The following is a 57,671-nucleotide window of genomic DNA, read 5'->3' as shown; positions in this document are numbered from 1 at the left end:
GCAAGATCCATCTCGAGCAGATCGTCGTCAGGAATTCGGCCAAGGCAGTCCTGGCGATCGAGGGTCTGCGCATTGCGCCGGGCGCCCGGCCGATCTCGCTGACGCTCGGCGACGGCGAGGTCGTTGCCATCACCGGCCTCGTCGGCGTCGGCAAGACGGCGCTTGCCGAGACGCTGTTTGGCGTGCGCCGGCCGCTCGCCGGTACAATGACGCTGAACGGCAGGCCTTATGCACCTGAAACAGCCGGCGAAGCGATCGCTGCCGGCGTGTTTCTGGTCGCCAAGGACCGCGGCGAGAACGGCATCGTCCAAGGCTTCAACATCCAGGAAAATATCAGCCTGCCGTTTCACAAGCGCATGTCGCGCTTCGGCATCCTGAGGCGCCGCCTCGAACGCACCACGGCACGCCGGCAGATCGAGGAGTTGAGCATCGTCTGCCGTTCCGAGAAGGACGAGATGTCGGAGCTGTCCGGCGGCAACCAGCAGAAGGTGATGGTCGCCCGCTGGATGGCGCAGGATGCAAGGCTGTTCATCCTGGATGAGCCGTTTCAGGGCGTCGATATCTCGGCCCGGCGCGACATTGCCGCCAAGCTCAGGGCGAGCGCAAACGGACGCGCCACGCTGCTGTTCGTCACCGAACTCGACGAGGCCCTGGAGACCGCCGATCGTATCCTGGTCATGTCGGAACAGACCATCGTCGGCGAACACCGCAATGCCGATGTCGATCTCGACCGCCTGCTGGCCGAGGTCGCCGGCGGGCCGCTGCACAGTGCGGCCTGAGCGCGGCGACAGGAATTGGAATGGAGAGAGCATGGGTTCGGGTTTGGTAAAGACGGCAGCAGCGCGCGGGAGCGCCGGATGACATTGCGCGACCACGCCATCCGCTACGGGTTCATCGTGCTCTTGTTCGGGCTCGTCGCCTATTTCTCGATCGCCGCCGACGGTTTCGTTTCGCCGCAAAGTGCCGTCTTCATCTTCCAGTCGGTCGCCATCACCGGCGTGCTGGCGCTCGGCGTCACCGCCACGCTCGTCGTCGGCGGCTTCGATCTGTCGATCGGCTCGGTCGCTACATCAGCCATGATGGCGGCCGCCTATGTGATGGTGGTGCTGGAGCAGAACGCCCTTGTCGCGGTCGTCGTCTGCCTGCTCATCGGCGCCATTGTCGGCCTGATCAATGGCTGGCTGATCGTCTACATGCGTGTGCCCGATCTGCTGGCGACGCTCGGCATGATGTTCCTGCTCGTCGGCCTGCAGCGCATTCCGACAGAAGGCCGCTCGATCGCCACCGGCATGACCATGCCCGACGGTTCGGTCGCCAACGGCAAATTCTCCGACGCCTTCCTGGCGCTCGGCCGCCACCGTTTCGATTTCTTCATCACGAACCTCATTCCGGTGTCGGTGGTGGTGCTGCTCGTGCTCGCCGTGCTGATCTGGTTCTTCCTCGAATACACACGTTTCGGCCGCATGATGTATGCCGTGGGCAGCAACGAGCGCGCCGCCGAACTCGCCGGTGCGCCTGTCAAGGCATACAAGATCTGGGCCTACGTTATTTCAGGAGTTTTTGCCTCGATCGGCGGCATTTTGCTCGCTGCCCGGCTTGGACGCGGTGACATCGCCTCGGGTAATAATCTGTTGCTCGATGCGGTCGCCGCGGCACTGATCGGCTACGCGGTGCTAGGTGCCGCCAAGCCGAACGCCTTCGGCACCGCCATCGGCGCGCTGTTCGTCGGCATCTTGCTGCAAGGCCTGACGATGATGAACGCGCCTTACTACACGCAGGATTTCGTCAAGGGCGTGGTTCTGGTCGTCGCCCTTGTCTTCACCTTTGCGCTTTCGGGCAGAGGCCGGAGGTAGCTTTCGACCGGAACAGGATTTTGGGTTCAACAAGAGTGGAGGAAAACAAAGTGAGCATTACAAGAAGACTTCTGGGGAAGGTGGCGCTCGGATTGGCCGGCGCAACCATGTTGATGCAGGTCCCGGCTTTTGCCGCGGACAAGCCGGCGCCTTTCGACAAGCCCGGCGTCAAGATCGCGCTGGTGCGTTATCTCTCGACCGGCGACTTCTTCCAGGCCTATCTCTCCGGCGTCGAGGCACAGTCGAAGGCGCTCGGCATAGACCTGCGTGTCCTCGACAGCCGCCAGGATGCCGCCCTTCAGTCCGACATGGTCGACCAGGCCATCGCTCTTGGCGTGCAGGGCATCATCATCCAGCACGGCCTGACGGAATCGATGAAGGACGCCGCCCAGCGCGCGGTCGACGCCGGCATCAAGGTTGTGGCCTTCGACGTCAATGTCGAAAACCCCAAGATCCCGCAGATCGAACAGTCCGACCGCGACCTTGCGCGCCTCGCGCTCGAGCAGGCTGTCAAGGACAATGGCGAAAGCTGGAATGCCGGCTATGTCTATGTCGCCGGCATCGCGCCGCTCGACCGCCGCAACGAGACCTGGGTCGACGTGAAGAAGAAGTATGCCGGCATCAAGGAAGTCGCGATGTTCGGCACGCTCGACAATCCGATCGCCAACTCCGTCGCCAACCAGGCGCGTTCGGTGCTGACGGCGCATCCCGACATCAAGGTGATGTTCGCTCCCTATGACGAATTCGCCAAGGGCGTGAAGATCGCTGTCGACGAAGCGGGCTTGAACAAGGGCATCAAGATCTATTCGGCCGACATCTCGACGTCGGATATCGCTGCGATGCGCGAGCCCGACAGCGCCTGGGCCGCGACCGCCGCGACCAATCCGGCTGTCGTCGGCCAGGTCTCGGTGCGTGCGCTGGCGCAGTTGCTGGCCGGTGAAGACCCCGGCCACAACGTCGTCGTGCCGCCGACGCTGATCACCCAAAAGGACCTCATCGACAAGGACATCAAGAACATGGAGGACCTGTCGGCCAAGCTGCCGCAGTTCGCCCATGCCGATGTCGCGATGCCGGCCTGGATGCCGAACCCGAACGCGAAGTAGGTTTCGCTATCGAAGGCCGCCTGCAGCCGCTTGCTGCAGGCGGCCTTTTGCTGAAGATTTGCAGAGCTGGCTCGCAACCCGGCCCAAGGTTCGGTGCATATATGGAAGTCCAGGCGGCAATCGAGGAAAACCTGTCCGGCGCCGTCGCCGGAACCTTGTTTCGACGCCCGCAGGCCACCACCGGTGTCGTGGTGTTGGGTGGGTCGAGTGGCCGCGTCGATGTCGGGCGCGCACGGCTCTTTGCAAACCAGGGCTCGTCGGCTTTGGCCCTGCGATGGTTTGGCGGTGAGGGCCAGCCTCCCGGAATATGCGAAATTCCCCTCGAAACCTTCTTTACGGCAACCGACTATCTCATTGGAACGGGATGCCGCCGCATCGTCTATGTCGGCACATCCAAGGGTGCCGAGGCCGCATTGCTCGCGGCGGTCCATGATCAGCGGGTCAACGCTGTGGTCGCGATCAGCCCGTCATCGGTGGTTTGGGGGAACATCGGTGCGGGCCGGGATGGCGTTAGCTGGCCTGAACGATCCTCATGGTCGCTCGGCGGTATTCCCCTGCCATTCGTGCCGACAGATCCGGATTGGGCACCCACGCCCGTGGATGGTCTGGTGTCTTATAGGGGGTTATTCGAACGCAGCTTGAAAGCCTTCAAGCGGGAGGCGAATGCCGCTGCCGTTCCCGTGGAGAAAATATCGGCCGAGATTGTGCTTGTCGCGGGTGGCGACGATGCGCTGTGGCCCTCCCTATGGTTCGCGGAAGCGATTGTCCGGCGGCGCGGCAAAGCCGGCAAGGTCACCCACCTCGTTTCATCGCCGGATGCGGGGCACCGTATTCTCTTGCCGGGGGAGACCACGCCGCGCTCGGTATCGCATGAGCATGGCGGCAGTGACGAGGCTGATTCGAGGCTGGGAACCAGGGCCTGGAAACATATTCTAGAGTTGCTGTAGCAGGGGTTTCGCGGCGGCCGAAGGATGCTGGTCGTTCCAGAAGTCGAGCACAGTCGAGATTATTGCCTCTGGCGCGTCTTCCTGAACGAGATGTTTGGCATTTGGAACCGTGATGAACGGCGCACCGGGGATGCGGCGCGCGAGTTCTCGCCCGTCGTCGAGCGGAATCCACTCGTCGTCTTCACCCCACAGGATCGTCACAGGGCAACGTATCTCGCCATATCGCCACTCGACCTCTCGACTGTACTTGTCGTCCATCTGCGCGATCTGACGCCAAAAAGCCTTCTGGCCCTCATCTCCAAGCCATGGCTGCAGATAGAGCTGCATTTCGTCCGCGCGCAATGCGTTCGCGACAGCGCCGCCGATATAGGCGCGAAGCATGGCTTCATGGATATAGGCCGGCAGACCGGCAAACGCTTTCTCGTGTTCTTTTGCCGCTTGAACCAAGGGCGATCCCTGAGGGCTGATCGCGACCGGATCGATCAGCACCAGAGAGCGATAATCGAGCCCGTTGAGCAGGTGGCCGCGCAACGCGACGGAGCCGCCGAAGTCATGCGCCACGATGTCGGGCCATTCCAGCTCCCAGTGAGCGTAGAGCGCCGCAAACAGCTCGTTTTGAATGCCGCGCGACACGTCCGCGTCGGGCTTGGCGGATTGCCCGTAGCCGAGCATGTCGAAATAGTAGATTAGGCGCCGCTGCCCGAGCCAAGCTGCAATGCGCCGCCATTCCACCGACGAGAACGGGGTACCATGAAGCAAGACCGCCGGCGGGCCGTCGCCGATCGTTCCCCATGCGATCGGGTGACCCGAAAAAATAAAGCGTTCGGGCAGGGACCAGTTTTCGGCTGGCATGAGGGAACTCCTCGAGAAGGCAACAATTTGGCTGCTTGACCTTGCTCGATCTCAATGGCCGGTCGGGTCGAAAGTTCCCAACCGCCCTTTCTCCAGCCCGTTTCCGGGCAATAGGCTCAAGTTTCGGAGTTGCACCGCACCTTTTCGTCTAACGGATCTCTACGTCAGCGCATCGCCGCTGCGATATTACCGCCATCGACCGTTGTCACATCGGCGGTGGTGCGGTCGGCCAGCGCGTGATGCAGGAAGGCCTGCGCCACGTCCTGCGCCGTCACTTCCTGGCCGAGCAGATTGCCGGACATGTAGTCCTTTTCCGACACGCCGCGCGCGCCCGAGCGGCTGGCGATCATGGCGTCGGTCAGAAGCCCTGAGCGGATGCGGTCGGCGTTGACGGCGTTGGAGCGGATGCCATGCGCGCCATAGTCGAGCGCGTATTGCCTGGACAGGAACAGTGTCGCCGCCTTCGGCACGCCATAGGCGCCGAACTTCGGGCCGGGATTCACCGCCTGTTTGGAGGTGTTGAACAAAAGCACGCCGCCTGTGCCCTGCTCGAGCATGATGCGCACGGCATTCTGCGCCACCGATTGGTGGGCGAAGAAATTAAGCTCGAAACTCTTGCGCAGGAGCGCGTCGTCGAGCTCGCCGATGCGGCCTTCCCAGGCGGCGCCGGCATTGGAAACCACGATGTCGACACCGCCGAACACGGCGACTGCTCTGTCGAAGGCGGCACGCACCTGCGCCGGGTCGGTAATGTCGGCGGCGACGCCGATCGAATTGTTGCCGGCCTTCTTCGCCGCGTCGGCAGCCTTTTCGGCGTCGAGATCGACAACGACGGCATGGGCGCCATTGTCGGCGAACAATTTGGCTGTCGCTGCACCGATCGCGCCGGCGCCGCCGGTGATCAGCACCACCTGGCCAGTCAGTGGCTTCGGCTTGTTGGAGGCGAGCTTGGCCTGTTCCAGCGACCAGTATTCCAGCGGGAACAGATCGGCCTTGGAGAGCGGGTGGAAACGGCCGACCGCCTCGGCGCCGCGCACCGCCTCGATCCACATCTCGCCGACATCCGAGGCGATCTTCGCGTCCTTCAGCGTGCGGCCATGGCCGAACATGCCGAGGCCCGGCACCAGCGTCAGCCGCGGCATCTGGTCGAGCATGGTGCGCTTGACGTCGTCGAGCGCATCATTGGTTTCGAAATAGGCGCGATAATCCTTGGCGAACGCGTCGACATGGCTCTTGATCACCGCCTTGTAGTCACCGGCCTTGTCAGCATCGGGCGCCGGCAGCGCCATTGGGCCGGTCTTGATGCGGATCGACAGATCCGGTGTCGACACGCCGCGTCCGGCATAGTCGGCAATCTCGGATGAATTGATGAAATCGACGATTGCCGGCGAAGTGCGGAAATCGCTGACCATGCGGTCGAAGCGGCCTTCGCCGCGCGCCACCGCCACCGCACCACGCAGCATCGGCGCGATGGACGCCGGTGTCGCGAGGCTTGCCGGCAAGGCCGCCTTTGCCGCCTTCGGCTTGCCGCTTGCGGCAATGAAGTCCTCGGCGACGTTCACATAGTGGATCATCCGATCGTAGGCCTGTTTGGCGTCGTCGCCGAAGGTGAAAATGCCGTGCTTGTCGAGGATCAGGCCTTCGACATCAGGGTCGGCGTCGAAGATGTCGGCGGCCGCCTTGGCGAGGTCGAAACCGGGCATGATATAAGGCACGTAACCCATCTTGCTGCCGAAGACCGTCTTCACCAGCGGCTTGGAATCCTCCTGGTCGACGATGGCGAGGATGGCGGTCGAGTGCGTGTGGTCGACGAATTTGTGCGGCAGGAAGGCATGCAGCAGCGTCTCGACCGACGGGTTGGGCGAGGACGGATCGATGAGGTTGACGCGTTGCAGGGCAACCATGTCCTCGTCGGCCAGCCTGCTCAGCGCGCGGGCCTTGAGCAGCGGCTTGAGCTTGACCGCCGGCAGGCCCTGCGGCTCGATGACGCCCATGTCCCAGCCGCTGCCCTTGACGCACAGCACGTCCCACTGGTCGCCGACAAGGTCGGTTGCCGTCGTCTTGCAGGAGGTGTTGCCGCCGCCATGCAGGACCAGCCGTGGTTCGCCGCCGAGCAGCCGGGTCGTGTAGACGCGCAGCGCCAGGTCGCGGCCGACACCCTTTTTCGCGTAGTCTGCGACGAGTTTTTCGGCTGCTTCGTCATTCCACAAATTCTTCATGTTCGCTTCGTCCGGTTGTTTGTCTTTGATGGTGAAACAGGAATGCCGCGACGCTTTGATGACAATGCGCCGGCGACGGAGAGGGGATTACCTAGGAGGCCTTTTCTGTCGTGGCAGCCGCATGGTCCAGGAGCCGCTGCGCCATGTGCGCGCCGACCACCAGATGCGTGCAAAGGCCGCCCGCGATCGCCGCGAGCAGCGGTTCGAACTTGCTGTCCTCCTGCACCACCACCAACCGCCTGGCGATGGCGCGCAGCGAGGCAAGCTCGGCGGAGATCACCCGCCTGTTATAACTGCAGTCGAGCACCTTGCCCTCGGCGTCTATGATCTGCCCGGCAATCACGCCGGCAGCGCCTTGGCTGCGCAGATCCGCCATTTCACCTGGCGTCAGCGCGCCGCATTTGACCAGATGGCTGTCGGCGTCGACCGCGCCGACCGAGTATAACGCCAGGTCGCATTCGCTGACACCCGACAATTGTTCCCGGATCACCGGCTCGGCACGCAGCGCCCGCGCGAGTTCTTCCGTCGACAGCACCAGCGGCGCGTAGAAATTGAGCCCCTTGGCGTTGAGCCGCCGCGCGATCTCCATGGTGCATTGGTCGGGGCGATAGGAATAGGGCGCGCCGAGATTGCCGCAGAGCTGCACCACCGTGACATCCTGCAGGTCGGCATAGGACATGACGTCGGCGATCATATAGACGGTGCGGCCCCAGGCGACGCCGATGCGGTCGCCCTTCTTGACCAGTTCGAGAAAGACGCTCGCCGCCAGCACGGCGATTTCCGTCGACGGGTCGGCAATATGATCATTCTCCGGTGCGATCCAGACGGCGTCGAGGCTCAACGCATCCTCGAGCTTGCGCGCCAGAACGTCGTCGGTGAAAAGCTGGGTCGAGGTCGAGATGTTGACGATGCCGGTCTCGCGCGCCTTGCGCAGATACATGGCGACCGAGGCACGGGAAATGTTAAGCTGGCTCGCCACCTGGTCCTGCCGCAGGCCATGGGCATAGTAGAGCCAGGCGGCCTTGTGGATGAGCTGTTCTGCCGGTCGGATCGCCATGCCGTCTCCTTGGCTGACATTATTCACGGCTCTCGACAAAAGTCAAATTGGGCAGAGGTATGCGATGCTCCCGCTCACGCCGAATCTGGTTCATCATTCTGCCAAATGCGCTCTCTCGTGGCATCGTTTGTGGTGACGCGGCCCGAGCCTGTGATTAGAACGTCTGAAAGAAAATCGCGGGGAGCAATGGGATGGGCAATCCTTACGAACAGGATCTCGACAAGAACGCAGCCAACCATCAGCCGCTGACACCGCTCACCTATCTGGAGCGCGCGGCCAAGACCTATCCCGACCAGATCGCCATCATCCATGGCCGCCAGCGCATCGACTATCGCACCTTCTGGCAGCGGTCGCTGAAGCTTGCCTCGGCGCTCGACAGGCGCGGCATCGGCAAGGGCGACACCGTCACCGTCATGCTGTCAAATACGCCGCCGATGCTGGAGGCGCATTTCGGTGTGCCGATGACCAAGGCGGTGCTGCATTCGCTCAACACCCGCCTCGATGCCGCGGTCGTCGCCTTCCAGCTCGATCATGCCGAGACCAAGGTGCTGATCGTCGACCGCGAATTCTCCGGCGTCGTCAGGCAGGCCCTGGAACTGACCGAGGTCAAGCCGCTGGTCATCGACTATGACGATCCCGAATACGCCGACGACGCGCCGTATCCGAAGGGCGAGCGGGTTGGCACGCTGGACTATGAGGCGTTTGTCGCAGGCGGCGCCGAGGATTTCGCCTGGTCGATGCCCGACGACGAGTGGGACGCCATCTCGCTCAACTACACTTCCGGGACGACAGGCAATCCGAAGGGCGTCGTCTACCACCATCGCGGTGCCGCGCTGATGGCCTACACCAACACCATTCATGCCGGCATGGCCAAGCACGCCGTCTATCTCTGGACGCTGCCGATGTTCCACTGCAATGGCTGGTGCTTTCCCTGGACGCTCGCCGTCCAGGCCGGCACCCATGTCTGCCTGCGCTGGGTGCGGCCGAAGCCGATCTACGATGCGATCGCCGATCAGGGCGTCACCCATCTGTGCGGCGCGCCGGTCGTCATGTCGGTGCTGATCAATGCCAGGGACGAGGACAAGCGGGAATTCCCGCAGACGGTCACTTTCAACACGGCCGCTGCACCCCCGCCGGAAGCGGTGCTGTCGGGGATGGCCGATGCCGGCTTCGCCGTCACCCATCTCTACGGCCTGACCGAGACCTATGGCCCGGCGGTCGTCAACGAATGGCATGGCGCCTGGGACAGCCTCGAAAAGGGCGAGCGCAGTGCCAGGAAGGCGCGGCAGGGCGTGCGCTATGCGGCGCTCGAAGGCCTGATGGTCATGGACCCCGAGACGATGCGGACGACACCGGCCGATGGGGAGACCATCGGCGAGGTCATGTTCCGCGGCAACATCGTCATGAAAGGCTATTTGAAGAACCGCAAGGCGAGCGACGAGGCCTTCGCCGGCGGCTGGTTCCACTCCGGCGATCTCGGCGTCATGCACCCCGACGGCTACATCCAGCTCAAGGACCGCTCCAAGGACATCATCATCTCCGGTGGCGAGAACATTTCCTCTATCGAGGTCGAGGACGCGCTCTACAAGCACCCGTCGGTTGGCTCTTGCGGCGTCGTCGCCAGGCCCGACGACAAATGGGGCGAAGTGCCTGTTGCCTATGTCGAGCTGAAGCCCGGCAAGGTCGCGACCGAAGCCGAGATCATCGATCACTGCCGCGCGCTGCTTGCCCGGTTCAAGGTGCCGAAGGCGGTCATCTTCGCCGAAATCCCGAAGACCTCGACCGGCAAGATCCAGAAATTCCGGTTGCGCGAGATGGCGAGGGGGACTTAAGCCTCGTCGCTGCTCCTCCATTACGACTTTTGCGATTAGGCAAAGCCTCCGCGGCTTTCGTCGGTCCCTGTCACCATTTGTCACCATTCGTACGCGTACACAGAATCCGCATTGACAGGTCGGTCTTTTCAATTTACGAGTGACGAAAATCGAAATTCATCACTCGTAAATCGATAGAGGTCATGTCCGAAGCCGCCACCATAGTCGCCGAAGCCGCCCGACAGGAAAATGTAACGCGCATTCTCGATTGCGCCGAGCGCCTGTTCCGGCACTATGGCTACGGCAAGACCAATGTCGCCGACATCGCGCGTGAGCTCGGCATGTCGCCCGCCAACATCTACCGTTTCTTCGCCTCCAAGGTCGAAATCCACCAGGCCGTCTGCGGCCGGATGCTCGGCGCCAGCTACAAGATGGCCTACGAGATTTCGCGCCTGCCGATCAGCGCCGAGGAGCGGCTCCGGCGTTACGTGCATGCGCAATACAAGATGACGATGGAGGTCATGCTCGACGACCAGAAGGTCCACGAGATGGTCATCGTCGCCCTCGAACGGGATTGGGGTGTGATCGACAAGCATGTCGACAGCATCCACGACCTGTTTGCGGAGGTGATCCGCGACGGCATCGAGGCCGGTGAGTTCAGGCAACAGGACCCGGTGACCGCGTCGCGCTGCTTCGGTGCCGCAACGGTCATCCTGTGCCATCCGCAGATGGTGGCGCAGTGCCTTGCCAAGACCAACCGGGCGATGCCCGACGATCTGATCGACTATGCGATCAGAGCTCTGAAGTAATAGCTCCCGCCAGCCGGTTGTCGACCATTCATCTCCAGTCGGAGTACCAAGATGTCTTTGTCCAATTCCATCCTTCGCAAGCTGCCAGTTGCCAGCCTGATCGTCGCCACTCTCGGGCTTGCCGGCTGCAGCCAGGAAAAAGCCGAAGTCAAGGATATCATCCGTCCGGTCAAGGTTGTCGAGATCGCGAAGGTGCATGACACCCGCATGCTCTCCTATTCCGGGTCGGTGCGGGCCCGCACCGAGAGCGCTCTGGCGTTCCGCGTCAACGGCAAGATCACCGAGCGCCTCGTCGATATCGGCGAGCATGTGGCCTCGGGCGATGTGCTCGCCCGCATCGATCCCATTGACTACGACCTTTCGGTCAAGAGCGCGCAGGCAGCGCTCGATGCCGCCGAGCGGCAGGTCGAGACCGTGGAGCTTGCCCGCAAGCGTGCCGAGCAGCTTTTTGCCAAGAATTTTGCCCCGAAATCACAACTCGAACAGGCGACCTTGACCTATGACCAAGCGGTCGCCACGCGTGATTCCGCCCTTTCGACACTTGCTCAGGCGAAGAACCAGGTCGGTTATACCGATCTCAAGGCCGACAGGGATGGCATCGTCACCACGGTCAGCGCCGACGTCGGCCAGGTGGTCGGTTCCGGCACGCCGGTTGTTACTGTCGCTGTCGACGGCGAAAAGGAAGTGCTGATCGCCGTCCCCGAAATGGAAATCGCCGAATTCAAGCCGGGCAAGGCCGTCAAGGCGGGCTTCTGGTCCGACGATGCGCTGGCGCTCGATGGCAAGGTCCGCGAAGTCGCCGGGAGCGCCGATCCGCAGTCACGCACCTTTGCAGTCCGCGTCAGCCTGCCCAACGATCCGCGTGTTTTGCTTGGCATGACCGCCAGCATCGAAGCCTCGGCGGCCAATGAGCGGCAGCTGGTCTCGATCCCGCTGAGCGCACTGGCCGAGCAAGGCACCCAATCGATCGTGTGGACCGTCGATCGTGGCGCCGACACCGTTCATGCCCGTCCGATCAAGGTTGCCGAGTTCGCCGCCGATGGCGTGCGTGTCGCGGAGGGTTTGAAACCCGGCGATGTCGTGGTCGCCGCCGGAACGCAATTCATGACCGAAAACCTGAAAGTGAAGCTCGCCGGTGATACGGCGCTGCAATCGGCATCCGCGGCGGACGGCGACGCCAAGCAGGTGCGCTGACGACAGACAACCGGCTGCGCGTTTCCGCAGCCGCTGGTTTCCGGGCGGCAGGCGCCCGACCGAGACGCTCGATTGATGTAACCCCCACATCGATTTCGCGTCCCACCGCGATGAGTGCTCCTCCGCTCGGAGAGCCTTGCCGCCCGGAAGCCACTACGAACCCTCGATTTTGTTGCGCTAGATAGATGGACCAGCGTCGATGACCAATTCCACGGAAGAGAAGCGGCCCTTCAACCTGTCGCGCTGGGCAATCGGCCATCCCGCCATTGCGCGGTTCCTGTTCGGCCTGATCATCATTTCCGGCGCGCTCGGCCTGATGCGCATGGGCCAGAAGGAAGATCCCGATTTCACCTTCCGGGTCATGGTCGTCCAGGCGATCTGGCCGGGCTCCTCGATCCAGGAGATGGAAGACCAGGTCGTCAACAAGATCGAACGCAAGCTGCAGGAAACGCCGCATCTCGATTTCGTCCGCTCCTTCACTCGCGCCGGCAGCGCCATCATCACCGTGCAGATCAAGGGCGACACCAACACCGCCGAGGTGAACGACGCCTTCTACCAGGTGCGCAAGAAGGTCGGCGATATCCAGGGCGACCTGCCGCAAGGTCTGCTCGGCCCCTATTTCAACGACGAATTCGGCGACACCTTCATCACCCTGCATTCGATCAGCGGCGATGGCTTCAGCTATCCCGAGCTGAAGAAGTTCGCCATCCAGGCGCGCGACATGCTTTTGACGACGCCCGGCGTCGAGAAGGCCGTCATCATCGGCGACCAGCCGGAAAAGCTCTATATCGACGTCTCGTCCAAGGCGCTCGCCGAACGCGGCCTGACGCTGACCGATCTGCAGAATGCGATCAAGGGACAGAACAATGTCGACCCGGCCGGCTCCGTCGATACCGGCACCAATTCGGTGCGCATCTCCGTCGAGGGCGATGTCGGCAAGGTCGAGGACATCAGGAACCTGCGCCTGCGCGCCGGCGGCCAGGTCACAAGGTTGGGCGACATCGCCACGGTGACCTCCGGGCTGCAAGATCCGTTCCAGCGAAAGTACCGCTTCAACGGTCACGACAGCGTCCAGTTGGGCGTCGTCATGGCCAAGGGGTTCAAGGTTACCGATGTCGGCAAGGATGTCGAGGCCACCTACAAGCGCTTCGAGGAGGCGCTGCCCTACGGCGTTGCGGTCGACCAGATCTCCGACCAGCCGGGCGTCGTCACCGATGCGGTGGCGGAATTCATGCATGCGCTTGGCGAAGCGTTGCTGATCGTGCTGGTCGTCTCGTTCCTGTCGATCGGTTGGCGTTCCGGCCTGGTCATCGCCATCGCCATCCCGCTGGTGCTCGCTGCCACCTTCGCCATCATGTACGAACTCGGCATCGACCTGCAGCGCATCTCGCTCGGCGCGCTGATCATCGCGCTCGGTCTTCTGGTCGACGACGCGATGATCGTCGTCGAGATGATGGAGCGCAAGCTGGAGGAGGGGATGGTCAAGGTCGAGGCGGCGAGCTTCGCCTATTCCTCGACCGCCTTCCCGATGCTGACTGGCACGCTGATCACCACAGCCGGCTTCATTCCGGTCGGCTTCGCGGCCTCGACAGCCGGCGAATATGTCCGCACCCTGTTCTATGTCGTCGGCATCGCGCTGATCGTCTCCTGGTTCGTCGCGGTCTATTTCACGCCATGGCTCGGCAACATGATCCTCAAGCAGCGCAAGCATGCCGGCAGCCATCACGATGTCTTCGACACGCGTTTCTACCGCCGGCTTCGTGCTACCGTCAGCTGGGCCGTGCGCCATCGCATCATCGTCCTGGTGATGACGCTGGTCACCTTCGGCACCAGCCTGTGGGCTTTCCAGTTCATTCCGCAGAACTTCTTCCCGCAATCGTCGCGGCCGGAAATCCTCGTCGATCTTTGGTTGCCGGAAGGCACCAGCATCAAGGAAGTCGAGGCGCAGGCAAAGGCGCTCGAAACCAAGATGATGGACGACAAGGACAAGCGTTTCATCGCCACCTATATCGGCGAAGGCGCGCCGCGCTTCTTCCTGCCGCTCGACCAGCAACTGAGCAACCCCAACTTTGCCCAGCTGCTCGTCATGGCCAATGACGAACCGGCTCGCGAACGTCTGATCGTCAAGTTGCGCACAGTGCTGGCCGAAGACTTCCCGTCCATCCGCGCCAAGGTCGATCGTCTGTTCCTCGGCCCGCCGACCGGCTGGCCGGTGCAGATGCGCGTCATGGGGCCGGATCGCCAGGAGGTGCGCCGCATCGCCGACCAGGTCAAGGCGAAATTCCGTGAGGATCCGCTGCTTGGCGCGGTGCATGATGACTGGCTGGAGCCGGTTCCGGCGATGAAGCTGGTCATCGACCAGGATCGTGCCCGCGCACTCGGCGTCACCTCGCAGCGCATCCGCCAGATGCTGCAGGCGACGATGTCCGGCGCGCCGCTCGACGACTTCCGCGACGGCGAGGAGACGGTGTCCATCGTCGCCCGCGAGCCGGATGCCAGCCGCAGCCTCCTGTCCTCGGTCGACTCGGTCTATATCCCGACCGACTTCGGTGGCTTCGTGCCGCTGTCGCAGGTTGCCAAGGTGGTGCCGGTGCTGGAGCAAGGCATCGAGTGGCGCCGCGACCGCCTGCCGACCATCAGTGTGCGGGCAACGCTGCCCGACGGCGTGCAGTCCAATGACGTCGTCACCAAGCTGTACAAGGATATGCAGGGCCTGCGTGACGGATTGGCGCCCGGCTACAAGGTCGAGATCCAGGGCGGTGCGGAGGACTCGGCGGAAAGCCAGGCTTCGATCGCCGCCAAGGCGCCGATCATGCTGGCCGTCATCGTCGTGCTTTTGATGATCCAGCTGCAGAACTTCGGCAAGGCGATGCTGGTGCTGGCCACCGGTCCGCTTGGCATTATCGGTGCTGCCGCGGCACTCTTGATCAGCGGCGCGCCATTCGGCTTCGTCGCCATTCTCGGCGTCATCGCGCTGCTCGGCATTATCATGCGCAACTCGATCATCCTGGTCGACCAGATCGACCAGGACATCGCCGCGGGCATGGACCGCTACGAGGCGATCATCGGTTCGGCCGTGCGCCGTTTCCGGCCGATCACGCTGACGGCGCTGACGGCGGTGCTGGCGCTGATCCCGATCTCGCGCGGCGTCTTCTGGGGTCCGCTCGCCTACGCCATGATGGGCGGCATCCTGGTTGCCACGGTGCTGACCATCCTGGTCCTGCCGGCCGGTTACGCCCTGTTCTTCGGCCGGGAGCCGAAGAAGCGCGGGGCGGAGGGCCGGACGGACGATCTGGAACTGAGCCAGGAAGCCGAAAAGCCGCAACTGGCGCTGGCCGCCGAATAGATCGATCACGCCAGTCGAAAAGGATCGGGCGCGCCGTAGCGCGCCCGATCCTTTTCATTTTTACGAGGTCAGATGACGAAGAACCAGTTGGCGAGCAGCATCACCACCACGCCGGCGACCAGCGTCAGATAGGGCAGTATGCCCGCCTTTCTAACCGAGAGGTCGGCCCCCGTCATGCCGAGATCGGCCAGCATGTGGTCGGGGAACTTGCCCTTGTCCTGGATATAGTGGCGGAAGCAGAACACCGGGATGATCAGGGCCGCCGTGATCAGGCCGGCCCACAGCGCCATCGGGTTCCACACCTTGGCGCCGGCGCCCATGAAGATCATGTTGACATAGGCGAAGATCGCGCCGACGCCGAGCAACCAGCTCGGTGCTTTCCAGGGCCGGGCGATATGGCCGTTGTCGATGCGGTGGATCCAGCCGGCGTTGAGGTTGAGGAAGTTGAAGATGATATAGCCGCAGTTCGACACGGCGAGGATGAAGAAGAAGCTCGTCGCGTCGGCAGAGGCGATGGCCAGCACGATCAGGTTGAAGACGAGATCGGTCCACATTGCCCGCGTCGGCGCGCCATGTTCGTTGACATGGCTGAGATAGCGCGGCAGCCAGCCATCGACCGAGCCCTGGTAGAGCGTGCGCGAAGAGCCGGCCATGGCCGTCATGATGCACAGAACCAGCGCCAGGATCATCAGCATCACCAAGAGGCTGTGGACCAGTGCGCCGCCGCCGACCATGCCGGCCAGCGCGTCGGCGACACCGGAGCCGTCGACGATCGGTGTCGCCAGCATGCCGTTGAGGCCAAGCACGCCCTGGAAGGTGAACGGCACCAGGATGAACAGCAGCATGCACAAAAGGCCGGAATAGAAGATCGCCTTGAACGTGTCGGTGCCCGGGTTCTTGAACTCGGATGTGTAGCAGACGGCGGTCTCGAAGCCGTAGGTCGACCAGGCGGCGATGAACATGCCGCCAAGCACCAGCGTCCAGCCGGCGATGTTCCAAGCGCCGGGTTCGGGCGCATAGGCGGCCGCCAGCGGCACCAGCGGCGAAAAATTCGCCCAGTTGATCTGGCCGGTGATGATCGGCACCACGCCGACGATCAACATCGGGATGATGACCAGCAGGCCAATATATTTCTGCACGTTGGCAGTGCCGAGGATGCCGCGATGCTGGATGGCGAAGATGATCAGCATCAGCACCGCACCGATGAAGAAGGTCGCGTTGAGGGTGAACGAGACCGGACCCAGCGTGTGGCTGTAGAGCGTCCAGTTGCGGATCACCGGCGTTGCCGCGGCGGTCACCGCCGTGATGGCGTCGGCGGCACTCGTCCCGGCATGCGCCGCGATATAGGCGACGACATCGGGCGAGGTTTCGGTGAACAGCGGCACCGGCGCCAACGCGTTGAGGATATAGGCGGCGGCGATCGAGCAGCCGAGCGACAGCACCGGCGACCAGGCGAACCAGTTGCACCACACCGACAGCGGCGCGATGAACTTGGAATAGCGCAGCCATGCGGTGGCGCCGTAGATCGACGCACCGCCCGACTTGTTCGGAAACAGTCCGGCGATTTCGGCATAGGTGAAGGATTGCAGGAAGCCCATGATCATGGAGAAGATCCAGATCGCGAAGGCCAGCGTGCCGGTCGTGCCGGCAATGCCGCCGATCGAGAACAGGACGAGGGCAGGCACACCGCTCGCCACCCAGAAGGCGCCGCGCCAGTCGATATTTCGGTGCAACTTGCCTTCGGCAAGCGGCTCCAGGACAGTCGTTATCGTGCTCATATGTCTTTGTTCCCCATTTTGATGTTCCCCGTTCGTGACCGCCGCGGCTTCGCGAGGCTTCACCATCGACGCATGCATTGTTCGACTGCCGGTGTTTCCAGTCAGTCGTATTTTTTTCTTAACAGTGAAGATTGATCCGGCGCGCTTTCAGGTCAAGCGAATTGTCGCGCCGTGCACATCACGCTTGCGAAACATGTCAGCTTGACACTGCCGCGGGCGGATTGTTCGGAAAAGGACGAGGGGGCTGGAAATGAAAAACCCGCCGGAGGCGGGTCGCGGCGCAAATCAGCACCATGGACGAATATGTAGCATAGCTGCCCTCAGCAGTCAAGAAAAAATTCCTATCACAGGCTGCCAGATGGCCTCACTGTCTTGGGAGGAAGGCCGTCAGGAGCGTGGTTTGGTCTTTTGCGGATCGTAGTGGGCGAAGGCGACGACGCGCGCCGGCAGCCGCTTGGCATGGCCGTCGAGCTTGCCGATCTCGACCTCGGTACCGACAGCCGAATGGGTGACGTCGAGCCTGGCCAGCGCGATGGTCTTGTTCAGCACCGGAGAACGCATGCCCGACGTGACCACGCCGATCTGGGCGCGGCCGACATGCACGCAATCGCCATGGCCGACGTCGACATTGGCGTCGATGTCGAGGCCGACCAGCTTCGTCTGCGGGTGCTCCTTGCGGCGGATCAGCGCCTCGCGGCCGATGAAATCGTCGGTCTTGCTCTTCAGCGGCACGGTGAAGCCGATACCCGCCTCGAACGGATCGGTCTGGTCGGAAAATTCGTAGCCGGCGAAGATCAGCCCGGCCTCGATGCGCACCATGTCGAGAGCCTGCAGCCCCATCGGCTTCAGCCCATGCGGCTGGCCGGCTTCCCAGATGGCGTCGAACACCTTTTCGGCGTCGCGCGGATGGCACCAGATCTCGTAGCCGAGCTCGCCAGTATAGCCGGTGCGCGAGACCACGACCGGAATGCCGTTGCCGCCACCAATGCGTGCGACGGCGAAGCGGAACCATTCGAGTTCGTCGATCGACGGCTGCAGCGGCGAAGTCCAGATCACTTCTCGCAGGATGTCGCGGCTCTTCGGACCCTGCACGGCGACGTTATGCATCTGGTCGGTGGAGGAGCGCACCAGCACGTTGAGACCCAGCTTGGCGGCCGTCTCGCGCAGCCATTCGCCGGACAGATCGTCACCGCCGACCCAGCGGAAATTATCCTTGCCAAGCCGCAGCAGCGTGCCGTCGTCGATCATGCCGCCATGCTCGTAGCACATGGCGGAGTAGACGACCTGGCCGACGCCGAGCTTCTTGACGTCGCGGGTCAGCGTGTATTGTAGCAGCGCCTCGGAATCCGGGCCGGTGACCTCGAACTTGCGCAGCGGCGACAGGTCCATGATCACCGCGTCCTGCCGGCAGGCCCAGTATTCGGCGATCGGCCCGTCCTTGGCGAAGGAATTGGCGAGCCAATAGCCCCTGTACTCGCCGAAGTTGCGGGTGTGCTTGGCAAAGCTCGAATGAAAAGCTGTCTCGCGGGTCATTTTCGGTTCCGAATCGGGCGTCATGCGTCTGGCGATCGCTCGCGAGAATTTGTGCTGGCCGGAATAGGTCCGCACATGGATGTCGGTCGGGTTCCAGCCATTGGCCGGCGTCGTGTCGTCGGGGCAGGCGGAGGAAACGCAGACGATGTCGGTGAGCGCCCTGAGCAGCACATAGTCGCCCGCCCGCGACCATGGCTCGTCGGACACCATGACGCCATGCGCGTCGATCGCCGTGTTGAAGAAGAAGTTGATCGCCATCCAGCCCGCGCGGGGATTGACGCCCTTGCCGGCCAGAGCGCCGTTGAAATTCTCCGAGCAGTTGGTGTGGCCGGGATAGCCGATGTCGTCGTAATATTTGGCGGCGCAGGCGAGCGCGAAGGCATCGTGCCGGCCGCATGTGTCCTGGATAACCTCGACCAGCGGCTCCATGTCCTGGTCGTAGTATTTGGAATGCAGGCCGGGCATCGGGTAGCTCGCGCCCATCAGCGTGCGCGTCGTCGTCACGTCGAGCGGATGGTCGAGCCCCTTGTCCAGCTTGCGGGCCGAAAAGCACTGGAAGTCGGTGCATTGGCGCCCGTCGACATCGATGATCTGCAGATAGTCGCCAGCCCTAACGAAATAGGCCTCCGCGGTAGCCGAGTGCACACGCAAATCGAGCACCGGGTCGGCCAGCGGGTCCGCTAACAGCGATTTCGCCGCCGGGCGGATCGTGGCGCGGCGGACGATGGCGGTCAGCGGCGTCGCCGTGTCGTGACCGTCGACCAGCATCGGGCCGCCGGGGGCCGCAATCAGCAACGCGCCATCGCGCGCGACGGTGAAAGCCTGTTCAATGCCGGCGGGCGTGGCTGCGCCGAACACGCGAACCGCCTTGGCATGGTCAAGCTGCACCTGCCGGCGCGCGAGCCCGCTCCGTAGCGATGCGAGGCTGTCGTCGTCCTCGGCCAATATCGCCTTGATGCCGGCAGCGTTGCTGTTCGATGCTTCACCAAAAATGCCGGGATCGGTCGCTCCGGTCCTGTCCCAGGCCAGCAACTCGCAGGCCTGGCCACCCTCGACATTGCGCACGGTGATCGTGTCGCCGGCCTCGATGTCGATGAGCACCGCGCCATTGCCATGGATCGTATAACGCTCCATGCCCGGCGGCAGCGCGATCTGGCCGGGCCTCAGGATGAGGCTCGGCCGCGGTGGTCCGGCTGCAATTGCGGGGTAGGGCGACTGGCTCATCTCAGCCTTGCGGTTCGAGAAACAAGTTTGCCTGTGTGTAAAATTATTTTAGCGGGAAGAATAGCAGTGCGCGTGCGTTTGGCAAGGCGAAGCGCACTTCTTCCCTTCTCCCCTTGTGGGAGAAGGTGGATCGGCGCGCAGCGCCGAGACGGTTGAGGGGTGCTGGCCGGAGCACCGTCCTTGCCAAGCTGGAGCACCCCTCATCCGACCTCGCTTCGCGAGGCCACCTTCTCCCACAAGGGGAGAAGGGAAGGGCGCGCACAAACGCTACGCCAAGTTCTCGCTGTGGCTGATCGCCACGCCATACTCCGCGCCCGAATCCAGCATCGTATGCCAAAGGCTCTCGGCAAACGTCGCAAACACCAGAACGTTGAACACCGCCTGCCCATTCGTCCGATCATTGCCGCGCCACAGCGTGACACTGGTGTGATCCATCGAGGTCGCGGCAGCAGCGCCAACCGGAAACGCATCGGGATGCAAATCGATCGACGACAGCTTGGCGAGCATCGTCCGCGCCTTGGCGCCGGAGATACTGATCAGCACGCGCGCATGCGATTGATCAGACAGCGAGGCAGGCCCGGACAATGCCGGCGCCAGCGTTCGCACTGTGTGCTTGCCGCCTTTCGACAAGACGAAGAACTGATCCGGTCCCGACCAGATCAGCGTGGCATCCGGAGTCTGTACCACCTTCGGCGCATCCGGTGGCACCACGCCAAATCGGGCCTTGGCCGCTTTCGCCAGATCGGTCCCTTTGCCGCGCCGCGCCATCAACTGGACGAGGTCGAAGTTGCGAATCTCGGTCAGCGAGACGTCGGCCTCGATACGGCGTGCACCATGCACGCCGGCAACAAGCGCCTTTTCAAGGGGACTGCGGGGAGCCCAGGAAAAATCAACCACGCTGGCGCCCTCCATCCGGGTCGTAGAAGACGGGATTGCAGAGTTCGACATCATAGTCTTCGCCGCGCAACGGATCATGCGCATGCACGATCTCGCCGATGCGCTCGCGGCCGCGTTCGACAAGCGCGAGCCCGATCCACTGATCCAATGTCGGCGAGAAGCAGACCGAGGTGACATAGCCTTGGTCGTTACCCGGTCCCGGTGTCTGTCCCTTCGGGATGATGTGTGCGCCGGAGCGCAAGCGGCGTGTCCTGTCCGTCGGCCTGATGCCGACGACGACCTGCCGGTCCGGGGCTACCAGCGCCTCGCGTCCGGCCATGACGCGGCCGATATAGTCTTTCTTGGTCGACATCATCTTGCCCAGGCCAAGATCGGCCGCCGTCGTCGTGCCGCTCAATTCCGGTCCGGCAATGTGGCCCTTTTCGACGCGCATGACGCCGAGTGCCTCGGTGCCGTAAGGCGTCACGCCGAACGGCGCGCCGGCCAGCATCAGATTGCGCGCCATGGCATCGCCGAAGCGCGCCGGCACTGAAATCTCGAACGCCATTTCACCGGAGAACGAGATACGGAACAGCCGCGCTCTCAGGCCGCCGCGAAGTGCGACTTCGCGCACGCCCATGAACGGAAAGCCTTCGTTCGACAGGTCTTCCGACGGGTCGACGATTTCCCTGAGCAGGTCTCGCGTTTTCGGTCCGGCGATCGAGAATTGCGCCCACTGGTCGGAGACCGAGGTCAACTGCACGTCGAGCTCCGGGAACAGCACCTGCCGGCAGAATTCGAGATGCTGCATCACCAGCCCGGCCTTGGCCGTGGTGGTGGTCAGGAAGTAATGGTCCTCCGCCAACCGCGACGTGGTGCCGTCGTCATAGACGATGCCGTCCTCGCGCAGCATCAGCCCGTAGCGCGCCTTGCCGACGGCGAGGCTGGAGAAGGTGTTGATGTAGACGCGGTCGAGGAAGGCGCCGGCATCCGGACCGTGCACGTCGATCTTGCCCAGCGTCGAGACATCACAGAAACCGACGCCACTGCGCACCGCCTTGACCTCGCGGGTCACCGATTCCAGCCAGTCCTTCTCGCCGGCGCGCGGGTACCATTGCGCACGCTTCCACAGACCGGTGTCGACGAAGACAGCACCTTGCTCCACGGCCCAGTGGTGCGACGGCGTCAGCCGCGTCGCATGGAACGTCTCGTCGCGGTGATGGCCGGCGAAGGCGCCGATGGCGACCGGCACGTAGGGCGGCCGGTAGATCGTCGTGCCGGTCTCGGGGATCGAACGGCCGCTGACCGCGGCCATGATGGCTAGGCCGGCGACATTCGAGGTCTTGCCCTGGTCGGTCGCCATGCCGAGCGTCGTGTAGCGCTTCAGGTGCTCGACGGATTCAAAGCCTTCGCGTTGCGCCAGTTCGATGTCGGAGGCGGTGACGTCGTGCTGGTAATCGACAAAAGCCTTGCCCTTGCCGGCGACGTGCCAGAGCGGCGTCAGCGAGAATGCCTCGTCGTCGGCGGCAGGCGCGGTACCCACTATGCCGCTATGTCCGGTGTCACGCGCCGCTGCCGCGCCGGCGGCAAATCCCTGGCTCAGGCAGGCGCCGAGGCCGAAATCGCCATTGGCGGCGCCGGCGGCGACCATGCCGGGAGGCGCGCCGTCCGGCACGAAGGCGGAGATGTCGTCACGCCACGCCGGCCGGCCGCGATGGAACGAGGTCAGCCCGACCGCCGGGTTCCAGCCGCCGGAGACCGCGAGGCCGTCGGCTTCGACCTCGGCGCGCGCGCCGCCGGTGAGCGACACCGCGATTTTCCTGACACCGTCCTTGCCGCCGTCGACGCCGCTGACGGAACCGTGCAGCACCGGGAAGCCGCCCTTGGAGGCCAGCGAACGATGCGCCGGCGATATTTCGGGCCGTGCATCGATGACCGCCGCGATCTGCAGGCCGGCCCCGAGTGCAGTCTCGACCGTACGCCAGCCATCCTCATTGTTGGTGAACAGCGCGAGGCGCTTTGCCGGTGTCGCCGCATAGCGCGCGACATAGGTGCGTATGGCGGACGCCATCATCACGCCGGGCGTGTCGTTGCCGGCAAAGACGATAGGCCGTTCGATGGCGCCGGCCGCGACGACGCAGCGCTTTGCCACGATCCGCCACAGCCGCTGGCGCACCTGATGCTGAGGCGGGGAGGGCAGGTGGTCGTTGACCCGCTCGATCGCCCCATAGGTGCCGCCATCATAGACGCCGAACAGCGTCGTGCGGGTCATGATACGGACATCGGGCATGTCAGCCAGTTCAGCCAGCGTCCGCGACAGCCATTCGGCTGCCGGCACACCATCGATCGTACCGCCATCCGACAGCAAGCGGCCGCCGAGTGTGAAATCCTCTTCGCACAGGATGACGCGGGCGCCAGAGCGGCCGGCCGCCAATGCCGCGGCCAGACCGGTCGGGCCTGAACCGGCGATCAGCACATCGCAATGCGCCCATGCCTTGTCGTAGTGGTCGGGATCGGCGACGCCGGCGGCGCGGCCAAGGCCGGCGGCGCGGCGGATCGCCGGCTCGTAGATCGCCTCCCAGAATTTCGCCGGCCACATGAAGGTCTTGTAGTAGAAGCCGGCAACGAAGATCGGCGCGAACAGCTGGTTGACCGACATCACGTCGTGGCGCAGCGACGGCCAGCGGTTCTGGCTGGCGGCCTCAAGCCCATCATAGAGTTCGGCTGTGGTCGCCTTGGTGTTCGGCTCGCGCCGTGCGCCTGTGCGCAGTTCGACCAGCGCGTTGGGTTCTTCCGAGCCTGACGTCAGGATGCCGCGCGGGCGATGGTATTTGAACGAGCGGCCGACCAGCTTGACGCCGTTGGCGATCAGCGCCGAGGCGAGCGTGTCGCCCTGGAAGCCGGAGAAAGCCTTGCCGTCGAAACGGAAGTTCAGCGGTGCCGAGCGGTCGACAAGGCCGCCATTGCCGAGCCGGTGTGTCTGCGCGCCGGCCATCACGCGTCAACCTTCGCAGCGCCGGCGCCCGCCGCCGGTTCGATTGAAGAGATCTCGTGCGTCAGCGTGTTGCGGGTGACCTTCAGCCAGGCCCGGCAGCCACCGCCATGGTACCAGTATTCGCTGGTATCACCGGCAACGTTGTCGCGCAGATAGACATAGTCGAAGACCTCGTCTTCCGAGGCGCCGGCTTCGGGCCGCACAGGTTTGGTGTCGCCGAGATAGGTGAACTCGCCGAGCTCGCGTTCGCCGCAGAAGGGACAGACAATGCGCATGCTGTTCTAGACCGCCTTCAATGCAGGTTCGGTTGGGCGCCCTGGCCCTTTTCGTCGATCATGGCGCCAGTCCGGAACCGGTCGAGGCGGAACCGTGCCGCCTCATTGTGCGATTCGTCGCGAGCCAGAAGATGGGCAAAGACAAAGCCGGAGCCTGGTGTCGCCTTGAAGCCGCCATAGCACCAGCCGGCGTTGATATAGAGCCCGTCGACAGGTGTCTTGTCGATGATCGGCGAGCCATCCATCGACATGTCCATGATGCCGCCCCACTGGCGCAGCAGGCGCACGCGGCCGATCATCGGCATCAGCGCCATGCCGCCCTCGCAGACGTCTTCCATGACAGGCATGTTGCCGCGCTGGGCGTAGGAATTGTAGCCGTCTATATCGCCGCCGAAGACCAGGCCACCTTTGTCGGACTGGCTGACGTAGAAATGGCCGGCGCCGAAGGTCATGACGCCAGGGATGAGCGGCTTGATCGCCTCGGAGACGAAGGCCTGCAGCACATGGCTTTCGATCGGCAGGCGCAGGCCGGCCATTGCCGCGACGCGCGACGAGGAACCCGCGACCGCCATGCCGACCTTGCCGGCGCCGATCTTGCCGCGCGACGTCTCGACGCCGGTCACCTTGCCGTTGGCGTCCCTGACGAAGCCAGTGACTTCGCAATTCTGGATGATGTCGACGCCGAGTTCGCTCGCCGCATGCGCATAGCCCCAGACAACAGCATCATGACGTGCCGTGCCGCCGCGTCGCTGCAACAGCCCGCCTTGCACGGGAAAGCGCGCATTGTCGAAGTTCAGGAACGGTATCATTTTCCTGACAGCGGCGAGGTCGAGCAGTTCGGCGTCGATGCCGTTGATGCGCATGGTGTTGCCGCGCCGCGCATAGGCGTCGCGCTGCGCGTCGGAGTGGTAGAGATTGATGACGCCGCGCTGGCTGACCATCGCATTGTAGTTGAGGTCCTGCTCCATCCGCTCCCACAGCTTCATCGACAATTCGTAGAAGCCGGTGTTGCCGGGCAGGCCGTAATTGGAGCGGATGATGGTGGTGTTGCGGCCGGCATTGCCGGAGCCGATCCAGCCTTTTTCGAGCACGGCGACATTCTTGATGCCGTACTCGCTGGCGAGGAACCAGGCGGTGGCAAGCCCGTGGCCGCCGCCGCCGATGATCACCACGTCGTAGCGGTCCTTCGGCGTGGCGTCGCGCCAGGTGCGCTGCCAGTTCTTGTGGCCGGACAGGGCGGCGCGGGCGAGCGAGAAGATAGAATATTTCATCAGTTCATTCCGAGGTCGCTCGCGTCACGCTGGGTCTTCCTCGACGCATCGGATTCGTCCGAAAACCGCTACGCACTTTTCGGTCCGATGCTCTAGATATCCAGCGTGTGGTCGCGCTCCCATTGCGTGAAGTGCGAAGCATAGGAATTCCATTCCTGGTGCTTCAGCTTTAGGTAGGCCGACGAGAATTCCTCACCCAGCGCCGCCTTGAGCGATTTGTCCTTGTCGAACTCGCGCAACGCGTCGAGCAGGTTGAGCGGCAACTTCGGCGCGCCCTTCACCGTGTGCCCATGCTGGTACATGTCGATGTCGTAGCGCTTGCCGGGATCGGCCTTCGAGCGGATGCCGTCGAGGCCGGCGGCGATGATGACAGCCTGCAGGAGATAGGGGTTGGCCGCACCATCCGGCAGGCGCAACTCGAAGCGGCCGGGGCCGGGCACGCGCACCATGTGGGTGCGGTTGTTGCCGGTCCAGGTCACTGTGTTCGGCGCCCATGTCGCGCCCGAAATGGTGCGCGGCGCGTTGATGCGCTTGTAGGAATTCACCGTCGGATTGGTGATGGCGGCCAGTGCCGAGGCATGCTTCATAATGCCGCCAAGGAAGTTCCTACCCTTGGCCGACAGGCCGAGCTCCATCGAATTGTCGGCGAAGACGTTGGTCTTGCCGGCCTTGTCCCAGACCGAGATATGGGCATGGCAGCCATTGCCGGTCAGGCCCTGGAAGGGTTTGGGCATGAAAGTCGCGCGAAGGCCATGCTTTTCCGCGATCGACTTGACCATGAACTTGAAGAACGAGTGCTTGTCGGCGGTCGCCAGCGCGTCGTCGAAGGCCCAGTTCATCTCGAACTGGCCGTTGGCGTCCTCGTGGTCGTTCTGGTAGGCGCCCCAGCCGAGCGCCAGCATGTGGTCGCAGATTTCGGCGATGACGTCGTAGCGGCGCATCACCGCTTGCTGGTCGTAGCAGGGTTTTGAGGCCGTGTCGTATTCGTCGGAAATCGTCTTGCCGTCAGGCGAGATCAGGAAGAACTCGGCCTCGACGCCGGTCTTGACGTGCATGCCGTCGCTGGCGGCTTCCGCGATCAGCCGCTTCAGCGTGTTGCGCGGCGCCTGGTCGACCTCCTTGTCGTCCATGATGCAGTTGGCGGCGACCCAGGCGACCTCCGGCTTCCACGGCAGCTGGATGACCGAATCCGGATCCGGCACCGCCAGCATGTCGGGATGTGCTGGCGTCAGATCCAGCCAGGTGGCGAAACCGGCAAAGCCGGCGCCGTCCTTCTGCATGTCTGATATCGCCTGTGCCGGCACCAGTTTGGCACGCTGACCACTGAACAGGTCAGTGTAGGAAATCATGAAATATTTGACGTTTTTCGCCCTTGCGAATTCTGCAAGATCAGTTGCCACGGTAGTTCCCCATTTTTGTCGATTGTTGTTCCCGAGTATGCGGGTATCGGCCCTTCGTTGATTAGAAGCCGTTCTTCCCCGGTATCCAGTTGGTGCCGGCCAGCGGCACGCCGGCCATGGCGGCTGCCTCGATCGTCAGCGCGACGAGGTCCTCGGGTTCAAGATTGTGCAGGCTGTTCTTGCCGCAGGCACGGGCGATGGTCTGCGCTTCCAGCGTCATCACCTTGAGGTAGTTCGCCAGCCGGCGTCCGGCGGCCACCGGGTCGACCCGCTTCATCAACTCCGGGTCCTGTGTGGTGATACCGGCGGGGTCGCGCCCCTCGTGCCAGTCGTCATAGGCGCCGGCCGTGGTGCCGAGTTCGTTATACTCCGCCTCCCAGCGCGGATCGTTGTCGCCGAGCGCGACAAGGGCAGCCGTGCCGATCGAGACCGCGTCGACGCCGAGCGCCAGCGCCTTGGCGACATCGGCGCCGTTGCGGATACCACCGGAGACGATCAACTGCACCTTGCGGTGCATGCCCAGATCCTGCAGCGCCTGTACCGCCGGCCTGATGCAGGCAAGCGTCGGCATACCGACATTTTCGATGAACACTTCCTGGGTGGCGGCGGTGCCGCCCTGCATGCCGTCGACGACAACGACATCGGCGCCGGCCTTAACGGCAAGCGCTGTGTCGTAGTAGGGCCGGGCGCCGCCGACCTTGACGTAGATCGGCTTTTCCCAGTCGGTGATCTCGCGCAGTTCGAGGATCTTGATCTCGAGATCGTCGGGTCCGGTCCAGTCCGGATGGCGCGAGGCCGAGCGCTGGTCGATGCCTTTCGGCAGCGTACGCATTTCCGCGACACGGTCGGAAATCTTCTGGCCAAGCAGCATGCCGCCGCCGCCCGGCTTGGCGCCCTGGCCGACGACCACCTCGATCGCATCGGCGCGGCGCAAATCGCGCAGGTTCATGCCGTAGCGCGACGGCAGATATTGATAGACCAGCTGCTTGGAATGGCCGCGTTCTTCCTCGGTCATGCCGCCGTCGCCGGTGGTGGTTGAGGTGCCCGACAGGGTCGCGCCACGCCCGAGCGCTTCTTTGGCGGGGCCCGACAGCGAGCCGAAGCTCATGCCGGCGATGGTGATCGGGATTTTCAGCTCGATCGGCTTCTTGGCATGGCGCGAACCGAGCACGACTGATGTGTCGCAGCGCTCGCGATAGCCTTCGAGCGGGTAACGCGAGATCGAGGCACCGAGGAACAGAAGGTCGTCGAAATGCGGCAGCTTGCGCTTGGCGCCGGCGCCACGGATATCATAGATGCCGGTCGCCGCGGCACGGCGGATCTCGGAAAGTGTGTAGTCGTCGAAGGTCGCGGATTTGCGCGGCGTCGTCGGCGGGTTGCGATAGGTCATGCTGCCTCAATACGCGTCGGCGTTGTCGATATTGAAATTGTAGAGCGTGCGCGCCGAACCGTAACGCTTGAACTCCGACGGCTTGACGCCGGTGATGCCGGCACGGTCGAGCAGGCCTTGCAGCAATTCCAGATGCTCGGTCCGCATCTCCTTGGCGATGCAGTCGGCACCGAGGCTTTCGACCTTGCCGCGCACGAAGAGCCGCGCCTCGTAAATGGAATCGCCCAGCGCGTCGCCGGCATCGCCCAGCACCACCAGATTGCCCGACTGCGCCATGAAAGCCGACATATGGCCGATATTGCCGTGGACGACGATGTCGATGCCCTTCATCGAAATGCCGCAGCGCGACGAGGCGTTGCCTTCGATGACCAGCAGGCCGCCCTTGCCGGTGGCGCCGGCATATTGGCTGGCGTCGCCTTTGATGGTGATCGAGCCCGACATCATGTTCTCGCCGACGCCGGGGCCTGCCGAACCATGCACGGTGATGGTGCTGCCGGAATTCATGCCGCCGCAGTAGTAGCCGACGCTGCCGCGCACATCGATGGCAACAGGCTGGTCGACGCCGACGGCCACCGAATGGCTGCCTTTCGGGTTCAGCACTTCCCATGCCGTTTCGTTCGAACCCGGCGCCAGATTGTGAAGCGCCTGATTGAGTTCGCGCAGCGACAGCTGGTCGAGATCGAAGACCCGAGGGTCGTGTGCTGCGGTCTTTGAAAGCGTGGTTGCCGGCATGAATTCAATGCTCCCAGAAATAGACGGTTGCGGGCTCGGGTTCCCAGACCCTCGCATTGTCTATGCCCGGCAGTTTGGTCAGCGCGCGATATTCCGAGCCGAAGGCGACATACTGGTCGGTTTCGGCCATCACGGCGGGCTTGCAGGCGATCGGGTCGCGCACCACGCCAAAACCGTTCTTGGTGCCGACGACGAAGGTGAAGAAGCCGTCGAGGTCGGAGAGCGTGCCTTCCAGCGCTTCGCCGAGATTCTTGCCATGCGCCATCTGCGACGAGAGGTAGGCGGCCGCGACCTCGGTGTCGTTCTCGGTCTCGAAGGTCATGCCTTCGCGGATCAGTTCGCGGCGGACATTGTTGTGGTTGGACAGCGAACCATTGTGCACCAGGCACTGGTCGGCGCCGGTCGAGAACGGATGCGCGCCCATCGTCGTCACCGCCGATTCCGTGGCCATGCGGGTATGGCCGATGCCATGCGTGCCGGTCATCTTGCGGACATCGAAGCGGTCGACCACTGCCTCGGGCAGGCCGACTTCCTTGTAGATCTCGACCACGTCGCCGGCGCCCATGATGCGGATGTCGGGGCGCAGCGCCTGGATGGTTTCGCGCGCCTCATCGATCTTGGCGGGCGTGGTCCTGACGACCGCATGGGTGGATTTCACCGCCATCGTCACCGGCGTGCCGATGGCCTTGGCGAGCTCCGCCTCGAGGCCGCGGAAATCGCGGTCGGGCCTGGCCGACTGGATGGTGATCTTGGCCTCGTTCTTGGAAGGCGCGCCATAGATGGCGATGCCGGCGCTGTCGGGACCGCGATCGCTGAGCGAGATCAGCATCTGCGACAGCATCGCACCAAGCTGGGGCTCCAGCGACTTGTCCTTCAAAAACAGTCCGACAATTCCACACATGTCAGCCTCCCGGTGTTTGTAGCGAAGAGATCGTTTGTAGCTGAGAGATGATGTATCGAATGAGCTGTACAAATTCAATCGTATGAAAAAAATATTCCTCTAGTTACCTATGCGACTCAACACCGCTCTGTCCACTTTCGTTGCCTTGCCGGGCGTTGTGAACCCATTTGGCGGTGCGGATGCGGGCGAGCTTGTAGGCGTCCAGGATCGACAAGGCATAGATGAGAAAGCCGCCGGCGTGACGGCCGACAAAACTGGCGTCAGGCGGCGCGATCTTGGCCGTCACCCATGCCAGGATCACCATGAAGAAAAGGAACTGCAGCCCGCGCACCGGTACGCCCAGAATGACATGCCCGCTTGCCGGCAGCACGATTGCGGCGCCGAGAACCAGATAGGGGCTGGTGGGTGCAGTGGCGGAACTGGTCATGCGGCCTGCCGTTCGCTTTTGTTGATCGCGTCGCGAAGCGCCGACACCGACACCAGCAGTCTTTCGATCAGCGCGGGATCGAGTGTGGCGTCGCCGAATTCGGCTTGCCGGAAGACGCCATAACGCGCCCGCTCGGCCTCCGCCAGCAGCCAGACGATGCGTATACCCTTGGGGGTGATCAGCAATTCCTTGGCGCGCCCCTGGGAAAAGATCTCGATATGGCTGGCAATGAGGCCTTGCGGAAAGCGCGCCGCCCTCCGGTCGGTGCGCAGCACCGCCTCGGCAGGAAATCCCGGAGCCTTGGGCAGCGTGTGCTCAAGATGATCGAAATTGGAAAAGGTCGTCGGCGAGCCCGGCCGCATCATCATGTCAAACGTCGCCGGCACCGCGACCTCTTCGGTGATCGAAACACTAAGCCAGCGCGCCGGCAGTTTCCGCGTCGCCAAGGTATCGACGATGGTGCGTACCTGGACGCGTTGGCTGTTCCAGGATCCTTCCCAGGTGATGACGCCGGCGGTGCCGTCCGAAACATTGGCTGCGTCGGCGATGACTGTGCGGATGCGGCCCTGCTCGACGGCGAGCGCCATCGATGCCCTGCTGCGGCCGGCACGCGCCTGCCAGGCAAGGTGGAGAACGACAGCCAGGACAATGGCTCCGGCCAGCAGTGCTGATGTCAGCTCGGACATTTTCTCATGCCACGCCCATCCAGGATACGGACCGGCCTACTCCCATCAATAACCCTGCGGCTTCGGCCATGGCATGGTGAACTGATCGCCACGCCGCACGAATTTGTAGCGATAGAAATGGAACCACAGTGAGATCAGGAAGTAGAAGGCGACCATGGCGATCAGTTGCGAGCCGAAGCCGAGGAAGATGGCGAAGAAGGTCACCACGCACAGGCAAAACAGCACGATGGCCGGGATCGGATGGAAGGGGTGCGTGTAGCCGCGCCGGATCGAGCCCAGCGGCCACTTCCTGCGGAACATCATGATGTTGATGCTCATGAACGTGTATTGCAGGACACCCGACAGGATCGAGAAGGTGATCGCCTGGTTGAGGTCGGCGATGAAGGCGAAGGCCAGCGCGATCGGCAGCAGGAACAGGATCGAGCGATAGGGCGTGCGGTATCTCGGATGCACCGCCGAGAACCAGGTCGGCAGATAGCGGTCACGGCCGAGCGAAAACCATGCGCGCGCCGCGTCGTTGATGCAGCCATTGGCCGACGCCAGTGCGGCAAGCAGCGTGGCAACGAACAGCAGGTTCTCGAGCAGCGGACTGCCGGTCAGCTTGCCCGCGTCCCACAGCGGATAGTAGGTGATGCCCAGATATTCCCACGGCATCATCGAGGCGCAGACATACCAGGTCATGGCTGCGGCGATCAAAAGCGTGATCATGCCGGCCATGGTGCCGTAAGGCAGCGAACGCGCCGGCGAGCGCACTTCCTCGGCGGCCTGCGTGGTGCCCTCGATGCCGAGATAGTACCAGATGCCGAACTGGAAGGCGGCGATGACGCCGATCCAGCCATAGGGGAGCGCATTGCCGGGCGTAACCAGTTCGTTCAGCTTCAGCACCGCGCCTTGCGTCCACGGGCTGACCGAAAAGAACAGGATGACGATCGAGATATAGGCGACCGCTGTGATGACGAAGTTGACGTTGAGCGTCATCAGCACGCCGCGATAGTTCAGCCACGCCAGAACGACGATGGTGGCGGCGATGAAGGAATTGTGGGTGAGCCCTTCGACGCCGGCCTTGGCGACGATGGTGTCGCCGAGCAGGATGGCGTCGGACACTTCGAGCATGGTGTAGGCAAAGACCAGGAACAGCGCGACATTGAACGCCATCAGCGGTCCGACGATGTGCTTTGCCTGCGCATACTGGCCGCCGGCGGCGGCGACGGTCGATGTCACCTCGGAATCGATCATGGCGACCGAGGTGTAGAGCAATCCGACGACCCAGCAGACGATCAGCGCGGCCAGTGCGCCACCCTTGTCGGCCGAGAAATTCCAGCCGGTGAATTCGCCGACCAGGACGATGCCGACGCCGAGCGCCCAGACATGGGCCGGTCCGAGCACGCGCAGGAGTGAAACTCTGTCCCCTTGGGCAGCCGGTTCAAGTGCGATCGTCATTGTTCAATCCTCACTCAGATCCGGTGTTTTTCGGAAGTGGCTTCCAGTTCGCCTTCGCGCGAGGAGGTCAGCACCTCTTCGGAGAAGGTCGTGTCGACCTTGAACCAGTCGTAGAGCATCCACAAAGCGAGCACGATCGAGATGCCCCAGCATGCGTAAGAGAGTGCCACCCACATGATCGTGTTCCCCGAATTAGATCGTCCTCAGAACTCTTACTTGTCGTCGAATTTTTCGTTGATGACGTCGCGATATTCGCGGTCCGATGCACGAAACAGGAAGACGAAATAACCGATCAGCACCGCCGCCATGATGATCAGCGTCGGCCAGTCGATGACATAGTGGAAGCGGTTCTGGATGATGTCGTGCGCGGTCTCGGGCGTATAGCCGAGCTTTTCCCAGATAGACGCCATGGTCGGGTTCTGGCCTAGCGCTTCCCAGGTCTTGGCGTCGAGCGCGTCGATGGATTTCGCCGCGCCGGCGAGGCCCAGCTTGAGCGGTAGCCACAGCGCCACGAAAATGGCGACGACGACGACGGCGATGTCGAAAACCTGCCCGGCCTTGCTTTGTTCCGGCGGCGTGTAGCGGGACATCTCTTCTACCCCTCAGGACTTGCGGTTGCGGAACGCGTCGGCGTTCTTGATATCGAGCCCGTAGATGAATTCCTTGTCTTCCTTGTAGTGCTTGACCATCGCCAGGATGGCGGCCGTGTTGAAGATCAGCACGGCGGCGGCGGCGATCGCGACCACGGCCTTGATGCCGCTGTGCGGGATGTAGGGCCATGTCATGAGGAGGACGAAGAGAATCGTCGCCCACAGGCAGACGATCAAGAGCGCGGCTCCGCGCACGTCGGAACGATACAGCGCTTCGATGCGCTGTTGCATGTCTGACATCGGTTTCTCCCCTTTTCCGCCGTCCGGTTCCGAATCCCCCGTCCGTCGTCCTCTTTCAACAGAGTGAAATTTTTTTCATAAATTCTGTCTGAATCTCGCAATTGTCAAGCGCGATTTACGCGGGGTTACCGTTTGGTTTGCGCGGCGGATTTTGCCTGACAATGAAATTAATTGCTTATGGGTATTGCGGCGCCCGGAGGTTTGCGATCAATATTCGGCCAAAGCTCCCGCCGCTGCGCAGGGGGCAGGGAACAGCAGAGCATTATCGAAACGGAGGACGAGCGGATGACGGCATCCTGGAGATTTTCGACCCTGGCGGATCGGCACCGAGCGCTCGGTTCGAAGCTCGAAGACTGGAGCGGCATGGGAACCGCCTGGACCTACGACAAGGATGCCGACGAGGAGTACATCGCCATCCGCACCAAGGCCGGCCTGATGGATGTCTCCGGCCTCAAGAAAGTCCACATCACCGGGCCGCATGCCTCACACCTGATCGACCTGGTGACGACACGCGATGTCGAAAAGATCTATCCCGGCAAGTCGGCCTATGCCTGCATGCTGAACGAAGCGGGAAAATTCACCGACGATTGCATCCTCTACCGCACGGGACCGAATTCCTGGATGGTGGTGCATGGTTCTGGCACCGGCCATGAGGAATTGCAGCGGGCGGCTATGGGCCGCGACGTCTCGCTGCGCTTCGACGACAATCTGCACGATCTGTCGCTGCAGGGTCCGACATCAGTCGATTATCTGGCCAAGCACGTGCCTGGTATTCGCGACCTCAACTATTTCCATCACATGCAGACGCAGCTGTTCGGCTTGCCCGTGATGATATCGCGCACCGGCTATACCGGCGAGCGCGGCTACGAGATCTTCTGCCGTGGCCAGGATGCCGGCACGATCTGGGACAGGATCCTCGACGAGGGCAAGAGCGCCGGCATCATTCCGTGCCGCTTCACCACGCTCGACATGCTGCGCGTCGAAAGTTATCTGCTCTTCTATCCCTACGACAATTCCCAAAAGTATCCGTTCGACAATGAAGGCCCTGGCGACACGCTGTGGGAACTCGGCCTCGACTTCACCGTCAGCCCCGGCAAGACCGGCTTTCGCGGTGCCGAGGAGCACTATCGCCTGAAAGGCAAGGAACGCTTCAAGATCTATGGCGTCTTGCTCGACGGCAAGGAGCCGGCCGATGAGGGTGCGCCGGTCTATCGCGACGGCAAAAAGGTCGGCGTGGTGACCTGCGCCATGTATTCGCCGCTGGTCGAGAAATCGATGGGCATCGCCCGCCTCGACGTCGACTGTGCGGTCAAGGACACCAAGCTCGAAATCCGCAACAAGAGCGGTGCCATCAAGGCGACCGCCCAGCCATTGCCATTCGACGATCCCAAGAAGATCAAGCGCACGGCGAAAGGTTGAGGCATAGTCAACACCGAGGGGTTCGAGCAATTCCAGGAAAAGTGTGAAACAGTTTTCCGTCCGGAATTGCGTCAAAGCAAAGAGATAGAGCGGTCCGCCGTTTCTATGAAACGGTGAAGCGCTCGAAGGCACGAAGACTTAAATGGCAGCCAAAAGCATCATCAGCCGGCCTGTTTACGGAACCTTGTCTCCGCAGCCCGGCAAGCATCATCTTTTTATCGCCGATGCGGAAGGGGCGCTGGCGATCGCGGAGATGGCCGGGAGGGCGCCGCCCGGGTTTTTCGGCGACGCTGAAATCGTCTTCATTCCCGGACCTCACGGCAAACACACCGCCGCCCTCGAAGCGCTGAAATCGGCGCAGCTCCATCAGGCGCCGTCCTTCGCCAGCCTGCTGCCACGGCTCAGGCAGACACTGGCCAACGCGCATATGGGCCTGCGCCTCTACCTCGCCGGCACTGAGGGTCTGATCGGCCAGGCGATGCAGGTGGCGCTTGAGGCCGGCATCGACCACACCTCGATCCAGACCGAGCATCGCGGTTCGCTGGCGCGGCGCATGCAATGCGTCCACTGCAAGGGCATCACCGAGAATGTCACGACGCAGCCGGCAACCTGCGCGCATTGCGGCCTGCTGCTTCTGGTGCGCGATCACTATTCAAGGCGCATCGCTGCCTTCCAGGGCGTCTGCATCAATGCGGAAGATCGCTCGGAGATTCCTCCGATGGAGGAGATTTTCCGATGAGCACCGGAACAACAAAACTCGATGTCGTCGTCAGCGATGTCGTCCCGGTCAACGACCTCGTTACCCGTTTTCATTTCCGCCGACGCGACGGCGAGCTTTTGCCGACCTTTTCCGGCGGCGCCCATGTCGTGGTCGAGATGCGCGAGGGCGAACGCACCAGGCTCAATCCCTATTCGCTGATGGGTTCGCCGCTCGATACGCGCGAATACACGATCTCGGTACGCCGCGACGATGTCGGCCGTGGCGGCTCGCTGTTCATGCACCGGAGCGTCAAGACCGGCATGGAGATGGTGGTCAGCTACCCGGTCAACCTGTTCTCGCTCGACCTGCGGGCCAAGAAGCACCTGATGCTGGCCGGCGGCATCGGCATCACGCCGTTCATGGCGCAGACCGCGCAACTGGCGGCGGAAGGCGGCAATTTCGAACTGCACTACACCTGCCGCACCGCATCGCTTGGCACCTACGCCGATGTGCTGCGCGAGCGCTACGACCGCCGGGTCAGGCTCTATCATGACGACCTTGACGAGCGCATCGAACTCGACCGCTTGCTGTCGACGCAGCCGCTCGGCACGCATCTCTATGTCTGCGGCCCGGCCGGCATGATCAACTGGGTACGCGATCGCGCGGCAAGCCTTGGCTGGCCGGCGGAAACCGTGCATTTCGAACATTTCGCGGCACCCCAGCCCGGACTGCCTTTCGACGTGACGCTCGCCGTCAGCGGCAAGACGATCCGCGTCGATGAGCAGCAGAGCCTGCTTGAGGCGATCGAGGCGGCCGGCGTCGATCCGCCCTATCTCTGCCGCGGCGGCGTCTGCGGCCAGTGCGAGACCAACGTCATTTCTTGCGACGGCAAGTTCATCCACAACGACCACTGGCTGAGTGAGGAAGAGCACCGTTCGGGCAAGAAGATCATGCCCTGCGTGTCGCGCTTCGAAGGCCGGTCGCTGGTCCTGGAGCGCTAGGAGGAAATCATGGGCATCACCTTTCGCAAGGAAACGTTCCGCGACGACTTCACCTTCAAGAACAGCCCGGAGCACATCAGGCGCTTCCCGTTTCCGTTCCACGAAGACGCCTACATGTATGCGGTCAACATCGAGCCGCATGTCGTCGGCCCGAGGGGCAGCGTGCTGGAAAACCTGATCGACGTCGATGAGCACTATGTCGCCGAGATGCAGGACCGCGCGCTGGTGCTGGCCGAGGATCCGCTGCGCTGCCAGTCGCTGCCGCACATGACGCTGGCCGGCTGGGACCTGCTCGAATTGCTGATGGAGCAGCAGGCGCTGGGCTATCCCGAGCATTTCACGCTGACCCGCGACGGCGATCGCTGGCGCTGGATCAACCGGCCGCTCGGTATCGACGACACCTTCACTTTCGGCGACACCTCGACGCTGCCTTACGGGCCGATGGAATACATCACCCGGCAGAGCCAGGGCGATTTCTGCATCCTCGACCAGCGCGACGGCAATCTGTGGATGGATGCCGGCATGGTCACCACCCAGGCTGACTGGTCGCTCGATTTCGACATCGGCATGAACTTCTTCGAATGGCATGCGCCGGTGCCGCTGGCGCATGAGAAGGGGATTTTCGTCAGGGCGCTGAAATTCCTCACCAACATCCAGCAGGGCAAGCCGGCGCGGCGCCTGAACTGGACGATGACCATCAATCCGCGCCTCGACACCAGCCCCGAAAACTACCACAAATGGGGGCCGGACCGGGCGACGGTGACGCCGGAGAATGTCGGCGACAAGGTGCATCTGCGGGTCGAACTGCAGAGCTTCTGGCGCCTGCCGCGCTCCAACGGCATCGTCTTCCCGATCCGCTGCTATCTGATCAAGATGGACGAACTGGCGACGCAGCCCAAATGGGCACGGCGCCTGCACCGCGTCATCCGCGACCTGCCCGACGAACTCGCTAACTACAAGGGCCTGACGCGTTACCGGCCGGCGTTGGTCGAGTGGCTGTCGAAGCTGGATGATGGGAGCGCGACCAGCCAGGGGTTTGGGCCGGATTGAATAGCTGATGTTGGCGCTGCCCCCAAAGCAGCCAATCTCCCCCCAAGAGGGGGAGATGCCCGGCAGGGCAGAGGGGGGCGCCGTGGAGCGCCTGCCTTGCCCAATCTCCACCTCCGCGCTTACGACGCGTCGCCCAGCCCAGCCACAATCACGACATGCTGGCAGACATTGTCGATATCGCGAATGACATCGTCGTTCCAGAAGCGCAGGACCGTCCAGCCCAGCGCTTCGAATTTGGTGGTTCTTGCAGCGTCCGATTCCGACGTTTCGGCCCGGCCATGCTCGGAACCATCAAGCTCGACGATCAGCTTTTTGTCCGGGCATGCAAAATCGACGATATGGCCGGCGATAGGCATCTGGCGCCGAAACCCCAGTCCCATCAGCCTGTGTGCCCTGATCTCATTCCAAAGCTTGAGTTCGGCATCGGTCATCACCTTGCGCATCGTGCGCGCATTGCGGCGGCTGTTGGCGGATACCAGATTGTGCGTCATCGCGGTTCGCCCCCCTCTGTCCTGCCGGACATCTCCCCCTCCAGGGGGGAGATCGAATGTCACTTCAGCTTTCGCCAATCACCAGTGCAAAAGAGGAGCCGTCGCGAAGCCGATCTCCTCACGAGAGACCAAGGGGAGATCGAGTTCCGCTCACCCCGCGCTCTGCGGATAGCAGATGATCGACAGATAGCGCATTGGCAGTTTCGTCAGCTGTTCCGGCCCGTGCGGCGCGTCGGCGTCGAAGAACAGGCTGTCGCCGGGCTTCATCGGGTAGAGGTTGCTGCCGTGCCGGTAAACGACCTCGCCTTCGAGCATATAGAGGAACTCCATGCCCTCATGCTGGAAGGTCGGAAACACGTCGGAATCCTCGGTCAGCGTGATCAAATAGGGTTCGACGACGACGCCGCTGGTGTTGGAGCCGATATGGCCGAGCAGATTGTACTGGTGACCGGCGCGCGTGCCGCGGCGCTCGACATCGAGGCCTTGGCCAGCCTTGACGAACACGGCGCTGCGCTCTTCCTCGAAGCGGCGGAAGAAGGCGGTGACCGGAACGCCGAGCGCCCGCGACAGTGCCTGCAAGGTGGTCAGCGAGGGCGAGGTGATACCATTCTCGATCTTCGACAGCATGCCCAGCGAAATGTCGGTGGCGACCGCGAGATCGGCAACGGTGATGCCGAGCTTCTTGCGGAAGGCCCGCACCTCGCGGCCGATCGCGACCTCCAGCACTTTTTCGCGCGTGTCGCGAATGGCATGCGGGTTCTGCGTCAGCGGCGCGCGGATGGTCTTGCCGTCGGCCGAAACCTTTGGCAGCGGCTTGGCCGTCGCACCGGCTGGACCAGCCTTGGAATCGGAAACCTTCTTCGCCATGTCGCCCCCGGCACTCCTGCGGATTTATTTCACTCTAGGTGAACATGTCAGGTGCCGATACAGGAGCGCAACTGCGACGGCAAGTCGCGTGAACGCGCATGCGCATGATAATGATGTTTGGCAGCGTCCGGTTTTTCGCGGGAAATCCACATCGTCGGAACCTTGTTTCAGCATCGGGCTGTTGACAGCACGAAAGGGCCAATTACTGTCCTGTGAGTGAAATTTGTTTCGTAAGAGCAATTCCGGGAAAAGCGCATAGCGCTTTCCCTTTGGGAATAGCGTTAAGACAAAAGTCGAAACCAGATCGGGAGGCCTGCCATGAAAAGTCGCGTTGCCGTCATCGGAGCCGGCCCATCCGGCCTGGCACAGCTCAGGGCCTTCAAGTCGGCGGCCGACAAGGGCGCCGACATTCCCGAAATCGTCTGCTTCGAAAAGCAGTCGGACTGGGGCGGCCTGTGGAACTACACCTGGCGCACCGGCCTCGACGAGCATGGCGATCCGGTGCACGGCTCGATGTACCGTTACCTCTGGTCGAACGGACCGAAGGAATGCCTGGAATTCGCCGACTACACCTTCGAGGAGCATTTCGGCCGGCCGATCGGCTCTTACCCGCCGCGCGCCGTGCTGTGGGACTACATCAAGGGCCGCGTCGAAAAATCCGGCCTGCGCAAATGGGTGCGCTTCAACAGCCCGGTGCGCATGGTGACGTTTTCCGACGAGACGAAGAAATTCACCGTCACCGCGCATGACCGCACCAACGACGTCACTTATTCCGAAGAGTTCGACAATGTCGTCGTCGCTTCCGGCCATTTCTCGGTGCCCAACGTGCCCTATTTCGAGGGCTTCTCCACCTTTAACGGCCGCATCCTGCACAGCCATGATTTCCGCGACGCGATGGAATTCAAGGGCAAGGACATCCTGATCATCGGCCGCTCCTATTCGGCCGAGGACATCGGCTCGCAGTGCTACAAATACGGCGCCAAATCGATCACCTCCAGCTACCGCTCGAAGCCGATGGGCTTCAAATGGCCAGAGAATTGGAAAGAAGTGCCGCTGCTGCAGAAGGTCGTCGGCAAGACCGCGCATTTCAAGGATGGCACCACTAGGGATGTCGACGCCATCATCCTGTGCACCGGCTATCTGCACTCTTTCCCCTTCCTGACCGACGACCTCAAGCTCAAGACCGCCAACCGCATGTGGCCGCTCGACCTCTATGAAGGCGTCGTCTGGGAGAAGAACCCGCAGCTGTCCTATATCGGCATGCAGGACCAGTTCTACACCTTCAACATGTTCGACGCGCAGGCCTGGTTCGCCCGCGACGTCATCATGGGTCGCATCAAGCTGCCCTCGGCCGAGGCGATGGCGCAGCACGGCGCGAAGTGGCGCGTACGCGAGGAGACGCTGGAAGACGCCGAGCAGATGATCTGGTTCCAGGGCGACTACACCAAGGAATTGATGGACCAGACCGACTATCCCGGTTTCGACGTCGAGGCGGTCAACCAGACCTTCATGGAGTGGGAGAACCACAAGGGCGAAGATATTATGAGCTTCCGCGACCACGCCTACCGCTCGCTGATGACCGGCACCATGGCGCCACTGCACCACACACCGTGGCTGCAGGCGCTGGACGATTCGATGGAGAGCTATCTCGAAGTGAAGGGCGTCGCGGCGGAGTAGCGCGGCGCCTGCTACCCCAGCCTTGCGCGCGCCTTCGCCGTCCAGGCGCTGAACAGCCGGTCGGCGACGATGCCGATGAAGGCGATGGCGAGACCGGCGATGATGCCGCGGCCGGAATCGGCCTTGGACAGCGCGATGAACACTTCCTGGCCGAGATCGCGCGTGCCGACCATGGCGCAGATGATGATCATCGCCAGCGCCATCAGGATCGTCTGGTTGACGCCGAGCATGATCTCCGGCAGCGCCAGCGGCAGTTGCACGCGAAAGAAGGTCTGGCGCGGCGTGCAGCCGGAAACCTTGGCCGCCTCGATCAGCGCCGGCGGCACCTGCCGGATGCCGTGATTGGTGTAGCGGATCGCCGGCACCACGGCGAAGGCTATCGTTGCGATCATCGCGGTGACGTCGCCGACCCGAAACAGCATCACCACCGGGATGATGAAGCAGAAGGATGGCAGCACCTGCAGCGTATCGATGATCGGTGTGACGATCTTCTCGAAGCGGTCGCTGCGCGAAGCCATCAACCCGATGGGAATGCCGATCAGGCAGGCGATGAAGGCAGAGATACCGCAGAGATAGACCGTCGCCATGGTCTTTTCCCACAGGCCGGTGATGGCGCAGAAGGCAGTCAGCGCGGCGACCAATACGGCCAACTTTAGGCCGGAGAGCTGATAGCCGGCGAGGCCGAGCAGGAACACGGCGCCCAGCCACGGAAAGCCTTCACAGAAGGCGCGCAGCGGGTTCAGCAGATTGAGGATGAGCGCCACGCGAAACGCTTCGATCATGTCGAAGAAATTGATCGTCACCCAGTTCACCGCCGCCTTCCACAGCGGCGCGGTGGTGAAGGTAATCGCTTTTGGCACCGCCGCGAAGGCCGGCACGAACAGGCCAAGCAGTGTTGTCACGACAAGGATGGCGATGGCCAGCGTCAGGTTGGGGTAACGCCGCCAGAGGCTCGGGCTGATCGCCTGATGAAGATGGCCCTTTGCCTGTTTGTGCGCGATGGCCTGGCTCAGCCGGTCGAGCGCAATGGCCAGTGCCACGATGGCAAGGCCGGCTTCCATCGCCTCGCCGACCTTCAGTGCGCGCAGCGCCAGGAGCACGTCGTAGCCGAGGCCGCCGGCGCCGATCATCGAAGCGATGATGACCATGTTCAGCGCCAGCATGATCACCTGGTTGACGCCGACCATCAGTGTCGGCCGTGCCGAGGGTAAAAGCACCCGCCACAGTTTCTGCCGCGCCGTGCAGCCGGCCATTTCGCTGAAATCGTCGATCTCCGATGGCACCCGCGACAGGCCCAGCATCGTCGCCCGCACCATCGGCGGGGTGGCGAAAATGGCGGTCGCGATCATCGCCGACACCGGGCTGTTGCCGAACAGCAGCAGCATCGGGATGAGATAGGCGAAGGTCGGGATCGTCTGCATCAGGTCAAGGGCAGGGGAGACGATGAGCCTTTCGGCCCATGGCTTGCGCCACGCCCAGATGCCGGCGAACAGCCCGGTGACGATGCAGAACGGCACCGCGATGGAAATCAGCGCCAGCGTCAGCATGGCACTGGTCCATTGGCCGAACAGGGCGATGTAGAGGAAGCAGCCGCCAACCAGCAGGCTGAGCTTTCTGCCGCCAACGGCATGTCCGGCAAGGAAGGCGGCAGCGCAGACGCCGACCCAGGACAGGCGCGGCAGGATATAGGCCTCAGCGCCATGGCCGATCTTGAAATTCTTGGCCAGGAGATTGAGCGCGAAATCGAGCGGAATGCCGACCACCGCGGTGATCGAGCGGGTCAGCCACGACAGGTTCGACTTGATCCAGCGCATCAGCGCGCTGACCCAGTCGGCGACCGGCAAGACCGCGCTTGCCGGGTAGTTGACGGCCCAGGGCAGGCGGTCCTGCAGCAGGAAAACGACCAGCACGGCGGCAAGCGCTGCGGCCCAGATCAGCAGCCAGATCTGAATCGGCCGCGACCTTGCCACGCTGGCGCTTGCCGTCACCGTCATGCGCCGGCCCTCGACCGATCGATGCCGGCCAGCAAATCGATCACCGCTTGCGGCGTCACCTCGCCGATCGGCTTGCCGGTGCCGTTGACCACCGCGAACGGCTTGTTGGCGGCAACGATACCGGCCGAGAAGCTGGCGATCTTGGCATCCGGCGCCACCGTTCCGCCATGCTCCGAGCCGTCACAGGCGCGCATCAGGCTGCGTGCCGAAATCACCTTGGCGCGGTCGACGTCGCGGGTGAATTCGGCGACGTAGTCGGTCGCCGGATTGACCACCAGCTCTTCCGGCGTGCCGATCTGGATGACCTCGCCATCCTTCATGATGGCGATGCGGTCGGCCAGCCGGATGGCTTCGTCGAAATCATGGGTGATGAAGACGATGGTCTTGTGCAGCATGGTCTGCAGCCGCATCAGCTCGTCCTGCATTTCGCGGCGAATCAACGGATCGAGCGCCGAGAATGGTTCGTCGAGGAACCAGATCTCCGGTTTTGTCGCCAGGCTGCGGGCGATGCCGACACGCTGCTGTTGGCCGCCGGACAACTCGCGCGGATAGAAATGCTCGCGGCCACGCAGACCGACAAGCTCGATGACCTCGCGGGCCCGTGCCTCGCGTGTCGCCCGGTCCTGCCCCTGGATGCTGAGCGGGAAGGCGATGTTCTCCAGCACGTTGAGATGCGGCAACAGGGCAAAGTTCTGGAACACCATGCCCATGCGGTGGCGCCGCAATTCGATGAGCGCTGCATCGGAGATTTTCAGCAGATCCTTGCCCTCGAATTCGACCTTGCCGTGGGTCGGCTCGACCAGCCTGGACATGCAGCGCACCAGCGTCGACTTGCCGGAGCCCGACAGGCCCATGATGATAAAAATCTCGCCCTGGCGGATTTCGAGGTCGACGGCGCGCACCGCGCCGACAAGCCCGGCAGCAGTGACGTCGGCCATGCTAGCCTTGCCGTCGCGTTCGCGGATGAAATTCGCCGCATTCGATCCGAACAATTTCCAGACATTGCGGCAGGCAAGCTTTATCGGGCGGGCATCTTTTGACGCGCCCGCCCCATTGGCGCCCTGTTCAGTCTTGTCCGTCATTCAAACGTCCTTCTGGAACACCAAGAACCGAGGCTCGGCTGATCAGCGGCCGGGTCTCATCTTCCAGTCGGAACGATCACTGCGCCCAGGCTTTCCAGTCTTTCTCATGAGCGGCGATCCAGGCGGCGGCGACGTCTTCCGGCGTCTTACCGCCGAGGTCGATCTCGCCGCTCATCTTGTTGAGCTCGTCGGTGTCGATCGTGTAGGCCTTGGCCACCTTGTAGGCGACCGGCCATTTGTCCTTCATGCCGGACCAGGAGTATTTCCAGATTTCACCATGCGGCTTGCCGCAATCATATTTGGCGTCGGGATTGATGCCCCATTTCGGGTCGTTGTAGCACTCGGGCGTGTATTCGGGGAATTCAACCCACTCGCCCTTGTACTTGGCCGGCGCCCAGTGCGGCGAATAGATCCACAGCATGATCGGCGCCTTGCGCTGATAGGCCGAGTCCAGTTCGGCGAACATCGCCGCGTCGGTGCCGGCATGGATGACGGTGAAGGGCAGTTTCAGCGCCTCGACGCGCTCGTCGTCAAAGCCTTCCCATGTCACCGGGCCGCCGAGATAGCGTCCTTTCGGCGCGGTCTCCGCCGTCGAGAAGGCTTCGGCGCATTTCGGATCCTTCAGCGCTTCCCAATTGGGCAGGCCGGGGCACTTGTCCTTCATATATTCGGGAAACCACCATTCTTCCTTGGCCTTGGGCCCGAGCTTGCCCAGCCGTTCGGTCTGGCCTGTCGCATCGGAGGCCTTCATAGCCTCGCCGGCGGTCGTGTCCCAGAATTCCATGCCGACATCGAGATCGCCATTGGTGAGGCCTGTGGTCAGGCTGGAGAGGTAGTCGGCTGTCGGATACTCAACGGTGTAGCCGAGCTTTTCCAGGATGCCGCCGAGGATCTTGGCGTTGAGGTTGACGCTGGTCCAGTCGAACAGCGCGATCTTGATCGGGTCGTTGGATTCGGGTGCGGCGGCTTGGGCGGAAGGCGTCAGTGCACTCGCCGCGGCGAGTGCGAAGGCTCCCATTGTCAAGTTCGAAATCACACTGCGAAGTGACATGCTTGTTCTCCTTCAAGCTGTGAAAATTATCGTTCGTTCCCTTCTTGCGGCTTTTCTTGATTGTGTTGGAAAGGCTGGTCTTTGCGCAAGGCCGTCGGCGCCAAATTGTTGCCCGGGCTTTGGCCAGCGCAGGCAAGATGGTGCTCAATTCTAGTGATGATGGAATGGGACTGGAGTGTCAGCGTCATGGCTGCCGACGGATCGCTGCGGGAGCGGTCATCTGCGGATCGATTGCCAGTCTTGCGGCGCCCTGCAAAGTGCGAGCCATCAAGGTCCATATTCTCGGCTGTCGACCCGGCAAGCCCCATCTCGCCAAGGCCGTTTCATAGGATGAAATTATATATACCAAGGTTCATGTCGCGCAACGACTAACACCTCGCGAGGCGTATAAATTCAGACTGCAGGCGAAGTCGAACCTCTACCAGCAGACGTAGCCGCCATCGACGATCAGGTCGAGGCCGGTGACGAAGCTCGCTGCGCGACTGGCAAGGAACACCGTCGGTCCGACCATTTCCTCGGGCGCCGCCATCCGCCCCATCGGCGTGTCGCGCTTGAAGATCTTGACCTCTTCGGCCACCTCCGGCCGCTTGTTCATTGGCGTCAGCGTGTAGCCCGGGCTGACGACATTGACGCGCAGACCGCGATCGGCCCATTCCATGGCGAGACTCCTCGACATGTGGACGACGGCGGCCTTCGAAGAGTTGTAATGCGCCTGCGTCAGGCCGCGGTTGACGATGGTGCCCGACATCGAGGCGATGTTGATGATCGAGCCCTTGCGTCGCGCCAGCATCTTGCGGGCCTCGGCCTGGCAGGACAGGAACACGCCGGCGACATTGACCTCGTGCACCTTCTGCCATGTCTCCAGCGGCATCGTCTCGGCGGGCTCGGAGCCGGCAATGCCGGCATTGTTGACGGCGACGGTCAGCGCGCCGAGTTCGCTCTCGACGCGATCGATCGCTGCCGCGAGATCGCTCTGTGACGTCACTGTACCGGTCAGCACCAGCGCCTTGCGGCCGAGCGCCGTGATCCGGTGCGCGGTTTCGTCCAGCCCACCCTTCGATGCATGGCCAAAACAGGCGACGTCGGCGCCCGCCTCGGCGAGCCCGATCGCGATTGCCTGGCCGATGCCGCTGCCGGCGCCGGTGACCAGCGCGACATCGCCGTTCAGCTTGAAAAGATCCATCGAGTGTCCTCCCTGTCCCAGGGGAGGGTATGCGCTGAGCCGTGCTTCGATCAAGCGCCCGCGCGCAAGCGGCGTCGATGCTCAGAAATAACCGCTCGACGCGGCCGTGGCTTCCTTCGGGATTTCGACGCCATCGACCAGGATCTTATCGACCAGTTCGTGGTGGAAGCAGACCAGCCCCTTGATGCGCTCCGCCTCGTGCACCGGCTCGGGATAATACCAGACAAGGTTCTCGTGACGTTTGGCCTTGGTCGTCACGTGATAATAGTTGGAAATGCCCTTGTAAGGACAGCGCGAGATGTAGCGGCTGGGCGCGAACATATCGAGCCGCGTGTCGGCGATCGGCAGATAGTGGCGCACCGGATGGCCGGTCTCGAACAGGAACACGCCGCGGCGTGAATCGGCGACCTGCTCGCCGTCGAGAATGACCTGTACGCGCCGCGACGACGGCAGGCAGTCGACCCGGCGGAACGGATCGCGGGCGTGGACGAAGATTTCTTCGTCCTCCTCGAACCAGTGGCCCATCTTGCTCCAGGTGAACGACATGTAGTCCGATACTGGCGGACAGCCCTTGACCGGATCGAGATACCGCCAAGCCGCGTCCTCGACCAGCGTGATACCGGTGTTGAGTGAATAGTGGGTGGCCACGCCCTTGAACGGATCCTCTGTCGTCGTCTTGCTCGGCAGCAGGAATTCCTCGCGAACGTCGCCGATCGGGAAGTAGTAGACCGGCAGGTGATCGGATTCGTAGAACACCAAGGCATTGGTCGTATCGGCCACGGTCATCGATCCCACCTGCACACGCAGGCGCTTCTGCGTCGGCATGGTGAAGGCTACATAGCCCGGCTCGAATTCATACTGCACGATGGTGTCGAGCAAGGGAAAATGCGGCCCACGGCCGCGCAGATGGGGCTTGCGAATGGTAGTCTCCCGTTTTGTTTCTATCGGGCGCTGGGGCACGATCAGCTCAATGACACGCGATCGAGCAGCAGCCCGGCCGCGATCGGCGGCAGGCCGCTGACATTCTTGCGCACCGGCACCAGCAGATCGGGGAAATAGCTGAAGATGACAGGCGTCTCGTCGAGCAGCAGTTTCTGGATGTCGGAGGCGGCAGCGCGTTGCGCGCCGACATCGAGCGCCTTCAAATAGCTGGTGACCATGCCGTCATAGGCCGGGCTCTTGAAATGCGCCGCATTCCACGGGCCGTCGCTGACCAGCGGGCTCTTGAGGAAGACGTTGGGCACGCTGCGATGCGCGTAATCGGTGATGCCGAGCGGGCTGTCCAGCCAGTCCGACTGGCCGAACACCGCCTTGCCGTAATATTTGTCCTGGTCCTCGATGTTGAGCGAGATGCGGGCACCGATCTCCTTGGCGAAATTCTGGAACAATTGCGCGTAACCGGGAATGTCGGAATAGCGCAGCGTCGTCAGCGTGATATCGAAACCGCTGGCGAGGCCCGCCGCCTCCAGCAACTGCTTGGCCTTGGCGATGTCCTGCACGCGTTGCGGCACCGCCTTGTCGGTCGCCGGGAAAGCCGGCGCGAACGGGCTGTCGTTGCCGGTCGCCGCCATGCCGCGGCACAGGCCGTCGACCAGCTTGGAGCGGTCGATGCACAGCGCCAGTGCCTGGCGCACGCGTTTGTCGGTGAACGGGCCGGTGTCGCAGCGCATGTGAAGCTGGCGGTGCGCGGTCGAAGCGACGCGCAGCACGGTGATGTCAGGACTGTTCAGCACCACCTGGCTGACATCGAGCGGGACGGCATCGAGGATGTCGACTTCGCCGGCCTGCAGCGCCAGGATGCGCGGCTGCACGTCACCGTAGAACTTGAATTCGAGCCGGTCGGGCAATGCCTTCTCGCCCCAATAGTCGGGATTGCGGATGAAAGTCGCGCCGACCTTTGGCGTGTAGGTCTCCAGCCGAAACGGGCCGGTGCCTTCAAACGTCTTTTCGTAGTCGCCCTTGTAGCTGGCCGGCAGGATGACGGCATTGTAATTGTCGATCGACACCGAATAGGGAAAGCTGCCATTCGGCGCATCGAGATGGAAGGCGACGGTGTGGTCGTCGACCTTCCGGGTGCCGCCCTTTGACAGCAGCCCCTTGAACACCGATAGCGCGTTGGAAGCGCCGTTGGGATCGGCCAGCCGGTCGAAGGTCGCGACGACGTCGTCGGCCTTGAAATCTTCGCCATTGTGGAATTTCACGCCCTTGCGCAGCTTGAAGGTCCACACGCTGCCGTCCTCGTTCGGCGCCCAGCTTTCCGCCAGCACCGGCTTCAAGGTGAGGTCCGGCTGCGTGATGCAGAGAAACTCGGCGGTCTGGAAAACCAGTTGGTAGCTGCCACTGTCATAGTAGGTGACGGGATCGATGGCGCCGCCCGGCGTCGCCACGCCGGCGCGCACCGTGCCGCCCGGCTTGCCCTCGGCGCGTGCCTGCTGGGTGCCGAGGCCGGCGGCAGCGACAAGGCTGCCCAGGAACGGTAGGGAGAGACCAAGCACGCTGCCATGGCGCAGGAAATCGCGGCGGCCCATCCTGCCGGCCAGCAATTCGTCGACAGCGGAATTTTCGATTGCAGTGAGCGTTCTGCGAGCGTTGTCGATCATCCGGAAATGCTTGGGCATGGCTGGATTCCTCGCTTGTCTTGGGGTTCAGTCATCTAGTTCATTGTTGACTGCCGCCGGAAAGCGATATTTTTTGATAGGGGCCATCGAAATTTTCGATGCAAGAGGTGGGCATGGACACTGAAAATCTGCGCAGCTTTCTCGAAGTCGCCACGCATGGCAGCTTCACCGTCGCGGCTGGCCGGCTCAACCTCGCCCAGTCCACCGTCAGTGCGCGGATCAGGGGGCTGGAGGAGCAGTTGGGCCGCCGGCTTTTCGTGCGCGACCGCGATGGCGTCACGCTGACGCCGGCCGGCCGGCAGTTCCTGCCGCATGCCTCGTCGATCACCCGCACCTGGGAGCAATCGCGGCAGGACATCGCCGTTCCCGATGGCTACGAGACCTTGCTGCGGCTGACCGCGCCGGCCTATCTGTGGGACCGCATCACCTCGCCATGGGTCGAGTGGATGCGCACCAGGCGACCGAACGTGGCGCTGCGGCTGGAGGGCAGCTTTCCGGACTCGGCGATCGACCAGCTGGCGGAAGGCCTGCTCGATATCTGCATCCTCTATCTGCCGCGGCCGCATCCCGGCATCGTCTACGAAACGCTGGCCGTCGATCAGGTCGTGCTTGTCCAGCATGCCGCGCAGACCAAGCCGTGGACCGAAAACTACATCCTGATGGACTGGGGGCTGGAGTTCCGCATCGAGCACGACCGCGCCTTTGCCGGCATGGTCAAGCCGGCCATATCGGCCGGGCTGGTCTTCATCGGGCTGCAGCATGTGCTGTCGCAGCAGGCCGCCGCCTACCTGCCGCTCAGTGCCGTCAGCGGTCATATCGAGCGCGGCGAGATGCGGCGCATCGACAACGCGCCGGTATTCCAGCGGCCGATCTACCTCGCCTATCCCTCGAACCCCGTGTCCTCGGACGTTCTGGATGTCGCGCTCACAGGTCTGCGCACGTTGGCCAGGGACTGGGCCGAAGGGCAGGGTTTTTCAGAAGGTGACCGTGCTCTCAGCATGGCCGGCCAGATCTGACCGGCCAAGCCACGCGAGCGAGAGCGCTATGCCGGCTCGGCCACGACCGCTTTCTGTAGCCTCGCCAGTTCAGCGTAAGGAATGTGGCAGCGGATGGAATGGCCGGCCTGGGCTTCGCTGAGTGGCGGCTCCTGCTGCTCGCAGATCGGGCCGATCTTGCGCGGGCAGCGCGTGTGGAACACGCAGCCTGACGGCGGGTTGGTGGCGCTGGGGATTTCGCCGTCGAGGCGAATACGCGCCGTCTCGGTCTGGTCGAGTTTGGGCACGGCCGACAAAAGCGCTTCCGTATAGGGGTGATGCGGTCCGGAAAAGACGTCTTCCGATGGCCCGAGCTCCATGATGCGGCCGAGATAGAGCACGGCGATCTTGTCGGAGAGGTAACGCACCACGGCTAGGTCGTGCGAGATGAAGATGTAGCTGACGTCTTCCTTCGACTGCAGGTCGGCGAGCAGATTGAGGATGGCAGCCTGCACCGAGACGTCGAGCGCCGAGGTCGGCTCGTCGCAGACGACGATGCGAGGATCGCCGGCGAAGGCACGCGCGATGGCGACGCGCTGCTTCAGGCCGCCGGAGAGCTGGCGCGGCTTGACCGCAAGATGGCGGTCGGTGAGCCGGACCGAGTGGACGAGATCGTTGAGGCGAGCCTCCAGCGCCTTGCCGGAGAGGCCGGCCAGCCGCTTCAGTGCCCGGCCGATCAGATGGCGAATCGAATGCGAGCGGTTGAGAGCCGAATCCGGGTTCTGGAAGACGATCTGCATCGCCTTGATCTGGTCGTCGCTGCGGTTCTCCAGTCGTGGCGCCAGCGCCTTGCCTTCCAGCTCGATGGTGCCGCCTTCATCGGGCGGCACCAGGCCGAGCAGCAGCCTGGCGAAGGTCGTCTTGCCGCTGCCGGATTCGCCGACCAGCCCGAGCGTCTCGCCGGGCCGCAAATCGAGCGAGACATCCTTGACGGCGCGCAGTGCATGGCCATGGCTGGCATAGGTCTTGTTCAGCCCGGCGACGCGCAGCACCGGTGCTGCCGCGGGCTTTGGGACAGGCGCCACATCGCTCGGCGTCGCGCGCGGCAGCGCCTGCGCCTTGTCGTGATGGAAGCAGCGCGACAGCCGGCCGCCCAGATCATAGAGCGGCGGCAATTCGCTGCGGCAGCGATCGTCGGCGAGCGCGCAGCGGTCGGCGAAGGCGCAGCCCTTGATGTCGGCCCCGATGCCCGGCAGGAAACCCGGAATGGTGTCGAGGCGCCCCTGATCCTTGCGTTGGCCGCCGCGCGGCAGGCAGCGCAGCAGCGCCACCGTGTAGGGGTGGCGCGGATCGTTGAACACGACCTCCGTTGGTCCTTCCTCGACCAGCATGCCGGCATAGAGCACGCCGACCCGGTCGCACATGTTGGAAACGACGGCGAGGTTGTGGCTGATGAACAGGATCGAGGCCGACAGTTCCTGCCTGAGCTGCGCGATGAGGTCGAGCACTTCGGCCTCCACCGTCGCATCGAGGCCGGTGGTCGGCTCGTCGAGGATCAGCATCGAGGGATCGTTGGCCAGCGCCATGGCGATCGCCACGCGCTGCTGCATGCCGCCGGAAAGCTGATGCGGGTAGCGCTGCATGACGCTGACGGGGTCGGAGATGCGCACGCGGTTCAGCATCGCAATCGCCCGGTCGGTGGCCGCTTGTCCCGAAACGCCGCCGAGCTCAAAAATCTCGGTCAGCTGACGGCCGACGCGGATCGATGGGTTCAGCGCCTTGCCCGGGTCCTGATAGACCATGGAGACGCTTTCCGCGCGCGCCCGCCTGAGCGCCTCGGCGTCCAGCTTCATCACGTTCTGGCCATCGAGCGAGATCGCGCCGCCGGTGATCGAGCCGTTTCTCGGCAGATAGCGCACGACGGTGAGCGCCACGGTGGATTTGCCGCAGCCGGATTCGCCGACCAGCCCATAGGCTTCGCCCTGGCCGATGGTGAGGCTGAGGTTGCGCAGCACGGCGCGATTGCGCCCGGTGACGCGGTAGGCAACCGACAGATCGGTGAGTTCGAGTGCGTTTTCGGCCTTGGCGGAACTAGTCATTGAGCGCTCCGTGAACGCCGTCGGCCGCCAGATTGACGCCGATCACCAGCGAAGCGATGGCCAGCGCGTCGAACAGCACTGTCCACCAGAAGCCGCCGCCGATCATGCCGTAATTGTTGGAGATCGACAGCCCCCAGTCGGGCGAGGGCGGCTGGATGCCGAAGCCCATGAAGGAGAGGGTGGCGACGGCGAAAATGGCATAGCCGAGCCGCACGGTGGTTTCGACCAGGATCGGCGGGATGACATTGGGCAGGATCTCGACGAACATCGTATGCAGCGCACTTTCATGCCGAAGCTGTGCAGCGGCGACATAGTCGAGTTCGCGCTCGGCCAGCACCGCCGAGCGCACTGTGCGCGCGATGATCGGCGCGAAGCTCAAGCCGATGACGACGATGACGGTCGTCTTCGAGGTGCCGAGCGCCACGATTGCCAGCAGCGCGACGATGACCACCGGGATCGCCATGAAGGCTTCCAGGATGCGACTGACGACATCGTCGACGAGGCCGCGAAAATAGCCGGTGACGAGGCCGAGCGCCGTGCCGGCCACGGTCGCCAGCAAGGTTGCCAGCGGTGCGACGGTCAGGATGTCGCGCGAACCGACGATAACGCGCGAGAAGACGTCGCGGCCGATCTGGTCGGTGCCGAACCAGTGTTCGGAAGAGGGCGGCGCCAGCGCATTGATGATGTCGTCGGCGAGCGGATCGTAGGGTGCGAAATGCTCGCCGAACAGCGCGCAGGCAACCCAGAACAGCACGATGGCGAAACCGACAAGGAATGTTCGCGAGCGCAGCAGCGAGAAAAAGACCTCCGTCAGCGGGCCGCGCCGGCGCATGCCGTCGGGAGTGGGGGAACTGGTCTGGACGGCGCTCATTGATCTGACCCCAGCCGGATGCGCGGATTGAGCACGGAATAGAGGAAGTCGGCGACAAGGGTGGCCACGGCATAGACGATGCCGATGGTGAGGATGCCCGATTCCAGCATCGGGAAATCCTTGCCGCGCGCCGCGGTGAAGATCAGCGAGCCGATGCCCTGATAACGAAACAGCGTTTCGATGACGACGAGGCCGCCGATGAGATAGCCGGTCTGTGTCGCGATGACGGTGATGGTCGGCAGCAGCGCGTTGCGCAGCACGTGGCGCCAGATCACCGTGCGCCAGGGCAGGCCCTTGAGCACTGCCGTTCGCGTGTAGTCGGAATCGAGCGCTTCGATCATGCCGGAGCGCGCCATGCGGGCGATGTAGCCGAACAGCACCAGGAACAACGGCAGCGAGGGCAGGATCAGGTAGTAGAGCTGCGTGAAGAAGCCGGCGTCGCGCGGCCATGCGGCCGAGATCGGCAGCCAGCGCAGCCACACACCAAAGATCAGGATCAGGATGATGCCGGTGACGAATTCCGGCAGCACTGTCACCGACAGGCCGCCGAGGCTGATGATGCGGTCGAGCGGGCGGTTGAGATTGAGTGCTGCAACGACGCCGCCGAGGATGCCGATCGGCACCACCAGAACGAAGGCGACCGCCGCCAGCTTCATTGAGTTGCCCAGCGCATCGATGACGAAGGGCGCGACCGGCGAGCGGAAGATGTAGGACGTACCCATGTCGCCCTGGACGAAGTTGGAGATCCAGCTCCAGTATTGCGTTAGCAGCGGGCGATCGACGCCGAGCGTGTGATTGAGCGCATCGACCGCGCGCTGGTCGGCGAACGGGCCCAATATGGCGCGCCCGACATTGCCGGGCAGCACCTGGCCGCCCAGAAACACCATGATGCTGAGCAGGAACAGCGTGACGAGCGACAGCGAGACACGCCGGGCAAAGAAGGAGAGAATGGCTAGGACTCCTTGTGGAGCCAGCCCCCGCGCGGGAGCTGGCTGTTAGAGGATTGGCTTTCCCTTTCCGCTCAGGCCTTCGATGCCTTGTCGAGGAACAGCTGCGACATGGCGGTCGGCTGTACGCCGGCCACGCCCTTCGCCGTCGCCGTCAGATAGTCGTAGAAATAGCCGAAGATGACAGGCGTTTCCTCGAGCAGCAGCTTCTGGATCTTGCCGGCGTCGGCCTTCTGCGCCTCAAGGTCGAGGGCTGCGATGTAGCTGGTCGCCAGAGCGTCATAGTCCTTGTTCTTGAAGTGTGCTGCGTTCCAGGTGCCTTCACTCTTCAGCGGTGCCGCGAGATAGACGTTCGGCACGCCGCGGTGACCATAGTCGGTGATGCCCATCACCGAATCCAGCCAGTTCGACTTGCCGAACACCGCGTCTCCGTAATAGCCGCTCTGGTCGAGGATGTTGAGGTCGAGTTGGACACCGATCTCCTTGACCCAGTTTTGGATGAGCTGGGCGTATTCGGGGATTTCCAGGTAGCGTTCGGTGGTCAGGGTTATCTTGAAGCCCTGGCCAAGCCCGGCTGCTTCCATGAGTTGCTTGGCCTGGGCGATGTCCTGCTTGCGTTGCGGCACGCTCGTATCGGTCGAAGGATAGACGGCGGCGAACGGGCTGTCGTTGCCCAGAGCGGAGCGTCCCTTCATCAGGCCGGCGGCCAGCTTGTCGCGATCGAGGCAGAGCGCAATGGCACGGCGCACGCGTGCATCCTTCAACGGACCCTCATCGCAGCGCATGTGCAGTTGCTGATGGGCCGACGACTTCAGGCTGATGATGTCGATGTTCGGATCGTTGAGCAGAGCGACACCGGCCAACACCGGCATCTGGTTGATGATGTCGACCTGTCCGCCCTGCAGCGCCAGGATCTGCGGCTGCATGTCGGTGAAGAAGGTGAATTCGGTGCGCTCGGGCAATGCCTTCGGCCCCCAATAGTCCTCATTGCGGACGAAGGATGCGCCGACCTTTGCCGTGTATTTCTCGATCCTGAACGGCCCGGTGCCGTCGAAGCTCTTTTCGTAGTCGCCCTTGTAGCTCGCCGGGATGATGACGGCGTTGTAGTTGTCGGACGACAGCATGTAGGGGAAATTGCCGTTCGGCGCATCGAGGTGGAATTCCACAGTGTAGTCGTCGACCTTCTTGGAGGCCCCCCTCTGCAGGATGCCGGTGAACACCGACAGCGCATTGGACGAGTTGGCCGGGTCGGCAAGGCGGTCGATGCTGGCCACGACGTCGTCGGCCTTCATCTCGCCGCCGCTGTGGAATTTTACGCCCTTGCGCAGCTTGAAGGTCCAAACAGTGCCATTGTCGTTCGGCTTCCAGCTTTCGGCCAGCGCCGGCTGCAGCACGAGGTCGGGGCCGTCGACGCACAGGAATTCCGCAACCTGCTGCATGACCAGCAGGCCGCCGGCGTCCGCAATAGTGACTGGGTCGATCGTTGCTGCCGGCACGCTGCTGGCGACACGGATGGTGGCGCCGGGTGCGCCCTGGGCGCGTGCCAGCGTCGGCATGCCGCCAAGGCCGGCTGCCATGCCGATACGGCCCAGCAGCGGCAGCGACAGACCGAGCAGGCTGCCGTGACGGACGAAGTCGCGGCGGCTGACACGACCGTCGACGAGGCCGTCGATCAGGTGATTTTCAAGCGGCGTGCGATTGCGCCGGATCAGGTCGAGAATGGTGTAGTTCTTGCTCATGGGTTTTTACCCTTTCCCCTATTTCTTATGGTTGACGAAATCTCGTGGATTGCTCCATTTCCCGGCCGCCAGAAGGCTTGTCGACCGGAACTTAGCATGCGGTTTTGCCCGGTATCCAGTCGTGGCGTTGACGCGCCGGATTGCTGGCTGCACTGCTTCCATCGTTTTTGTCCAACCTTCCCGGTCGAAGTCGCGGTGGTTGGCTTCTCGTGTCTGGCCGTCGGTCTTGGCCGCTTGCCGTCATCTAGTTCAGCGGCAAACGGCGATAGGTTCCGGGTTTTGCCGGGTCATGATACTTGTTGCACGGTCCTTTCTCGGTAAAGTCTCTGTGACAGGCAGCGAGGTTTTCGCGCGACAAGGTGACGCCAAGGCCGGGACCTTCCGGAACACACACGAAATTGTTCTTCGGCGAAAACGGCCCTTCCTCGGTGACATCCATCGGCAGCATGCGAAACAGCGACTGGTTGGGCTCCCTGATCCAGCCGAGTGCCGCGCCCAGATGCAGATAGGCGGCACTGCCGATGCCGCTGTCGCCGCTGTAGCACCAGAAATCGATGCCGGCGTGCTCGCAGGCGCCGACGAAGCGCAGCAGGCGGCCGATGCCGCCATGCGTCGTCGGGTTGCCGACGAACGCGTCCGGCACTTTGGTTTCCATGGCGCGCGCAATGTCGATGTTATGGGTCGAGAACGGGATCGAGCAATGGCGCCGCAGCTCGCGCATCTCCTCGATGGTCGCCACTGGATCCTCCCAGTTGCGCACGCCCAATTCTTCCAGCGGGCGTGCCAGCCGCCGCGCGGTGCTGAGCGAATAGGCCTGGTTGGAATCGATACGGATCATCGCATCGTCGCCGAGTTTCCGACGGATCAGTTCGACCATCCTGAGCGAGACTTTCGGGTCTTCGGTCGAGAATTTGCCTTCGAAGAAGGTCGTTCCATGCGTCTCGTGCAATTCGATGCAATAGTCGGCGACTTCCTCGGGCGTCGTCTCGCCCTTCACCTTTGGTCCGTTACCGCGCAGTGAAAAATAGTCGGTGAACGGGATGTCCTTGCGCACGGCGCCGCCAAGCAACTGGTAGAGCGGCTGGTTCCACGCCTTGCCGCGCAGGTCCCACAACGCCATCTCGATGGCGCCGAAAGCCATGATGCGGGTACGGTCGTTGATCGACTGCACGCCGGTCCAAAAGGGCAGGCAGACATGTTCGGCGCCGGCGATGTCGAAGGCATCGCGGCCGGCCAGCCTTGGCGCCAGGACATCGTTGATGATTGTGGCCGCCGCCGGCGTCGGCGCTTCGCCGAGGCCGACCAAGCCATCCTCGGTCTCGACTTCGACAATGGTCGGCGAAAATCCGTCGAGTTCGCCGAACACCCAGGCATAGGGTGCTTCGAGGCGCAGATTGATCGGCGTGGCTTTGATCCCGAGGATTTTCATCTCAGCGCCCGACTTCGAAGAAAGGCTTGCCCAGCAAGTCTGGAACGACATCGATGCCGAGGCCCGGCCCGTCTGGAATGCCCATGCGGCTGCCGGTGACCGGCGGCCTGTTCGACGCCGTGCGCACCGTCACCCATTCATGGAAGGCGATGGCATGCAGCCGGCGCTCTTCCGGCGTCGACAACGACAGATGCGCCATCGCCGCGGTGTCGATCTCGGCGCCGCCCGTGTCCTCGACCGTGATCATGAAGCCGAGGTCGACGGCAACGTCGCGGATCTGGCGCGTCTTCGTCACCCCGCCAAGGCGCGAGATCTTCAGGGTCAGCCCGTCGGCCGCACCCAGGCGATGGATTTCCAGCATCGCCTCGAGCGAGGTGACGGATTCGTCGAGCACCATCGGCTTGTCGAGCATGCGGCGCACCGACATGTTTTCATCGATCGTCGTGCAGGGCTGCTCGAACGTGTAGTCGATGCTGCGCGTGGCGTCGGCGAACTGGCGCGCCTGATAGGGAGTCCAGCCGGCATTGGCGTCGCAGAAGATGACCGTGCCTTTCGGCACCGAGGCGGCGACCGCGGTGACACGCTCGATATCGTCATGCACATTGCCGCCGACCTTGACCTGCAGCCGGTGGAAGCCGTCCTTGACGATGCGCTTGGCCAGCGCGGCCATGGCGTCGACGCTGCCGTGCGTGACGACCTTGTAGAGTTCCGCGGTGTCGCTTTCCTTGCCGCCGAGCAGCGTGACCAGCGGTACGTCGGCGGCGCGCGCCGCCAGATCCCAGCAGGCCATGTCGAGCGCCGACTTGATGTAGGGATGGCCCTTGAACACCGTGTCCATCAGCCGCCCGATGCTGGCCAGCCCGCGCGGATCGCGGCCGATCAGATGCGGCGCGATCTCGACCACGCCGGCGCGAACGCCGGCGGGGAAGGCGGCCGAGTAAAAATTGCCGAGCGGCGCCATCTCGCCCCAGCCGGTGATGCCGCTGTCTGATGCAATGGACACGATCACCGCGTCGAAAGCGTCGGCCTCGCGCCCCTTCGACATGCGGTATGGCCCGTCCACGAAGGGCTGCACGACATGGTAGGCCTTGATGGTTTGGATCTGCACGTGTCTTGTCCGCTGTCTGTGGTGTTGGGAACGGGTCAGGCGCCCCTCGACGGGCGTTGTTCGAGGCCGCGCGCGTAGGCAAGCAACTCCTCGAAATCGAGATTGATGTGCTCCCTGGCATGGCGCTGGGCTGCACGCATGTCCTTGCCCTTCAGCAACCGCACATAGGTTTCGTGAACGTCTTCGGCCGGCACCGGCTCATTGCGGGCATGCTGGTGGAGCGCAAAATACATCTGCAGCCGGCTGGTCAGCCGCTGCCAGGTTTCCAGCAGCACCGAATTGTCGGCCCATTCGTAGATCAGGCCATGCAGTTGCAGTGCGGTTTCAATTTGGCGTGTCGTGTCCAACGCGCGGGTCGCCTG

At 63.1% G+C, this 57,671-nt stretch carries 48 protein-coding genes (2 of these 48 running past the window's edge); 14 read left to right on the top strand and 34 right to left on the bottom strand.

Annotated features, from left to right (window positions below):
* The 4 genes from MESCI2_RS0107795 to MESCI2_RS0107780 form a co-directional block, all read left to right on the top strand.
* Positions 1-779, top strand: the 3' portion of a protein-coding gene (locus MESCI2_RS0107795; RefSeq protein WP_027036079.1) for a sugar ABC transporter ATP-binding protein. Its footprint begins 733 nt before the window's first position; 779 of the gene's 1,512 nt are visible here — the last part of the coding sequence; its start codon lies off the left edge, out of view; the stop codon is at positions 777-779.
* Positions 780-857: 78 nt separating this feature from the next.
* Complete coding sequence (locus tag MESCI2_RS0107790; protein WP_027036078.1) at positions 858-1,853, top strand: ABC transporter permease; 996 nt, start codon at positions 858-860, stop codon at positions 1,851-1,853.
* A gap of 50 nt (positions 1,854-1,903) precedes the next feature.
* A complete protein-coding gene (locus MESCI2_RS0107785) occupies positions 1,904-2,956 on the top strand; it encodes a substrate-binding domain-containing protein (protein ID WP_023808755.1) in 1,053 nt (350 codons plus the stop codon).
* A 101-nt stretch (positions 2,957-3,057) separates the two neighbouring features.
* Complete coding sequence (locus MESCI2_RS0107780) at positions 3,058-3,903, top strand: acyl-CoA thioester hydrolase/BAAT C-terminal domain-containing protein (RefSeq protein ID WP_050596494.1); 846 nt, start codon at positions 3,058-3,060, stop codon at positions 3,901-3,903.
* On the opposite strand, the gene MESCI2_RS01000000134465 is transcribed toward MESCI2_RS0107780, so the two are convergent.
* The 3 genes from MESCI2_RS01000000134465 to MESCI2_RS0107765 all read right to left on the bottom strand — a co-directional run bounded on the left by MESCI2_RS01000000134465 (position 3,889) and on the right by MESCI2_RS0107765 (position 8,031).
* Positions 3,889-4,755 (bottom strand): alpha/beta fold hydrolase, encoded by an 867-nt coding sequence (locus MESCI2_RS01000000134465; RefSeq protein WP_032900487.1) that lies wholly within the window; start codon positions 4,753-4,755, stop codon positions 3,889-3,891. The genes MESCI2_RS0107780 and MESCI2_RS01000000134465 overlap by 15 nt on opposite strands.
* A gap of 164 nt (positions 4,756-4,919) precedes the next feature.
* A complete protein-coding gene (locus tag MESCI2_RS0107770; protein WP_027036076.1) occupies positions 4,920-6,974 on the bottom strand; it encodes a bifunctional aldolase/short-chain dehydrogenase in 2,055 nt (684 codons plus the stop codon).
* Between the two features lie 91 nt (positions 6,975-7,065).
* The gene (locus MESCI2_RS0107765) at positions 7,066-8,031 is read right to left on the bottom strand and encodes a sugar-binding transcriptional regulator (RefSeq protein WP_027036075.1); all 966 of its coding nucleotides are present in this window, start codon (positions 8,029-8,031) and stop codon (positions 7,066-7,068) included.
* Between the two features lie 191 nt (positions 8,032-8,222).
* On the opposite strand from MESCI2_RS0107765, the gene MESCI2_RS0107760 reads away from it, so the two are divergent.
* The 4 genes from MESCI2_RS0107760 to MESCI2_RS0107745 all read left to right on the top strand — a co-directional run bounded on the left by MESCI2_RS0107760 (position 8,223) and on the right by MESCI2_RS0107745 (position 15,191).
* A complete protein-coding gene (locus tag MESCI2_RS0107760; RefSeq protein ID WP_027036074.1) occupies positions 8,223-9,863 on the top strand; it encodes an acyl-CoA synthetase in 1,641 nt (546 codons plus the stop codon).
* 182 nt (positions 9,864-10,045) lie between these two features.
* Positions 10,046-10,651, top strand: coding sequence for a TetR family transcriptional regulator (locus MESCI2_RS0107755; protein ID WP_027036073.1), 606 nt, complete (start codon positions 10,046-10,048; stop codon positions 10,649-10,651).
* A gap of 51 nt (positions 10,652-10,702) precedes the next feature.
* A complete protein-coding gene (locus MESCI2_RS0107750; RefSeq protein WP_032900486.1) occupies positions 10,703-11,845 on the top strand; it encodes an efflux RND transporter periplasmic adaptor subunit in 1,143 nt (380 codons plus the stop codon).
* Between the two features lie 199 nt (positions 11,846-12,044).
* Positions 12,045-15,191, top strand: a complete 3,147-nt coding sequence (locus MESCI2_RS0107745; RefSeq protein ID WP_027036071.1) for an efflux RND transporter permease subunit — start codon at positions 12,045-12,047, stop codon at positions 15,189-15,191.
* 68 nt (positions 15,192-15,259) lie between these two features.
* On the opposite strand, the gene MESCI2_RS0107740 is transcribed toward MESCI2_RS0107745, so the two are convergent.
* From MESCI2_RS0107740 to MESCI2_RS0107665, 16 genes are all read right to left on the bottom strand, one after another.
* Positions 15,260-16,969: an APC family permease gene (locus MESCI2_RS0107740; protein WP_027036070.1), complete on the bottom strand. Its 1,710-nt coding sequence runs from the start codon at positions 16,967-16,969 to the stop codon at positions 15,260-15,262.
* Positions 16,970-17,356: 387 nt separating this feature from the next.
* Complete coding sequence (locus MESCI2_RS0107735; protein ID WP_027036069.1) at positions 17,357-19,726, bottom strand: DUF1989 domain-containing protein; 2,370 nt, start codon at positions 19,724-19,726, stop codon at positions 17,357-17,359.
* 267 nt (positions 19,727-19,993) lie between these two features.
* Positions 19,994-20,623: a sarcosine oxidase subunit gamma gene (locus MESCI2_RS0107730; RefSeq protein ID WP_027036068.1), complete on the bottom strand. Its 630-nt coding sequence runs from the start codon at positions 20,621-20,623 to the stop codon at positions 19,994-19,996.
* Positions 20,616-23,597, bottom strand: a complete 2,982-nt coding sequence (locus MESCI2_RS0107725; protein WP_027036067.1) for a sarcosine oxidase subunit alpha — start codon at positions 23,595-23,597, stop codon at positions 20,616-20,618. Before MESCI2_RS0107725 ends, MESCI2_RS0107730 begins: the two co-directional genes overlap by 8 nt.
* Entirely contained in the window at positions 23,597-23,872 is a 276-nt protein-coding gene (locus tag MESCI2_RS0107720; RefSeq protein WP_027036066.1) for a sarcosine oxidase subunit delta, read from the bottom strand. The genes MESCI2_RS0107725 and MESCI2_RS0107720 overlap by 1 nt, the downstream gene beginning before the upstream one ends.
* Positions 23,873-23,889: 17 nt before the next feature.
* Positions 23,890-25,143 (bottom strand): sarcosine oxidase subunit beta family protein, encoded by a 1,254-nt coding sequence (locus MESCI2_RS0107715; protein ID WP_027036065.1) that lies wholly within the window; start codon positions 25,141-25,143, stop codon positions 23,890-23,892.
* Positions 25,144-25,235: 92 nt separating this feature from the next.
* The gene (gene glnT, locus MESCI2_RS0107710) at positions 25,236-26,543 is read right to left on the bottom strand and encodes a type III glutamate--ammonia ligase (RefSeq protein ID WP_024502590.1); all 1,308 of its coding nucleotides are present in this window, start codon (positions 26,541-26,543) and stop codon (positions 25,236-25,238) included.
* 61 nt (positions 26,544-26,604) lie between these two features.
* On the bottom strand, positions 26,605-27,933 hold the full coding sequence (locus MESCI2_RS0107705) for an FMN-binding glutamate synthase family protein (RefSeq protein ID WP_023808740.1): 1,329 nt from the start codon (positions 27,931-27,933) through the stop codon (positions 26,605-26,607).
* A gap of 6 nt (positions 27,934-27,939) precedes the next feature.
* Positions 27,940-28,665 (bottom strand): GXGXG domain-containing protein, encoded by a 726-nt coding sequence (locus MESCI2_RS0107700; protein WP_027036064.1) that lies wholly within the window; start codon positions 28,663-28,665, stop codon positions 27,940-27,942.
* Positions 28,666-28,669: 4 nt separating this feature from the next.
* Complete coding sequence (locus MESCI2_RS0107695; RefSeq protein WP_027036063.1) at positions 28,670-29,566, bottom strand: class II glutamine amidotransferase; 897 nt, start codon at positions 29,564-29,566, stop codon at positions 28,670-28,672.
* A gap of 103 nt (positions 29,567-29,669) precedes the next feature.
* The gene (locus tag MESCI2_RS0107690; RefSeq protein ID WP_027036062.1) at positions 29,670-29,993 is read right to left on the bottom strand and encodes a hypothetical protein; all 324 of its coding nucleotides are present in this window, start codon (positions 29,991-29,993) and stop codon (positions 29,670-29,672) included.
* On the bottom strand, positions 29,990-30,679 hold the full coding sequence (locus MESCI2_RS0107685; protein ID WP_027036061.1) for a hypothetical protein: 690 nt from the start codon (positions 30,677-30,679) through the stop codon (positions 29,990-29,992). Before MESCI2_RS0107685 ends, MESCI2_RS0107690 begins: the two co-directional genes overlap by 4 nt.
* Before the next feature lie 45 nt (positions 30,680-30,724).
* A complete protein-coding gene (locus tag MESCI2_RS0107680; protein WP_027036060.1) occupies positions 30,725-32,119 on the bottom strand; it encodes an APC family permease in 1,395 nt (464 codons plus the stop codon).
* Positions 32,120-32,133: 14 nt separating this feature from the next.
* Positions 32,134-32,295: a hypothetical protein gene (locus MESCI2_RS1000000136605; protein ID WP_013532900.1), complete on the bottom strand. Its 162-nt coding sequence runs from the start codon at positions 32,293-32,295 to the stop codon at positions 32,134-32,136.
* A gap of 36 nt (positions 32,296-32,331) precedes the next feature.
* On the bottom strand, positions 32,332-32,709 hold the full coding sequence (locus tag MESCI2_RS0107670) for a hypothetical protein (protein ID WP_013532899.1): 378 nt from the start codon (positions 32,707-32,709) through the stop codon (positions 32,332-32,334).
* 12 nt (positions 32,710-32,721) lie between these two features.
* Positions 32,722-33,009: a hypothetical protein gene (locus tag MESCI2_RS0107665; protein ID WP_027036059.1), complete on the bottom strand. Its 288-nt coding sequence runs from the start codon at positions 33,007-33,009 to the stop codon at positions 32,722-32,724.
* Positions 33,010-33,294: 285 nt separating this feature from the next.
* Here MESCI2_RS0107665 and MESCI2_RS0107660 point away from each other — a divergent pair, with 285 nt between their 5' ends.
* From MESCI2_RS0107660 to MESCI2_RS0107645, 4 genes are all read left to right on the top strand, one after another.
* A complete protein-coding gene (locus tag MESCI2_RS0107660; RefSeq protein ID WP_027036058.1) occupies positions 33,295-34,428 on the top strand; it encodes an aminomethyltransferase family protein in 1,134 nt (377 codons plus the stop codon).
* A gap of 142 nt (positions 34,429-34,570) precedes the next feature.
* Positions 34,571-35,167 (top strand): dimethylamine monooxygenase subunit DmmA family protein, encoded by a 597-nt coding sequence (locus MESCI2_RS0107655; RefSeq protein WP_027036057.1) that lies wholly within the window; start codon positions 34,571-34,573, stop codon positions 35,165-35,167.
* A complete protein-coding gene (locus tag MESCI2_RS0107650; RefSeq protein WP_027036056.1) occupies positions 35,164-36,129 on the top strand; it encodes a PDR/VanB family oxidoreductase in 966 nt (321 codons plus the stop codon). The genes MESCI2_RS0107655 and MESCI2_RS0107650 overlap by 4 nt, the downstream gene beginning before the upstream one ends.
* Before the next feature lie 9 nt (positions 36,130-36,138).
* Positions 36,139-37,179, top strand: a complete 1,041-nt coding sequence (locus MESCI2_RS0107645; RefSeq protein WP_027036055.1) for a heme-dependent oxidative N-demethylase family protein — start codon at positions 36,139-36,141, stop codon at positions 37,177-37,179.
* Between the two features lie 119 nt (positions 37,180-37,298).
* On the opposite strand, the gene MESCI2_RS0107640 is transcribed toward MESCI2_RS0107645, so the two are convergent.
* A complete protein-coding gene (locus MESCI2_RS0107640; protein WP_027036054.1) occupies positions 37,299-37,670 on the bottom strand; it encodes an endonuclease domain-containing protein in 372 nt (123 codons plus the stop codon).
* Positions 37,671-37,820: 150 nt separating this feature from the next.
* Positions 37,821-38,537 carry a helix-turn-helix domain-containing protein gene (locus tag MESCI2_RS0107635; RefSeq protein ID WP_027036053.1) on the bottom strand — a complete coding sequence of 239 codons (717 nt, stop codon included), beginning with the start codon at positions 38,535-38,537 and terminating at the stop codon, positions 37,821-37,823.
* A 318-nt stretch (positions 38,538-38,855) separates the two neighbouring features.
* Here MESCI2_RS0107635 and MESCI2_RS0107630 point away from each other — a divergent pair, with 318 nt between their 5' ends.
* Complete coding sequence (locus tag MESCI2_RS0107630) at positions 38,856-40,214, top strand: NAD(P)-binding domain-containing protein (protein WP_027036052.1); 1,359 nt, start codon at positions 38,856-38,858, stop codon at positions 40,212-40,214.
* A gap of 11 nt (positions 40,215-40,225) precedes the next feature.
* On the opposite strand, the gene MESCI2_RS0107625 is transcribed toward MESCI2_RS0107630, so the two are convergent.
* From MESCI2_RS0107625 to MESCI2_RS0107595, 6 genes are all read right to left on the bottom strand, one after another.
* Positions 40,226-42,208 carry an ABC transporter permease gene (locus MESCI2_RS0107625; protein WP_027036051.1) on the bottom strand — a complete coding sequence of 661 codons (1,983 nt, stop codon included), beginning with the start codon at positions 42,206-42,208 and terminating at the stop codon, positions 40,226-40,228.
* On the bottom strand, positions 42,205-43,290 hold the full coding sequence (locus tag MESCI2_RS0107620; RefSeq protein ID WP_027036050.1) for a quaternary amine ABC transporter ATP-binding protein: 1,086 nt from the start codon (positions 43,288-43,290) through the stop codon (positions 42,205-42,207). The genes MESCI2_RS0107625 and MESCI2_RS0107620 overlap by 4 nt, the downstream gene beginning before the upstream one ends.
* Positions 43,291-43,366: 76 nt before the next feature.
* A complete protein-coding gene (locus MESCI2_RS0107615; protein ID WP_027036049.1) occupies positions 43,367-44,341 on the bottom strand; it encodes an ABC transporter substrate-binding protein in 975 nt (324 codons plus the stop codon).
* A gap of 418 nt (positions 44,342-44,759) precedes the next feature.
* A complete protein-coding gene (locus tag MESCI2_RS0107605; protein WP_027036047.1) occupies positions 44,760-45,524 on the bottom strand; it encodes an SDR family oxidoreductase in 765 nt (254 codons plus the stop codon).
* An 81-nt stretch (positions 45,525-45,605) separates the two neighbouring features.
* Positions 45,606-46,403, bottom strand: coding sequence for a DUF427 domain-containing protein (locus MESCI2_RS0107600; protein WP_245270255.1), 798 nt, complete (start codon positions 46,401-46,403; stop codon positions 45,606-45,608).
* A gap of 83 nt (positions 46,404-46,486) precedes the next feature.
* A complete protein-coding gene (locus MESCI2_RS0107595; RefSeq protein ID WP_027036045.1) occupies positions 46,487-48,142 on the bottom strand; it encodes an ABC transporter substrate-binding protein in 1,656 nt (551 codons plus the stop codon).
* A gap of 113 nt (positions 48,143-48,255) precedes the next feature.
* Here MESCI2_RS0107595 and MESCI2_RS0107590 point away from each other — a divergent pair, with 113 nt between their 5' ends.
* Entirely contained in the window at positions 48,256-49,158 is a 903-nt protein-coding gene (locus MESCI2_RS0107590; protein ID WP_027036044.1) for a LysR family transcriptional regulator, read from the top strand.
* Between the two features lie 26 nt (positions 49,159-49,184).
* On the opposite strand, the gene MESCI2_RS0107585 is transcribed toward MESCI2_RS0107590, so the two are convergent.
* From MESCI2_RS0107585 to MESCI2_RS0107555, 7 genes are all read right to left on the bottom strand, one after another.
* Positions 49,185-51,215, bottom strand: coding sequence for a dipeptide ABC transporter ATP-binding protein (locus MESCI2_RS0107585; protein ID WP_027036043.1), 2,031 nt, complete (start codon positions 51,213-51,215; stop codon positions 49,185-49,187).
* Entirely contained in the window at positions 51,208-52,086 is an 879-nt protein-coding gene (locus MESCI2_RS0107580) for an ABC transporter permease (RefSeq protein WP_027036042.1), read from the bottom strand. The genes MESCI2_RS0107585 and MESCI2_RS0107580 overlap by 8 nt, the downstream gene beginning before the upstream one ends.
* Positions 52,083-53,036, bottom strand: coding sequence for an ABC transporter permease (locus tag MESCI2_RS0107575; protein ID WP_027036041.1), 954 nt, complete (start codon positions 53,034-53,036; stop codon positions 52,083-52,085). Before MESCI2_RS0107575 ends, MESCI2_RS0107580 begins: the two co-directional genes overlap by 4 nt.
* A gap of 71 nt (positions 53,037-53,107) precedes the next feature.
* Positions 53,108-54,772, bottom strand: coding sequence for an ABC transporter substrate-binding protein (locus MESCI2_RS0107570; protein ID WP_027036040.1), 1,665 nt, complete (start codon positions 54,770-54,772; stop codon positions 53,108-53,110).
* Positions 54,773-55,016: 244 nt separating this feature from the next.
* Positions 55,017-56,201, bottom strand: coding sequence for a mandelate racemase/muconate lactonizing enzyme family protein (locus tag MESCI2_RS0107565; protein WP_027036039.1), 1,185 nt, complete (start codon positions 56,199-56,201; stop codon positions 55,017-55,019).
* Position 56,202: 1 nt separating this feature from the next.
* Positions 56,203-57,309, bottom strand: a complete 1,107-nt coding sequence (locus MESCI2_RS0107560; protein WP_027036038.1) for a mandelate racemase/muconate lactonizing enzyme family protein — start codon at positions 57,307-57,309, stop codon at positions 56,203-56,205.
* A 35-nt stretch (positions 57,310-57,344) separates the two neighbouring features.
* Positions 57,345-57,671 carry the final stretch of a GntR family transcriptional regulator gene (locus tag MESCI2_RS0107555; protein WP_027036037.1) on the bottom strand. The gene runs 366 nt beyond the window's last position, so only the last 327 of its 693 coding nucleotides appear in the window; its start codon lies off the right edge, out of view; it ends in the stop codon at positions 57,345-57,347.

It is taken from the genome of Mesorhizobium ciceri WSM4083, assembly GCF_000519305.1.
In the GTDB taxonomy this organism is placed as follows: domain Bacteria; phylum Pseudomonadota; class Alphaproteobacteria; order Rhizobiales; family Rhizobiaceae; genus Mesorhizobium; species Mesorhizobium ciceri_B.
This window is presented reverse-complemented; position numbering and strand designations above follow the sequence as displayed.

Bases quoted from the DNA above. Each gene is read 5' to 3' on its own strand.
- MESCI2_RS0107735 (WP_027036069.1), bottom strand. From the start codon at position 19,726: ATGAGCCAGTCGCCCTACCCCGCAATTGCAGCCGGACCACCGCGGCCG.
- MESCI2_RS0107625 (WP_027036051.1), bottom strand. From the start codon at position 42,208: ATGACGGTGACGGCAAGCGCCAGCGTGGCAAGGTCGCGGCCGATTCAG.
- MESCI2_RS0107570 (WP_027036040.1), bottom strand. From the start codon at position 54,772: ATGAGCAAGAACTACACCATTCTCGACCTGATCCGGCGCAATCGCACG.
- MESCI2_RS1000000136605 (WP_013532900.1), bottom strand. From the start codon at position 32,295: ATGTGGGTGGCACTCTCTTACGCATGCTGGGGCATCTCGATCGTGCTC.
- MESCI2_RS0107765 (WP_027036075.1), bottom strand. From the start codon at position 8,031: ATGGCGATCCGACCGGCAGAACAGCTCATCCACAAGGCCGCCTGGCTC.
- MESCI2_RS0107565 (WP_027036039.1), bottom strand. From the start codon at position 56,201: ATGAAAATCCTCGGGATCAAAGCCACGCCGATCAATCTGCGCCTCGAA.
- MESCI2_RS0107630 (WP_027036052.1), top strand. From the start codon at position 38,856: ATGAAAAGTCGCGTTGCCGTCATCGGAGCCGGCCCATCCGGCCTGGCA.
- MESCI2_RS0107780 (WP_050596494.1), top strand. From the start codon at position 3,058: ATGGAAGTCCAGGCGGCAATCGAGGAAAACCTGTCCGGCGCCGTCGCC.
- MESCI2_RS0107760 (WP_027036074.1), top strand. From the start codon at position 8,223: ATGGGCAATCCTTACGAACAGGATCTCGACAAGAACGCAGCCAACCAT.
- MESCI2_RS0107725 (WP_027036067.1), bottom strand. From the start codon at position 23,597: ATGGCCGGCGCGCAGACACACCGGCTCGGCAATGGCGGCCTTGTCGAC.
- MESCI2_RS01000000134465 (WP_032900487.1), bottom strand. From the start codon at position 4,755: ATGCCAGCCGAAAACTGGTCCCTGCCCGAACGCTTTATTTTTTCGGGT.
- MESCI2_RS0107750 (WP_032900486.1), top strand. From the start codon at position 10,703: ATGTCTTTGTCCAATTCCATCCTTCGCAAGCTGCCAGTTGCCAGCCTG.
- MESCI2_RS0107790 (WP_027036078.1), top strand. From the start codon at position 858: ATGACATTGCGCGACCACGCCATCCGCTACGGGTTCATCGTGCTCTTG.
- MESCI2_RS0107670 (WP_013532899.1), bottom strand. From the start codon at position 32,709: ATGTCCCGCTACACGCCGCCGGAACAAAGCAAGGCCGGGCAGGTTTTC.
- MESCI2_RS0107620 (WP_027036050.1), bottom strand. From the start codon at position 43,290: ATGACGGACAAGACTGAACAGGGCGCCAATGGGGCGGGCGCGTCAAAA.
- MESCI2_RS0107695 (WP_027036063.1), bottom strand. From the start codon at position 29,566: ATGTGTGGAATTGTCGGACTGTTTTTGAAGGACAAGTCGCTGGAGCCC.
- MESCI2_RS0107590 (WP_027036044.1), top strand. From the start codon at position 48,256: ATGGACACTGAAAATCTGCGCAGCTTTCTCGAAGTCGCCACGCATGGC.
- MESCI2_RS0107640 (WP_027036054.1), bottom strand. From the start codon at position 37,670: ATGACGCACAATCTGGTATCCGCCAACAGCCGCCGCAATGCGCGCACG.
- MESCI2_RS0107660 (WP_027036058.1), top strand. From the start codon at position 33,295: ATGACGGCATCCTGGAGATTTTCGACCCTGGCGGATCGGCACCGAGCG.
- MESCI2_RS0107700 (WP_027036064.1), bottom strand. From the start codon at position 28,665: ATGCCGGCAACCACGCTTTCAAAGACCGCAGCACACGACCCTCGGGTC.
- MESCI2_RS0107770 (WP_027036076.1), bottom strand. From the start codon at position 6,974: ATGAAGAATTTGTGGAATGACGAAGCAGCCGAAAAACTCGTCGCAGAC.
- MESCI2_RS0107690 (WP_027036062.1), bottom strand. From the start codon at position 29,993: ATGACCAGTTCCGCCACTGCACCCACCAGCCCCTATCTGGTTCTCGGC.
- MESCI2_RS0107585 (WP_027036043.1), bottom strand. From the start codon at position 51,215: ATGACTAGTTCCGCCAAGGCCGAAAACGCACTCGAACTCACCGATCTG.
- MESCI2_RS0107580 (WP_027036042.1), bottom strand. From the start codon at position 52,086: ATGAGCGCCGTCCAGACCAGTTCCCCCACTCCCGACGGCATGCGCCGG.
- MESCI2_RS0107665 (WP_027036059.1), bottom strand. From the start codon at position 33,009: ATGTCAGACATGCAACAGCGCATCGAAGCGCTGTATCGTTCCGACGTG.
- MESCI2_RS0107655 (WP_027036057.1), top strand. From the start codon at position 34,571: ATGGCAGCCAAAAGCATCATCAGCCGGCCTGTTTACGGAACCTTGTCT.
- MESCI2_RS0107595 (WP_027036045.1), bottom strand. From the start codon at position 48,142: ATGCCCAAGCATTTCCGGATGATCGACAACGCTCGCAGAACGCTCACT.
- MESCI2_RS0107645 (WP_027036055.1), top strand. From the start codon at position 36,139: ATGGGCATCACCTTTCGCAAGGAAACGTTCCGCGACGACTTCACCTTC.
- MESCI2_RS0107740 (WP_027036070.1), bottom strand. From the start codon at position 16,969: ATGAGCACGATAACGACTGTCCTGGAGCCGCTTGCCGAAGGCAAGTTG.
- MESCI2_RS0107715 (WP_027036065.1), bottom strand. From the start codon at position 25,143: ATGAAATATTCTATCTTCTCGCTCGCCCGCGCCGCCCTGTCCGGCCAC.
- MESCI2_RS0107745 (WP_027036071.1), top strand. From the start codon at position 12,045: ATGACCAATTCCACGGAAGAGAAGCGGCCCTTCAACCTGTCGCGCTGG.
- MESCI2_RS0107685 (WP_027036061.1), bottom strand. From the start codon at position 30,679: ATGTCCGAGCTGACATCAGCACTGCTGGCCGGAGCCATTGTCCTGGCT.
- MESCI2_RS0107680 (WP_027036060.1), bottom strand. From the start codon at position 32,119: ATGACGATCGCACTTGAACCGGCTGCCCAAGGGGACAGAGTTTCACTC.
- MESCI2_RS0107650 (WP_027036056.1), top strand. From the start codon at position 35,164: ATGAGCACCGGAACAACAAAACTCGATGTCGTCGTCAGCGATGTCGTC.
- MESCI2_RS0107720 (WP_027036066.1), bottom strand. From the start codon at position 23,872: ATGCGCATTGTCTGTCCCTTCTGCGGCGAACGCGAGCTCGGCGAGTTC.
- MESCI2_RS0107605 (WP_027036047.1), bottom strand. From the start codon at position 45,524: ATGGATCTTTTCAAGCTGAACGGCGATGTCGCGCTGGTCACCGGCGCC.
- MESCI2_RS0107755 (WP_027036073.1), top strand. From the start codon at position 10,046: ATGTCCGAAGCCGCCACCATAGTCGCCGAAGCCGCCCGACAGGAAAAT.
- MESCI2_RS0107705 (WP_023808740.1), bottom strand. From the start codon at position 27,933: ATGACCTATCGCAACCCGCCGACGACGCCGCGCAAATCCGCGACCTTC.
- MESCI2_RS0107635 (WP_027036053.1), bottom strand. From the start codon at position 38,537: ATGGCGAAGAAGGTTTCCGATTCCAAGGCTGGTCCAGCCGGTGCGACG.
- MESCI2_RS0107615 (WP_027036049.1), bottom strand. From the start codon at position 44,341: ATGTCACTTCGCAGTGTGATTTCGAACTTGACAATGGGAGCCTTCGCA.